Below are 55,877 nucleotides of genomic sequence, written 5' to 3'. Positions count from 1 at the left end.
TGTTACTTTTGTGCCTTTTAATTTTACTTTGTTTGTAGCAGCAAGCACCTTTTTGTCTTTATTAAACTTAAATTTTATGGTACCAAATTCTGGTGCAACATATAAATCTGATTCTAATAATGACAAATACGAAGTTTTAGAATTCTCAACCACCAAAGGAGTCATTAATCTTGGTTGCTTTTTAACTTTTGTCAAATTTTCGATAGAAAAAGGTCCTAATGGCGGATTTTCTCCATTCGGAGAATACAATTCATTAGAGCTATTCAAAATATATTCACAATAAAAAATTGCTTCGTTTCCTTCTTTAAATCCTTCTATTTCATACCTAAAACCAACACCATTATTAAAAACACGTACATATAATTTTGCTTTTACTTCTTCTAATAAAACATCTAAAACAAGTTCATTATACTCATTTTTAATTTCACTAAACTGCCCCCAAACAGGTTTCCAATTGGTATTATTAGCGTTTAAAGAACTATTTGTAATTTCTGCAAGTACATTTGGTAGTATAGAAATTTCAGAGTTTTTTACAAGTTCCTTGCCGTTTTTAAAAAGCGCATAAGTTACCTTACCTTCTGTATTTTTTATGATTACAGATGTATTACCATCAGAAGATTCTACTGAAAAATCAGTATTACTTTTGCTACATCCAATTATGGTAACAAAAAGAACAAGAAAAGATATACTAAATTTGATTTTTAATGTCATATGTACAAATAGATTTAATTTTTTCAGTTTATTATTTTTTCAATCTGTTTCCAACCTTCCATACCTTCATTTGTTTGAACAACTCCTTCAGTACTTCTTCCTTCTAAAATAATTTTCTTTAAAGCTGCTTTTAATTCTGCTGCTTTTTTAGGATTACTGGCAATTAAATTTTTAGTTTCTGAAACATCTTCTTTAATATTAAACAATTGCATTGCAGGTAAATCTAATTTTTTCTTTTTTATCTCTTGAGGTTTAGGATAACTCCAACCAGCAGAACCTTGCGTTAGACACAATTTCCAATCTCCTTGTTTTATTGCAAATGAACCATCTATTGAGTGATAAATTATATATTCTCTTATTTCTTTTGTTTTTTTATTCGTCAGTAATGGCAACATACTGTAACTATCTTCACCTTCTGTATCTTTAATTTTATAACCCGAAATATCTGCACAAGTTGCAAAAAAATCTGTTGTACCAATTGTGATATCTGTACTTATATTTTTTAAAGCATGGTTTGGCCACTCTACAATAAAAGGTACATGATGCCCTCCTTCATAAATATCTGCTTTCATTCCTCTAAAGACATAACTTGGGTCGTGATTAAATTTTTCTAATTCTTTAAAATTTGCTTTCGGAGAACAGCCATTATCACTAGTAAAAACCAACAATGTATTTTCTGAAATCCCTAAATCTTTTAATTTTTTTCTAACTTGACCAACTACATCATCTACTTGCATCACAAAATCTCCATACTTATTTGTTTTACTTTTTCCTAAAAATTCATCCGAAGGTAAAATAGGTGTATGTGGTGCTGGTAAAGGAAGATATAAAAAGAAAGGATCGTTTCTATTTGCTTTGTCACCTATATAATTAAGAGCTCTATCTGTTAAATCTTGTAATACTGTTTGATGTACAAAATCATCTGAAGTTGGTCCTTTTCTCCACACTCCCTTAGAATCTTTATTTACTGTCATTTTTGTAGGTACCATTGTTGGCATGTCATTTTCTACATATACATAAGGCGGCATATCTAGCGAACCACAGAAACCAAATGAATAATCGAAACCATGTGTAGATGGGCCATTTTGAATAGGTTTTGTATAATCTACATCTTGTATTGTATGTAAGTTATTGATGGTTTCTTTTGGCTCGCCATTAAAAGCCCAATCCCACCCCATGTGCCATTTACCAATATAGGCAGTTGTATAGCCTTGGTTTTTTAGCACATCTGCAACTGTTGTTCTGTCTGGTGTAATTAATGATTTTGAATACCCTCCTAAAACTCCACTTTTTAAGCTACTTCTCCAATTATAACGACCTGTTAAAATACCATATCTTGTTGGTGTACAAACAGCAGAAGAGGTATGTGCATCTGTAAACATTACTCCATTAGACGCCATTTTGTCTAAATTTACAGTTGGTATTTTACTCTCTGGATTAAAACTACTCACATCTCCATACCCTAAATCGTCAGCAAGAATGTAAATGATATTTGGTTTTTTAGAAACTACTTTTTCGTCTTTTGTTTTTACTTTAGAACTACTGCAAGCAGAAAAAAATAGTAAGGAAATTACTAGTAAATGACAACTATACTTATTCATTTTATATTTAATTTTAAAAAATTATTTTCTTTTTTTTAATGCTAATACTCTTGTTTCTAAAGGGAATTCTGCATTTTCTGTTCTTACATTTTTCAAAATCGAAAGCATTTCTTTTAGTTTCTCTGGATTTTGTTTTGCAAGATTATTTTGTTCGCCAAGGTCTAATGATAAATTGTATAATTCTGGTTCTTTTTCTAGCAACCAAACTAATTTCCAATCTCCTTGTCTTATGGCCTGTATTGGTCCTTGACGCTCGTTAAACTCCCAATATAAATATTCGTGTTCTTTTTGATTTTTTGTTTTCCCCATTAATTCCGGAGCAAAAGAAATTCCGTTGATATCTTTATTTTCTGGAGTAACACCTGCTAAGTCACAAACTGTTGGTAAAAAATCCCAAAAAGCAGAAATATGTTCGCTTTTAGTGGAAGGAGCAATTTTTCCTGGATATCTCGCAATTAAAGGCACTCTAATTCCTCCTTCATACAAATCGCGTTTACCTCCTCTTAAATCTCCGTTGCTATTAAAAAACTTGTCTCTTTTTTCAAATTCCGGACCATTATCACTAGAAAAGAAAACGATGGTATTATCATCGATACCAAGTTCTTTTAATTTGTCTAACAACCTACCAATATCCCTATCCATACGAGAAACCATACCCGCATACGTAGTATTTCCTTCCGGGTCATTTTTATAATGCCCTTTTGTATTCATTTTACGTTTTGGCCATCCTAAATTTAAATATTGTTCTTTTGATTCTTCCGGAACTGTTATCTCTAAATGAGGAATTGTTAATGCTATGTATAGAAAAAACGGATTATCTTTTTCTCTTTCCACATAACTAAGCGCTTCATTTACAAATACATCATGTGTATATTTTCCTTGTTTTAACAAAGGCTTATTTCCTTTTAAAACATAAGGTTCATTGTTACGATATAAGGTATCTGCATAATAATGATGTGCTTGTCCGTGTTTTTTGTATCCTAAGAAATAATCGAATCCATGCTCTGACGGAAAATTCCCATTGGTATTTCCTTCGGATAAACCCCATTTACCAATAACCGCTGTTTTATAACCTACTTTTTTAAGTTCATTGCCAACCGTTTTTTCGTATCTTTTTAAGTTGACAGGTTTTCCACTATTGGTCCAAACTGGGTTTCCTCTAACCGATGCATGTCCTTGATCATAACCTGTTAGTAAACTTGCACGAGATGGCATACACACTGTAGAACCTGAATAATGATTGGTAAAAATTATTCCCTCAGCAGCCATTCTATCTAAATTTGGAGTTTTAATTTTAGTTTGACCATAAGGACCAATATCTGCATATCCTAAATCGTCTGCCAGAATATAAATAATATTTGGTTTTTTAGCGACTTCCTTAACTTCTGTTTTATCAGCTGCTTTATTTTCTTTTATTGTTTTACAACTTGTAAAAGACACTGAAGCAATTAACGTTATTAATAGAAGCTTTAACTTGGTTTTCATTCGATTATTATTTATATAATATTCATTTTAAGTATTTAAAAAATTACCAACTAGGAAATATTAATACTTGTTCTGGCACAGGTTTTACATTGGCAGTAGAATTTGCATCTCCATACCAATACATTCCTAATGTGTATTGCATATCGCAATCTGCCCAACTCCAAACTTCCATATCTAGTTGTAAAGAACTACTAAAAGGCATTCCGTCTAATGCTCTTGTTCTGGTTTCTGTGCTATAACCTAAAGTATTTCGCTCAGTAGTAGTTTTTCTGTTTAACTTATTGTAGACATTGCTACGAGGTTGCGCATGAAATGGATGTTCATAGAAATCGGTACTAATTCCTCCCCAAGAATATGCATAATAATCTTCGGTGCCTGTACCAAATATAGATGGAAATTTTTCTCCATCAACATAAATTTTTTCATCGCCTTCTCCCCACCATTTTTCTTCAGGATTCATAACGGTAAGAGCATCTCCAACATACACACCTCTTCCTTTTATGGTGATATAATTCCAATCTGAAAAAGGTCGTGTTGCTACAGGATATTGCTGACGATAACCTGCATGAAAGTACATAGAGTTCTCACTCCATTTCCAAGATGCAACTTTGGTTTTTAATTTAAAATCGACAGCCGTTTCGCCTAAATTAACAATGGTAATTTTTGCTTCTTTTTGATATGGCATTACCCATCTGCTAGACAAAGTACCATCTTCTGCTACAGTTCTGTACCAACCTTTAAAAGGATGTAAACCTACTCCTGTTCCAAAGAAATCGCCTATTGGAGACCAAACTGTTTCTTTTCCATCAAAATTTATTTTGATGATTACCGAACGTGTAACACTAGAATCTTGATAACTTTTTAACTTTAATGCCAAGTTTTTTAAAGCTGCTTCTCCTTTTTCTAACTCAAAAACCTTTTCTTCATTTGGGTTTAATTGATAAAAATCGGTACCTTTATCAAACTCCTTTTTATCTTCAGATTGCAAAAGTGTTGCAGCAACCTCATCAATAGTCGGTTTTGCTAGTTTATAATCTTCTAATGTAAATGTTTTTACAGCTGTTTCAGCAAGATATTCTCTGTACGTAAACTGATAAAAAAAAGGACGTTCTGTAACGGTAATTTTACAACTTTTTGCATACGGAATTGGGAAAAATGAAACTGCCGAACGTAAAGATTTATGCGCTAACGGAAAAGGTATTAACCCATCTCCATTTAATAAATCTAACATATTTCCTTCTAAAGCTGGCGTGTCTGAACCGTCTAAATAAAATTTAATAATGCTGTTTGTTTTAGAATTCTTAGGATTTCTAAAAGGCATCCAAGTACGTACAATCGCTCCAGGTCCTTTATGATCCATCATCACCCATTCTTTTTGCCCGTTTTTTTCTTCGATTCGAATAAAATTATAATCTTTATTATTGTTATTATGGTCTTTATTATTAAACCATCCTAAGGTATCTTTTGGATTTACGGAAGCTCTATTGTAACTACTTTCTTGTTTTAGTCGAAAATTATCATCTGGAAACTGCGCTATTTTTTCTCTATTCACCATTTCATTTAACAGAGATTCTATGGTAATTTTTTGGTCGACTTTTTCACATGAGAATAAAATCAAGAACATAAAAAAAGATAGTATTTTACTAATAAATTGTTTGTTCATGTTTTAATACTTAAGGTAATTTTTTAAGATAAAATTTTTAGTTTCGTTTTTTAAAAAGTTAACTCAAATATAAAAATATTAGTTGTTATTAGCGGAAACTATTGTTGCAGCAAGTCATTACAAATGTTGCATATTGATAAATTGCAGGTATAGTAGGCTTTTAAAAAACACTACTTGTTGCAAAAGGAGCAATTACTATTGTAAATCTAATAAAAACATTGAATAGAATTCCCCCTTTAATTATCCTTTTATTTGGACTAATTTTTAGAGTTCAATAAAATATTTGAGGTGTCATTTTTTTAATATTTTTACGACTCTAAACAATAACAATTTACTCTACCTATAAATACAAAGCATAAAAAAAGAACATCTTTAAGATGCTCTTTTGTGAATTTAAAACATAATTTTAATTACTCTTTAACTATTTTATAAGTTTTAGAAAAATTAACTCCGTTTAACTTTATCATATAAATACCTTTTGAAAACTTACTTGTATTAATATTGATATCACTTAAATCAGCTTCAACTTTAGTACTTAAAATTTTCTGTCCGTTAATATTATATATCGAGATTGAGTTAAAATCAGCATTCGGAGACGTTATTTTTAAATTGTCTAAAAATGGATTTGGAGACAGATTTACTTTGATATCTTCATAATTTTCTATGGATAATTGTGTAGACTCATACACTTCTACCTCTGCTAAATTCAATGCTGTACCATCTGTAGCATCTGATTCAACTCTAACAATTTGGCCTGATTTATTTACCTCCATAGTAACAGATGGATCTGGATAACTCGTATAAGTTTTAGAAAATGTAATTACTCTATTATTATCCATAACATAGACCGTAAAATTCTCTAGCCTATTTTTACAACAATTATCTGTTCTGTTATATATTCTAATATACCCAATTTCTTTATTTGCACCTAAATCTACTTCCCAATACGGAGGAGTATCATCACCTCTAATAATTGATAATGAATTATCTGCAAGAAGACCGTCTGTAATTCCATCAATCGCTTTATCTGAAGTAGCTCCTGCATATCCAACAGAAGATTGTGTTGCTGTTCCATTAGGAGCAACATTAACTCCTAAATCCTCAATAGTTTCATCTTTTAAATATTTAGACATGTATAGTTCGTTGAGTGCCGTTAATTCACCGCTACCTTTAAAGATATTATTACCAGAATTGTATATAACTAATCCATCTACTTTATTAGCTATAGCAGCATCTATACGTGTTGTTGTACCTCCATCTCTACCAACGCTGTTATTTACTTCAGAATCCCAAACGGGTAAAGGATTAGAAACTCCATTTGTTGTATTGTTATTAGCAGCTGCAATAAACGTAGACCATGAAGAATCATTAGATCCTAAATTGTGACTTGATGCGACTGTAATATATTCTCCTATATTAGAATTATTTAACATATCTATGGATGCAGGAATTCCCCAAGAACAAGGACCTATTAATTCAGGCACATTTGGAATTTGTCCGGCAGTAAAATACGATTCCAAATTTGCTTTAACACCACTATATATTGCATTTATTTGAGCCGCTGTCCACGCACCTCCAGGTCGCCCATCTTCATTAAATGGATTGATCCACTTTAAACCAGGATAATCTAAAGCAAACTGAGAAACAGTACTAATTACTGTAGCAGTTGCTGCAGCATTATTGTTAGTTGCAATAAGATCTGCACTAAGAAGTGTACCACTAGCTATTCTACGTGCACCAGAATCCTGTGCTGGATTTGCATAAATAAGAAAACCTTGTGATTTAGCTTGTGTAAAAAAGTATTGCATTATATCTTTATTATAATCCCAACCTGCAGGAAAAATAGGGAGACGGATACCATTTACTTTCATGGTCGTAAAACCTTTTAGTAAATTATCAGCTTCTTCTTGAGTAGAAATATCCTTCGTAATAAAACGTTGCTTAACATCTCCCAAAACATAATCCATGTCGTTGGTATAAATAGTTTGACTAAACGCAACACTATTCACTCCAATAAACAATAAGATGAAAAATCTTTTAACAATTCTAATATTTAGATACATACTTTCTATTTTAGTTTATTAATTCTTTATCACCTTATATGATTTAGAAAAAGTGTCGCTATTTAATTTTACAAAATAAATACCTTTAGATAATTTACTTGTATTAATATTTATTTCACTTGAATTAGCTTCAACTTTATTACTTAAAACTTTCTGTCCGTTAATATTATATATTGTATAATTATTAAAACTTGAATTTGGAGAAGTTACTTTTAAATTACCTTTAAAAGGGTTTGGAGACAGATTTACTTTAATATCGTTATAACTTTTGGTTGATAATACTTCATCAGAACCAAAAACTTGTACTTCTGCAAGCGTTAATGAACCAGTAGCATTTAACTGAACTTTAACTATTTGCCCTACAATTCCTCCTGCATTAACAATAACTGAAGGGTCAGGAAATGTTGTGAATGTTTGTGTAAAAACTTCTAGACCACTATTATTAATTACAGATACTGTAAAATTAGACATATTTGCCTTACAACAACCATCAGTTCTATTAAACACTTTTATCTCATTTATTGTTTTATTAGACCCTAAATCTACTTGCCACCAAGGGTTTTCTTCATTATTTGTAACTGTAACAGATCCACCTCCATAATTACCATTAATATCATTATCAATGGCTAGTTCCGGTCCTTTGTTATAAGATGGGTTTGTTGATGATTGTGTTGCTGTACCATTTAGTGCTAAATTAACTTTAGGTATTAAATACAATGCCATTGCTTTTTCTCCTGTAGCATTTATAGCACCTGTAGTTAAACTTACAGTATTCCATGAATTGTATAAAACCAAACCATCTACCTTATTTTCAATAGCTCTCTCTAAACGTGTTCCGCCTTTAACGTCATCATCTGGAAACTTATCATTATGATTTACTTCAGAATCCCAAACAGGTAAATTCTCTTTATCTGCTTCAGCAATAAAATCAACCCAAAGATTATGATTAAACCCTAAGTTATGTGTTGAAGCAACGGTAACATATTCTGCAATATCCGTTTTATTAAACATATCTATACCTGCAACAAGTCCCCAAGTACAAGGACCTATTAATTCTGCTCCGTTTAAACCATGCTCATAAAGTCTCTTGTAAATTTCATTGATTTGATTGATACTCCAAGTACTATTGGTTGCTCTTCCGTCTTCATTAAATGGGTTAATCCACTTACAGTCTGGATATTCATTTGAAAATTCGATAACTCTATTCACTAATTCATCTGTTGCAGCTTGAATATTCTTAACAGCAACGTCTTCTCCTTCATTAGCACCATTACCATTAAGCATATTATTTGCGACTCTTTTACCACCACCACCTTGCGCTGGATTTGCAAAAATAACAAAGCCTTGAGCCAAAGCTTGTTCATAAAAATAATCCATCATTGGTTTATTTGGATTTAAATCTACCCCATCAACACCTCTCCCAAAAAGAGGGATACGAATACCGTTGGCTCCCATATTTTTAAACCCTAATAAAAGATTATCTGCTTGCGCTTCTGTTGTAATTGCATTTGTAATAAAAGCTTGTTTAGTATCACCAAGTACGTAATCCATGTCATTCACATACTTTTGACTAAAAGCGCTAAAATTAAAGCAACAGATAATTAATAAAAAAAATATTTTTGTTTTCATTATTTTGTAGTTTTTTGTTATCATTATTTTAAATTCTATGTAAGCTTATCACTTTTAATTACAAAGTATACATCATTTTTTAAGTGTCATAAAAAATAATCTATCCTCTAAAATACAAAATAAACACTTTCTTTCCTTCTAAAATTCTCATTTATGGAGTTCTTTTGTTGCTAAGATAAATGTATAGTTCTGAATTTAAACCAATAGCAAAATACACAAGAAACAAAAAGCAGTATCTAACATACATATATTAGATTTATTTTTTTTAAAGTTTCTTACGTAATATTGAAAATTGAGCAACAATCAATTTCAACATATAGGTATATTATGGCAATTTATCAGGTCAGTATCAACTATTTTAACACTTAAGATTTCTTGGCTTTTAATATTGATTAAACTCAGTAGTAAGTATTATTCTTATAATAAAACTATTCAATAATAATTTTTTTAGTAGCACTCCCTAAATCAGAATTAATTTTAACAAAATATAAACCTCCAGAAAGTTTACTCACATTTATTTCTAAATTTGGCTTTTCTATCTCTTTAACCAATTGTCCGGATGTATTATAGATTGATAATCTTATATTGTTAATTTCTTCTGAAACTGACCAATTAAAAACACCATTTGTTATGACTGTTGGGTACACTGAAAATTTAGGAGCAATAACATTCTTATCCAAAGAAAGTGCTACTCCTTGTTCATAAGTTTCTTGTATATACGCCACTGGTGATTCATGATTTTTATAAAATTCCCCAACTGTATTTAGTACTATCGGATTTCTAACAGACATCACGGTTTGCGCTGAAGTTTCTGATGGCTGCCAAGTAAAAATACAATAACGCTCTATAAAATCAGCATCATCCATCATTTCACAGTACGCCTTAATATTTGTTAATACCTGCGCCTCTGTTTTAGTTTTTTCGTTTGCTGCCCAAATATCTCCATAGTTAAATTCTGTAACCCAAATAGGAACTTGGTATTCATCATAAAAATCTTTTAACCATGCTTTAAAATTAGAAGCTGTCATTATTTTATAATAATGCACCGGTATAAAATCTATACGATAACCTGCCGCTTTTGCTTTCGTCATAAACTCATCAAGCCAAGCTCTTCCTTTTGTACCATCTGTTACAGCAGGAGCTCCCAAACGCAAACCAGATGCTTGTAACGTTGCATATCTTGCAACCGCAACATCTACAGACATATTAGCTTGTTTTTCGCCATCAGGTTCATTAAAAGCTAAATGATGTGTAGTATTCATTTGTTTACCTAGCTTTTCCATTGTAGCAAGACTAGGTGTCCCCCCCCAATTCATTACAACATATTCATTTCCTTCAATATCAGTATCTCCATTACCCCAATCATAAAACCAAGAGGTGTTTAATGCTAACGTTACATCATTAGTACTGCTTTTACCACTTGAACCTTTTTTAAGAGTATCTCGCCAAGGACCTACACGAATAAATGATATTTTCTTGTACAAATCTTCTGTTAAGTTTATTCGTAAATCTTCTTCTGAAGCCACATAGACCTTACTAAATCCTGTACCATTAATATTTTCTGCAAAAGTTACCATATAACCTTTATCTAAAGTAAACGAGGCTATCCAGTCATCATATAGTCCTAAATCTCCATTATAATAACCAACATAAATTTCATGTTCTTCTCCTCCAAAATTATAAGAATTATAAACTTTTAGAACAGGATCATTCACCTGTGATGCAGAAAAAACATCTTGTGCTTCCTTAAGTTCTGCTAATGCATTATCAATTATACTAGCAGCAGAATCACAATCAGAAAGTATAGTATTTCCATTATCAACCACCAATTGAAAAGCATCAATAGCAGCTTGTGGATATTGACTATATTTTTCTCCTACAGATGCTGAACTCAGTAAGTTTTGAGAAGATTGAACAGCATTTGATAATGCTATCCTACTCTCATTAGCTTCGATAACTGTCAAATTATCAAGAAAAACAGTTCCTGAATTACTATACATATAAAGTAGTTTTGTATCCACTTTAGTAAAATCTGTCGTCGTTTCTAAAAATGGAATATTCTCTAATGTTAACTCGCCATCATTATAAAAATCTACTGTTTGGTTATCAAAATCAACATACATTGACAGTGAATAATTCTTATTCTTAGCAAACTTAGCTGTTCCAATAACACCTGCAATATAAGTTCCTGGTATTACGTCTACCATTTCAGTTGCATATTTTATATCTGAAGTTGCCTTACCTAAAGCGATACTCGCAATATATTTTCCATCAGAAGATACTAAGTCCATTTGAAAATTCATAGTATTACGACTTCCTTGAACATCAAAAGATAAAGAACAATTATTAGAAACGGATGCAAAAGTTCGATATGCTGAAGGGGTATTTTGAGCAAGATTAAACTTCAAGTAATCATTTACAACGGTTACACTCCCCGAAGTGCTATATTCTGTCCAACCTTCAGATAAGACTCCTGCTGTGTCAAATGTATCTTCAACTATAGTTTCACAAGAAGTTGTTTGCGCAAAATTATTAATCGCAAAAAGAGAAGCAATTATATATAAGAGTTTTAGTTTCATTTCTTTGTATTATAAGTTTAGTGTTATTTTTTTAACAGAAAAAGAACAATTATTGAATGATAATCTTTTTAGTAAAGTTTCCTAAGTGAGATTCTATTTTAACAATATATAATCCACTAGAGAGTGTTCTTACATCAATTTCTGATTTTAAGCCAACGATTTTTTTTACTAACTGTCCAACAGTAGAATAAATATGTATGGTACTATCTTTAATTTCTTCTGAATATCTTAGGTTAAAAACACCTTCTGTTATTACAGTTGGAAACATTAAAACTTTAGATTTGATCAATGCATCATTTACAGATAATTGTGCTCCTTGTTCATATTCTTCTTGAATGTATGAAGGATTTTGCGAGTCAAGATCTCGATAAAATTGTCCAGTAATATTTAATTCGCCATCAGTAATACCACCAATACCAGAATCTGCTCCAAAGAAATAATACCAATTGTAACGCTCTATAAAGTCTGCGTTTTCAAGTACTTCTGTTAAACCTTTAATATTATTATACCCTTGTTCTACAGTAAGAGGTGCAGAACCCATATTTGGGTTTCCGTAATTATATTCTGTAACCCAAACAGGAAGATCGTATCGGTCATGAAGTGCCTTAAAACGCTCTAAAAAGGTAGACTTAGAACGACGAACATAATCATGTGCTGGTATAAAATCTACTCGATATCCACGTTCTACACAACCGTCCATAAATTCTTTAATCCAAGAACTTTCATTAAAAGAATCACTTGTTGCACTATATTGTACATTCTCTACACCAGGAGCTCCCAATCTAAGCCCAGAAGCTAATAATTTAGGGTAAGCATCTAAAGCCTGTTCTACTGTTAAATTTGATTGATCTTTATTATCTGGTTCATTAAAAGCTAATAAATGATTGAACGACATATTCTGTCCAACTTTTTCCATATTTTCAATTGATGTCCAGTTATCACCCTTACTCCACGACATTGGAACAAATTGAACTCCTTCTGATTTCTGATCAGTTAAACCCCAACTATAATGCCAAGTCGTATTATAATTATCTGCACTACTCCACTTTATATCTCCTCCTAAACTTCCTTTTTTACCTACTGGATACCAAGGACTCACACGTATAAATGAAATAGAACTCTGTAAATCTACAGGCAAATTAATCTCTAAATCATCATCTTGAGCAATATATATTTTACTAAAACCTAAGCCATTAACATCTTGTGCAAAAGTTGCCATATATCCTTTTTCTAAAGTAAAAGAAACACCCCAATCTTCGTATGCACCTAAGCCACCATTATAATAACCACAATAAACTTCGTTTACATCACCTGTAAAATCATAACCACTATACATTTTAAGTACAGGATCATTTACGCTAGTAGTTGCAAAAATATTTTGTGCTGTTTGAAGATCTGAAATAGCAGCATCCATAACACTAGAAGTTGCATCGCAATTAGCAAGTACTACATTTGCATTATCAATAGCTAACTGAAAATTGTCTACAGCAGATTGTGGATATTGGCTGTATTTATCACCTACAATAGCAGCGTTAATTGTATTTTGAGAAGAATCAATTGCATTAGACAACGCTATTCTACTTTCATTAGCTTCAACAATAGTCAAATTATCTAAAAAAGCAGTTCCTGAGTTACTATACATATAAAGTAGTTTTGCATCTACTTTAGCAAAATTTGTAGTTGCTTCCAAAAATGGAATATTCTCTAATGTTAGCACGCCATCGTTATAAAAATCTACTGTCTGATTATCAAAATCAACATACAATGACAGAGAATAATTCTTATTCTTAGCAAACTTAGCTGTTCCTATAACACCTGCAATATAAGTTCCGGGTATTGTATTTACCATTTCAGTTGCATATTTTATATCTGTAGTCGCCTTACCTAAAGCAATACTAGCAATATACTTTCCATCAGAAGATACTAGATCCATCTGAAAATTCATAGTAGTACGACTACCTTGAACATCAAAAGAACAAGAACTGTTATTAGAAACAGGCGTAAAAGTTCTATATGCTGAAGGAGTATTTTGAGCAAGATTAAACTTCAGATAATCATTCACAACGGTTACACTCCCCGAAGTACTATATTCTGTCCAACCTTCTGGTAAGGCTCCTGCTACATCAAAAGTATCATTAACTACATTGCCACAAGAAGTTGTTTGTGCAAAATTGTTAATAGCAAAAAGAAATGCTAGTACATAAAAAAATTTAAGTCTCATTGATTTTAGTTTTAGTTCTATTAGTGATGTATTTTTCTATACTTATAATTATTCAATCAAAAATTTTAAAGTTTTTGATAATTGTTGATCAAACGTTTTTAAAATATAAACACCTTGTTCTAGATTTTTGGTATCAATTTTAATGACATTTGAATCTTTATTTGGGTAAAGTGTTTTCTTTACTACTATTTGACCTAAATAATTTATTATTTGAGTTTCAAGTTTTTCAGAACTAAATTTTGATTTTAATTGTAACGTAAGTGTATCTCCTTTTTTTACAGGATTAGGATACACTGTTATTTGATCATCAATACTAATATCTGTAAGACTTAAACTTTGTTCATTAAGCACTCTGTTTATAAAACCTACCATTTCAATTAAAACATCTTCATATGCAGATTTTCCTTGATTAAAAAAGGCATGTACTTCTCCAGGATATATTACAGCTTCTGCTTGTCCTCCATTTGCATTTATTGCATCCGCAAATAAGGTGCTTTGTGTGTATGAAATCGTGGTATCTGCATCACCATGCATCATTATAGTTGCTGGTGGAGGAGTTCTTAGGTTAAAAATTGGAGAATTTGCAGTTTCACTTGGCACGTTTTGCTTGTACCAATTTCCAACACCAAAATCTCCTGCATCATTTACAAAATCATAAATTCCGTTAAAACCTATAAACCCAATAACATTTGGAAGTTGTTGAGAAGCTAATGCCGCTAAAGGAGTACCAGCAGAACCGCCACTAAAAAATACTTTTGTCATATCAAAATTGTAAGTATCTGCGTTGTCTAAAGCCCATTGATAGGCTGCAGCAATATCTTCCATTGCTAAAGAAAATGTTCCGCTAGAACCAGAACACCTATAGCCAATACCTAAAGTTGCAATACCTAAATTTTCTGCCAAATACTCTCCATGAGGCGAATAAGAACCTGCAGAAGCCTCTGGAGTTCCGCCAGACCAACCACCACCATGTACCCAAAAATGTACAGGTGTTTTTTGAGTTCTATTTGTCGGTAAATTCATTTTTAACCCTAAAGTATGCCCTGCTTGAGGAAAATCTACAGTAGCTATTGATGTTAATTCTATGTTTTCTGAAACACCAAAATCTTTATCCGTTTCAACCAAAAAATTATATTTAGTTCCTTTAGATAAATTAACAGATACATCATCTGTAGATTTAAGACCTTCATTTATTTCTAAGGTTACTAGTCCGTTATAAGGCCAGTTTGTATTAGGAGTAAATTTAAGTGTATTAGACTTTGTTAAAACCCAATTACCAGCAGCTTCAGTTTCACTTTTATTAATATATATTTTTGGAAAAACGGAAGTAGGATCAATTGGTTGATCACAAACAACAGTAATATCTGAATCTACAGACAAATTTGTTCGTTCTGCCGGTAATACTTCTGTTACTGAAAATTTAGCAGTTACAAGTTCTGCGTATTCTGTAGCTAATCTATTATACTCATTTTGAAACGCTGCAGTATCAAGTGATCCATCGTACATTGTTACTTCTACAACTTCTGTATGATTATATGTTTGTGCTCCTGCAACTTCTTCAAAAATATTAAATTTAAGGTCTACATCAGAATTAATATGCATTGTATTTGTAATAGTACCTGTGGTTATAATAGGAGAAGTACTGTCAAAATATTGATAATTTCCAGATGAATCCATTGAAAATCCAAAGAAGAAGTAATCTTCTGCAGGTATTTCATTAGATCCTATATTTACACGTGTGTAATTTGGTCTTCCATAATCAAAACCTATTTTACCATCTTGTAATCTTACAAATCTAATTCCCTTACAGTTAGAAAAACCTCCACTCATATCGTAGTTACCTAACAATGATGCTGGTTTACCTGTTACCTCGTTTTCAGCTTTTCCTACATAAAAAACACTGTAACTATTATCAGAAATATAAGTACTAGAACCTTCTAGTTCAAGAAAAGATCCATCTTTATTAAAAAGAACAGTGGTTTTTCCAGGATACGTTTCTTGCGATTCTTCCGCCCCAAGATTTGTATCACTTTGTGAAGCATCACCATAACCATCTATTTGATTTTCCCAAAGGGTAACAGAACCTAGATTGTCTGCAATGATGCCTTTTGCATTTTCTAGTGAAACTGTTTTTGTTTGACTGAAGCTACTGAAAAAGTAAAAAAGGAAGATAACGATTACTGAAGTTTTCATAATAAATTCTATAATAAGGTTAGATAACTTAATCTTGTTCTTACAAACTTACTTGTTCTTATAGAATTTATTTTCTAAAATTAAGGGTAAAAATGTTACAATCAAGTACTTTTTAACTACAAATTACTTCACACTGATACTAAAACGTAATGAAAGCTAAAAATAGACTCTATAAAAGAATTATTTTTTCATAAAAAAAGACCAATATAAATATTGGTCTTTTTTACTATTTTTAAATACTAAAAACTAAATATCGTACTGGTTTACACCATCTACTATTCTATTTCTAAACTCTAAAACATCAGATACCTTATAATCTACACCGTTATAGCTAAAAGAATAGTTAAGTTTAATTTCTCTAGTATCAGGGTTATATGAAGATCCTCCATCATCTACAACGTTAACTCCACCTGGAGCAGTTTCAATAGTTATAGAATTATCGTCTGCAACCACTAAATTTAATTTTCGATCATCTCCCAAATTTAACAAACCTTTATATTCCAAAGTGTTAGGAGAAACCATTGTTAATTCTATAGCTTCTGAAATATTAGAATTATCTTTTGGATACTCTACCGTTTCAACGGTAGTTCCATCATCTTTTGTATATGCTCCTTTCTGTACATAATTACCATACAATTGATTGATATATGTAAATGTAATTTTAGTTGATTTGTAATCTACTAAAATAGAATCTGCTTTTACAACATTGTCTAAAGTAAAGCCTAATGCATAATTGTTTCCTAAAGAAACAGGATCATTTAAAAAATTAATAGAATCTGCTTTTACATATACAAACCCCTGTGTTTTACCAGCAGGAATTATTATTTTGTTATTAGCAGGGTTTCCATCAGCATCTACAAGGCTATAATAACTAGCTGGTAAGGCAGAACCTGGGTCTAAAAGAGACTCATCTAAAGAAAAACTTACCTCTACATCTTCTCTGTTATCTAATCTACCACCTAATACAACACCAACACCAATTTGCATACCTTCTCCCATAATAAAAGTACGGTCAATTGTTTCTTTTGGTAAGTATACAGAGGTAAATTCAAACTCATTCTCTACAAAATCATCATAACATGATGTCATACTTAATGCAAGTACGGCTAATACCAATATTTTGGTAAAAGATCTTAATTTATTATTTTTCATATTCTTTATGTTTAATTTTATTCCCAACCTTGGTTTTGTTTCAAATTGCTATTTAATATCAACTCTGCATAAGGTAAAGGTAAATAATAATTTTTATTTTGGTATCCTCTTTGTTCTACTGTAATCTCTTGGTAAGAAAAAGAATCGTCGGTATTCTTGATAATTTTAACACCTTTTAAATCTTCTATCTTATCAATTTCCTTCCATCTTCTTAAATCATGAAATCTTTCTCCTGTAAAAGATAACTCTAAACGTCTTTCTGATTTTAACAAATCTTTAAAAACATTTACATCAGTAGCAGCAGTATTTAAATAAGGGTCATTAGACAAACCTGCTCTTTTTCTTATTTGAGCTAAAACTTCTTTTGCTGAATAATTTAATCCTGCAGGGGCAGTTTCTACTTCTCCGTAACCTTCAATTACAGCTTCAACATAATTTAAATACACCTCGGTAAGACCTAATTGCACATACACTTTAGGTAAAGTTGTTAAAGGATTATTATTTGCAGATGGATCAAAATTTAAATTACTTAAGTATTTTTTTAAATAATACCCAGTTCTTGTTCCTTCATTTGCAATAAATCCTCCAAAATTATCTAAACCACCTTGGTAGGTTTCTAAAGGGCTAAAATCTGTACAGTTTTCACTAGTAAAACATTGATCTCCGTTGTAAAAGATAAATTTATAGAACCTACTATCTCTAGAAGCATAAGGTGCTGTAGCATCATACGTACTTGAGGCGTCTGTAATAGGAAATCCATTAGCGTCTGGAAATGCATCTACTAAATTTTGAGATGGATTTACTTCTCCTTGACCATATAGAGTAGGAGGATATAAACGGTTTTCTAATGAATTATTATTTCTAGAATTACGCAATCTCCAGATGTGATCTGGGTTGTCTTCTCTACTATTATTTATAGATTGTAATGATTTTAAACCACCATTAAGTTGAATTACTTCTTGTGCATATTCTGCTGCTAATTGCCATTTAGTAACATCGTTAGTTGGATTAAAAGCAGGACTCGCTGCAAATAATGCAACTTTAGCTTTTAAGGCGTAAGCAGCCAAACCACTTGCTCTACCTGTTTCTAAATCACTAGTTCCTGGGTTGTCTTTATCCGCACCAGAATAAATTAAAGGTAAATGATCTATAGCAACCGCTAAATCTGCCATAATTTGGTCTACACATTCATCATACGTATTTCTACTTAACAGTGCATATTCTTCATTTTCTAAAACCTCATTTACAATAGGAAAACCAAGCATCGTTCCGTCTGCTGCTGGCCCACCATACGTTTTTAACAATTCCCATTCTGCCCAAGCTTTTAAGAAATGTGCTTCTCCATAATACCTACTTACTATAATATCACTTAATGAAGCACTTGCTTCTGAAGGCAAATAGGGAAGTCCTGTATTGTGAACTTCTTCTATATACTGATAAATTTGTCTGATATTATTATATGACTGTTGCCAAATATAGTTATTAGGATGGCTTTCTGCGGGTCCCCAATTATTATTTGCAAAATTAGTAGCAGAAGAATTTAAAACACCATTGTCTGTTAAATATTCTACAGAAAAATCTGTAAAATATCTAAAAGAATAGTCTGTATAAATATCATCAATAAGTCCTCTAGAACGTTGTCCTGAAGTTAAAACTTCTTCTTCAGACGTATATTGAATTGTATCTTCTAAAAAACTTTCGCATCCAGTAATGCTAAGCATTAAGACACTAATTATTAATATGTTTTTAGTTAATTTCATCTTTTTATTTTTTACGTATTAAAAATTAATAGAAGCTCCTAAAGTAAAAGTTCTCATCATTGGATATTGAGAAAAACCTGCATTAATATTTTCTGGATCTAAATCTTTCATTTTACTAAATACAGCTAAATTACTTCCTCTTAAAAAGAGTTTTACATCTGCAAATGAGCTATCAGAAATTATACTTTCTGGTAATGAGTAACCTAGTTCTACATTCGCTATTTTAAAATAACCACCGTTCAATAACCAATAATCAGAATTCTTATTATTATTAATACTTGTTAACGTACTTAATCTAGGATTTGCATTTCCATTAGGTAAATCGCTATTTACACTTCCATAATAATTACCTAATCCACCATGTTGATAATATGCATATGAATTAAGGTTAATATCATAACCTGTAACTCCCATACCTACAACATCTAGGTTTATCCCTTTATATTCAAAACCAAAGTTAATACCATAATTAACTCTTGGGTTACTGTTTCCAATAGTTTTTGTATCTCTAGAATCAATTACATTATCACCATTTAAATCCACATACTTTACATCTCCAACTTGTAAATCTCCAAATTGTGGCAATGCGCTACCAATGTTTTCTGCTGTATAAAGACCATCACTTACATAACCAACTATGTTATCTTGTGCTTGTCCTTGCTGTAATCTATATTCATCTGGATATTGTACTTCAGCTATTTTTTCTCCAATTACCTTATTATAACCTGCATTTGCACTAATGTGGTATTTAAAAGAATCTTTACTATCGCTAAAAGTAATATTTGTATTAAAACCTTTATTTCTACTCTCTTTAAAATTTAATTGAGGTAAGTACACATCATTCCCTAAAGCACTTGCATATAATTGACTTGCTCTAATTACTTGATTGTTAATTAAAATATTAAAGTAATTAAAATCTAGTTTTAGTTTTTTAAACATTTGTAATTCTACACCTGCAAATAATTGATTATACTCTACCCAATCGATTTCATCGTTACCAGTTGTATTTAAGCGATATCCTAATTCATCTTGAGATAAATTACCATTAGTACCCAAATAGGTAGTACCATTATTTCTACCACCACTCCAAGTATCTAGGTATAAAAGGGTAGTAAAACCATATTCTGTACCTACAATTCCATAAGAAGTTCTAAACTTTAAATAATCGATTACTTTACTATCTTTTAAAAAGTTTTCATTTGATGCTACCCACGCAGCTCCAACAGTTGGATACATTTTAGTTTTATGATTATCTAAAAAACGAGAACTACTGCTAGAGTTTGCATTGGCAAATAAAATATATTTATTTTCTAATGCGTAAGAACCGTTTAGATTAACTGTAAAATTACGTTGATCTGTTTGACTTGCTGTAATATTTGGTTGATAAAATAACAGATGACTTAAATTTAAATTTAAGATTCCTTTAGCTGTTTCTTTAACATAACTAAGGTTTCCTCCGTAGGCAAAATTTCTTTGAATAGCTCCACCTGTTCTTCCTATGCTAAGGTCTAAGACTTCATTTTTATAAACCTTTAACGCTAATGAATCTAAACCATTGGTGTCTTCTAAATTTTCTAACGTATATAATGCAGGTTGATTATTTGTAAGCAATGAATGTGCATTATACGTTTTCATCATAATGTAAGTATCATAAGCAAGACCTGGCACAAATTGATCTAAATCAAAATCAAACCCGATATCAAAAATCATATTTGATGTATAGTCTGTTCTTGTTCCTCCATTTTCTAATTCTGATAATAAGTTTGTCTGAAATTGGTTATTCACCACATACGCAGAATCTCCAACCATAAGAGGAAACGCATTTGCAGGCGTATTGGTAATCCATCTAAATGTATCATCTGGACCAATAACTGGTCTTTCATTTTCTCCAAATCTACCATAAACACTAGCATGTGCTTTTACTAAATCATTAATCTTAGTATCAATTTTAGTTCTAAAAGTAATGTTTCTACCATCTATTTTCGAACCCACTTTTTCTAGTCCTTCCCAATCTGAATACCCTAAAAAAGCACTATAAGATACCTTTTCTGATGCTCCATATAAATTAAGAGACATATAGTTAGAAGCAGCTAAATTTGACAAATAAGTTTCTTGAGTATCTACATTCGGAAAATTAATTGGATCTGATCCATTCTTATAAGCTTCAATTGCCTCTGGGCTGTATACATTTCCTAAACCATCATTATTGGATGCTTCGTTTATTATCGTTGCATACTCTGATGCAGACAATAATTTTGGCAAATGAGTAGGTGTACTATATCCTACTTGGTAATTAACTTCTATTGCTGGCTTACTTAGTTTATTTCCCTTGGTTACTACGTAAATAAGACCATTATCTCCTAAGTTTCCTAGTAAAGCATTAAAGGTCGCATCACTAAGTACAATTACTTCATCTACATCTCTTAAATCTACTTGTAAACCCCTTGGTTGCCCATCAATTAATACATTCGGGGTTCCACCATTTAATGTATAAGAATACCCTCCATTTCCTGGGGTATTACTTGTTCTCACGATTCTTAAACCAGGCACTCTACCTCTTAAAGAATTGATCAAATTATCTCCACCTGATTTTCTTAACTCATCACCAGAAATTCTAAATACAGCACCCGTTGTTTGGCCAATATTAAAAACCCCAAATGGTGTTTTTAAGAGTTCATTATTGCCTTTTGTTTTAAGCGAATCTTGTACGGCTAAATTATTTAACGGTGTATTTTGAGCTACACCTATATTAATAGCAAGAACATTCAGTACGCAGAAAACAAAACCTTTTAGTTCTTTTATGGTTATTTTCATTTGTTTTATTTTATATTTTTAATTTACTAATATTTAACACATTAACTTTAAACATATGTATATTACCAACCTTCTGTTTGTTTAAAACTAGGTACAGCTTCAATTTCTGAACTAGGAATTGGCCACCAATAGTTTCTATCAGTAAATGTTTTTTTCAAATCTGATTGTTCTACATTTTCAAAACTAAAACCTGTAGGATAAGTAGATGAAGTACCTCCTTGCCAACGCATTTCTAAAAACTCTACTTTTAAGTTTTCTTCTAAATGAGCTGTTTTCCATCTTCTAATATCGTCATATCTAAACCCTTCAAAACAAAGTTCTATAGCTCTCTCATTTCTAATACGATCTCTTAAACCATCTTTAGAACCTGAATAAGCACCATTTACATTTGGCATTCCTACTCTGTTTCTAATTTTATTTACAGCATCAAGAGCACTTAAAGTAGCTCCTGGAGCAGTACCACCTGGCCCATATGCTTCATTAGCCGCTTCTGCATAGTTTAAATATATTTCAGCCATTCTAAAAACACTATTATTAGTATAGAAATCTAAAGATCCTTTCCATCCTTGTGTTAAGAAATATCCATTAGGCAACCACTTTCTTATTTTTAAACCCGTTTTATTTTTAACTTGCCATTCTCTATTAGTTGGTGTATTAGGGTCACGAAAATCGAAGCCTAAATTACCATCTTCATTGATGATTGCTAAATCTGTAAAACCTGTTTTGTTTGTAGGATTAGATGTTGTTACTGTCCATGGCACTCCATCAAACAAAATGTTATTGTAAAACCTTGGATCTCTATTAATAAATGGTTCTTGAGGGTTATAAGAAGGATCATCTTCAATTGCCAACCCATTTTTTGTTTCGAATTTTTCTACAAAATTGGCCAATGCTCCAATACCCATTGGGTTATTATTACCTTTAACAATATCAAAACCAACTGTTAAGTAAGTTCTAGGTAACGGAACTAAAGTACCACCACCACCAGCTGTAAACTCATTTACTTCCATAAAAATTACCTCTGGAGGCAATATTTTAGATTTTCCAGGACCTACAAATATGCTTCTGTAAGGTTCTAATTCTTCTGGTTCTGGGTTAAAAAGATCTGCACCATTGTGGCTCACATCTATATTATTGGCATTAGGAGCACTCGCAAGTGTATATAAGCCATTATTATTAGCAAAATTAATTAAATCAGATGCTGCTGTAGCTGCATCTATCCATGCTTGATTATCATTTGTGGTGTTAATTAATGGACTTGCAGCAAATAACGTTATTCTAGATTTTAAAGCCATAGCTGCACCTCTTGTAGGTCTTCCGTAATCTTCTGAAGCTCTATTTACAGGCAATAAAGTAATAGCTGTTTCTAAGTCTTCTAACATATTTGCTAGATTACTTGCATACGTTTCTCTTTCTTGATTAAATGGGTTATTAACATTTAAGTTTTCTTTTAAATAAATAAGCCCACCGTGACGCTTAGTCATTAAATGATAAAAATAGGCTCTTAAAAAATAAGCTTCACCTTTTAAAGCGTTTACAGTTGCTTCATCAGAATTTGCTATTTTATCACTATTAGCTAAAAAGGTATTTACAGTATTAACTCCTTTCCAAGACTCGTAATATCTAGAAACAAAATTAGGTGTTTGTCCTTGCCCTACAGCACCATTAAGATTCATTAAAGTTAAGTAATCTGAAGTTGCATAAGAATTATATCGCTGTGGTACATTATTATTATGTCTTGCAGGATACCCTTCTCCCGACATAGACATTCCTGGAAGAATATCTGGGTTATTAGATTTAGCAGTTACTTCTGTTATTAAGTTTGTGTATGCTCCGTTTAAAAAATTTCTAGCTAAACGAACATCTTCAAAAACATCATTTTGATCTAAACCTTCAAAATCTTGTTCTTTTTCTAAATAATCTTCACAACTAAAGAAAAGTGCCGCTAAGATTAAAATAAATGTATATTTTATTGTTTTCATAGTTTTAAATTTTAAAAGCTCATATTTAGACCTAGGTTAATTCTTTGTAACATTGGGTAAGATCCTGGATTGTTCCCTTCTGGATCTGCATATTTCATATCAGAGAAGGTAAAGAGGTTAGTACCACTAATATATAATTTAAAAGTCTTTATACTTTCATTATTATCCATATTAAAATTATAACCAATGTTCATACTTCTTAATTTAATATAGTCTAGACTAATAATTCTAGCAGTAGTTCCAGCTACTAAATTTGGATCTACAGAATCTCCGTGTAATGCAGGATAACTAGCATTTGTATTAGTAGGAGTCCAATAATCTAATTGCTCATAACGACCTACAGCATCACCACTAGGTAGTGCATACGCTAAACTACTATTTTCAAGCCCTTTATGCCCAGTAATTCCGTTAATTAAGGCACTAACAGACCAGTTTTTATAAGATCCTTTTAAATTTAAACTAAAACTATGTTGAGGAGATTTAGGTAAATCAAATCTAATTTGATCTTCTAAATTTGTACCCACTACGGTACCATTTGCATTGTAATCGATATATCTGTAATCTCCTAAACCAGGTTCTCCGGCATAAATAGGGTAATTTACCAATTCATCTATATTCTGAAAATACCCATCTGTTTGTAGCAATGAAGATGCTCCTGCAGGTTTACCAGCCACTTTCGTATACTCTGGTGTTCCTGGTCCATCCGCAGCACTTATTAAAACACGGTTTTCATAAAAACCATAGATAGCGGTTGCTGAATATTTAAAACCTCCTTTTGTTTTGTTTTTATAAGTTAAAGATGCCTCTAAACCATGGCTTTCTGAAGCTCCAATATTTGCAAAAGGCAACGCAACAGAAGAACCAAAATATGCAGGTACTGTTGCAGATGGTCTACTTATTTGATCTTCTCTTTTATCCTTAAAGACTTCTACTTCACCTGTAATTTTATTTTTAAATAACCCAAACTCAACACCTAAGTTTTGTTTTGTAACTGTAGACCAAGTTAAATCTTCATTACCAAGTTGAGTTTGTCTAATAACTGATAAACGCCCTGTATCTCCTTCTCCAAAACGATACCTCCAAGTTTCTCTTGGGTTTGCAGAATCATAATAACTTAAATACTGCCAACGATTAGATCCTAAACCACTCTTATTACCTGTTTTACCATTAGAATATCTAATTTTAAAATTATTAAGAGCAGGTATTGCTTCTTTTACCCATTTTTCTTTAGCTAGATTAATACCTAAAGAGTAAGAAGGGAAAAACATAAATTTATTACCTGTATAAAAAGTTTCATCACCATTATAAGAACCATTAAATTCTACAAAATAATGAGCATCGTAATTATAAGTAGCTCTACCTACCCAAGCTTCTTCAAAATATGGAAATGTAGTATTAGAAATTCTTTTGTTACGCGTAAATAGCGCTAAACCAGATACATTATGTTTCCCAAAAGAACGATTATAATTAAGATTTGCTCTTATATTTGTTATATCTTGAGTATTATTAATACCTTCATTACCTAGATTAAAATCAAAAGGGCGCTCATAGTCAGCTCCTTCAAAAGAATCCCAAGTACCGTCTCGTAATAAATCGTATCTATCTAATCTTGATTCTAAACTACTATCAAAAGAGATACTACTTGATGTTTGGTAATTACTTATATAGTTGTATTTTCCTGTAAATTTTAACCCCTTAGTAATTATATCTAAATCTTGTTCTAATTGAAAATCAATAGAAAAAATAGTTTTTAAGGTGTTTGTAGACCCTGCAAGGTTATTACCTACAGTTACACTTATAGGAAATCTGATTTCTGCTAACCCAGGATATAATGGGTCTGGATATTGCTCCATAACTTCAGCTGGATAATAAGGAACCCCAGCACTTGGCGAAACAGTATACAGTCCTAAAAAGCTACCTGATCCTCCAGCACTATTTTGATCTTCTATACGGCTACTAACACTTGTTTTTAATTTTGTAGTTTTAGATAAAGTAAAATCTAAATTCCCTCTAAAAGAATATCTTTCAAATTTATACTCAGGATCAAAGTTAAAAAATTGCTCAGAATTGGTAATATCTCCTTCTTGTAAATACCCCGCAGAAGCATAGTATTTTACAGACTCAGTACCACCTCTTACAGAAATTGATTGATTAAAACTTGTTGCAAAATCTTTAGTTGTGTAACCAACCCAATCTGTATTAGGATAAATATATGGTAAATCCCCTTCTTTCCAATGATTTAAATCTGTTGTAGAAGCAAAACCACTATCAAATGCAGCATCATTATAAAGACCAACATTACGAGCGCTTTCTGCAGTATAAGCATCTAAAGAATCGTATCTATCTGGGTATAATTTTATAGACACTTCACTAGTTACACTAACCACAGGCTTTCCTATTTTACCCCTTTTAGTAGTAATAATAATAACACCATTAGCACCTCTAATACCATAAACAGCGGTTGCAGCACCATCTTTTAGCGTACTAATACTTTCTACATCTCTAGGGTCTATATTAGAAAACCCACCAACCACTTCTACTCCATCTACTAATATTAGCGGATTTGAATTACCACGAATATAGATTTCACCAGCATCACTTCCTGGTTGACCAGAACTTTGTACAACATTAAGACCTGCTGAAAGACCACTTAAAGCATTAGTAATATTTGCAGCACCAGATTGTACAATGGCTTCTGCTTTTACCTGACTAATTGCCCCTAAAACACTTTCTTTTTTTTGTGCTCCATAACCAACAATTACAATTTCTGCAAGACTTTCTGTATCTTCTTTCATTATAACGTTAAGAGTAGACTTCCCTGTGACTTTTATTTCTTGACCTTTAAAACCTAGGTAAGAAAAAACTAGTGTAGCATTTGAAGAAACCTTTATTTGATATACTCCATCAAAATCTGTACTAGTTCCGTTTTGTGTTCCTTTTTCCATCACACTAACTCCTGGTAAAGGAATTCCTCCAGAATCCTTTACTATACCTTTAATTACATCTTGAGAAAAAGCCCCCCAAGAAATGGATATTAATAATAATAATAAGTTGAGTTTTTTCATAAATTTAAATTTTCTGGATTAATAGAATATTGAAATTTCACAATCATAATATTTAATGAGTTAATTAATTGTTTTTTGATTATTTTTTTGATTGACAATTCTCCTATTTTTTTTATTGTAATGAGTTATGTTAACAATCAATTATGTAATCACACACAAAATTAACATATTATTAAGAGTAAAATTTCTCATATAGGGATTCAAAATGTTGCTTTTTAATGATATTTTATAGATAAACAGGGGTTTTAAAGAGTTTTGGAGTTTTTTGTTGCAGAATTTTAGGTTGCAATATAAATAACTTTTGAGTTAATTTAACATATAATAAAAGTTAAGAATTTAAAAGATTCCCCAAGCTTTATTTCTTCTTTCATTACCATTTTTTTTTAAAAAAAATTAATTCTTTTAGATGTATTTCAATTGATTTTAAACATGACATGTTAATAATAAATTTGCTAGGTTAGTTGCTTTTTTTTGAACATTGCAATTACTTCTTCTTTATGTTATATGTTTACCGTCTTAAGAACTTAAATATCCAACCTGCAACGTTTCTTTAAACGGCAACAATGGTTCAAAAATTTTGTTTTCTATCCCCATTAGATACCAAAACATAATCATAAAGCACTATGGAATAATAAGGTTTAACAAGTCATTGAAAATAATAGTAGACTGTTGTACTCACTTATTATAAACGGCATTAAAAACTTGAATTATAGCACCAAAAAAGTTTTATATAACTAAATACAAGCACATTAATTAATGTGCCTTTTGTAAATACAACACACAGCTATTAAAGGTAACAAATGTTGCATTCGTAAAATGTATATATTTTTAATTAAAAAGAAACAAAACACCTCTAAAAACCATCTGAAATAAAAAATCATCTAAAACAAACTTGTTTTAGATGATTTTACATTTATTTTTTTAATAGCAATGACTATTAAACAAGAAATTTAAGATTCTTAAAAAACACCTTCGTTTTATTTAATCATAATCTCATCAATTAAAACTTTTTTATTTTCTAAAGATTCTATCAAAATAGTATTAGCGCCACGACCTATTCTAATTGGAATTTTAACTGTTTTCCATTTATTACCAGAATGTTGTGTATTAGATAGTAACACTTTTTCACGAACCACTTTACCACTTATGCTTACTTTTATATGAGCTCCAGATTCATTCTTAGTATTCGTGCTGTAACGTATCGTTAGTTCTACTTTACCAGCACTACCATCATTTTCTTGATACCAAGAAATAGAAGCTCCTTTTTTAGCAAGACTAACAAAACCTTTCCCATTAAAGTTTTTCCCTTTCGATGAAATTGTTGCATTCACTAACGTAGCTTCTTCAGCCTGCTCACCAATTTGCCCTTTGTTTTCCATCGTTTCATTCCAAGTGAAACCTTCACTTTTTCCAAAATTTTCTTCTAAAAATTGTGTTTCTTTTCCATCAACAACAATTAAAGCTTTTACGGTTGTTTCTAAATTAATTTCAAAACTACCTTTGTAAACTTTAGAATTGGTTGTTGGTGTATCTCCATTTGTAGTATAATACACTTCAATTTTAGGCTTAATTTTATCCCCTCTTAAATTGATAATTTTAGTATCTATACTTACTTTATTAGAAGTAATTAATTTTTTCTCTCCTAAAATACAACTTGCTAATAGATTAATAGCTCCCGTTGCATCTGTAGATGAAATATATGCACGAGTTAATCCATAAAAAGCAATTCTGTTATCTCGACCAACATGTTGCTCCACATCAACCGGACTTCCATTATCTAAAGCTTTTATTTTACCAGCACCAAATACATTAAAATAGGTTCTATTTTCTCCGTAAGGATAAAATTCTCCTTTATCATCTGTAGTAGTTACACGTACTTGAACAATATCATCTTCTCTTTTCTGCAACACTTCTCCGTCTACTGATAATTTAATTTTAGAAGGTTGATTGGCAGTTCTAATAATTTTCTCTGAAACTACTTTACCATTGTTATAACCAACTGCTTTTAAAGTTCCTGGTTGCCATTTTACCATCCATTGACACTGCATTTCTTCCCAAGCTATACCTGGTTTTTGTTTCCCTAAAGAAACATCATTAAAAAACAATTCTACTTCTTCTGTATTCGAATAAACCCAAACCGGAATTTCTGTCTCTAACGCTACTTTTGGATGTGTCCAATGTGGTAAAATATGTACCATTGGTTTAGTTGTCCATTGACTTTGATATAAGTAATACAAATCTTTCTCAAAATTTGCTAAATCAATTGCTCCACCCATAAAGGCTTTAAAAGGCCAACCTCCGTGTACATAACCTGCTTCTCCAATATAATCGTAACCAGTCCATCTAAAAGAACCTGCATACGCTGGTACATCTCGTAATTGAGCAATACTTAATCTAGATGAAACACGCACCGTTGCATTATCATAACTAGAATTAAATATTTGTTTTCTATTTTTTCTACCAGATTCGTCAATCCAGTCATTCGTAAACACTTCTTTTTCTGTTAAATCAGGAATTTCGTAGGTTTGATTTCTATTAGGAAAACCATCTCTATACCAAGTTTTTGTTCTGTAATACCCTCTAACTTGCCAAGTATGTGTGTTTTCTGTACCTATAAAAACTCTATCTTTCGGATTTTTTGCTAGGTTTTCCATAAACCCTTTCTTTTCACTACCACCGTTTATTCCTAAAACATTCATGTGATCTGAACCAGAATGACCCGAAGTTACCGGTCTTGTAGGATCTAAAAGATTACAAGTTGCTACCAAATCTTTAGCAACAGGACCACCAGTTTCATTACCTACACTATAAATTACAATTGATGGATGATTTCTATCACGCTTAATCCAATCTGTCAAATCTTGTTTCCACCATTTATCAAAATGATGAGCGCCATAATCATTTTTGGCTTTCTTTTTCCAACCATCAAAAATTTCATCCATCACCATCATTCCAACCTCATCACAAATGTCATAAAACTCTGGTGTTTGTGGATTGTGAGATGTTCTAATAGCATTTACCCCCATGTTTTTTAATTGCTGAACTCTAAACTTCAAAATTTTATATGGAACTGCTGCCCCTAAAGCTCCAGCATCTTGATGATTACAAACTCCTTGTAGTTTTACGTTTTTACCGTTAATCCACATTCCAGATTCTGCAATCCATTCAATATCACGAACACCAAATTTGGTTCCTACAATATCAACTACTTTTCTACCAATAAGTATTTCTGTTTTTAAAGTATATAAATAAGGATCTTCTACAGACCATAAATTTGGGTTTTTAATCTCTAATTCTGTCTTAGCAAGTGCTTCTTTTTCTATTTTAATTTTATCCTTCGTAGAAGCAACTACAACCCCATTTTTATCAACAATAGAAGTAATTAATTTTACTTTTTCACAATCTTCTTTGGTGAATAATTCTGTTTCTACAAAAACCTTATTACCTTCTGTTTTAAGAAAAATTCCGTCTCTTTTTACATGAGTGTTGTTTTTAACATCAATCCAAGTATGTGCATAAATCCCACTACCTGTATACCAACGCGCAGAAGGTTGCTTGTCATTATCTACACGCACTGCAAACGTAATTGTTTCTGATGTTTTAGCTATTTCACTAACATCATAGGCAAAAGAAACCCAACCATAAGGTCTTGTACCTAATTTTTGTCCGTTTGCCCAAACCGTACTATTCATAAAAACACCATCGAAAGCTATTTCTACGTGTTTCCCTTTCCAATCTTTTGGTACTGTAATGGTTTTTCTATACCAACCAAAACCTGCTGGTAAATAGCCTGCACCAGCTCCCATAGGGTTGTTTTCATTATACTCACCTTCTATACTCCAATCGTGTGGTAAATTCAAAGTTCGCCAAGAAGCATCGTTAAAAGAGACTTTTTCTGCCCCTGTAACATCTTCTTGAATAAATTTCCAACGAGCATCAAAACTAATTCTAATTCGTTTTATATTTTCTTTAGGATTCTTATCACGTGAAAACCCAGAAAAAATAAAACTAAAAACAAAAAGGAATATTATTTTTTTTATATGCATATCTTTTAAATTTAAAAAGTTGTTAAGCTTATTTATATTGCTAAAATAGCGCTTACCTAATTACTAAGTAAGCGCTATTTTTTAAGTTACTACCATTATTTTATAGCTTCTATTGTGTAGCTATAACTTAAATTACCAGCATTAATTTGATATTCTTTATGAGGCATTCTACCCCAACTATTATCGCCACCAATTCCCATTTGTCCGTAATCGATATTAATATTTACTAAATCTCTTTGTTTAATATCTGTAGTATGACGTTGTGTTTTATCATCTCCAGCATCAAAATCTTCATTATATTGATGATGTGCACTAAACGAAATTAAATCTGTAGCCGTTACTTTTATTCCTGTTCCAGATTCATTAGTAAATGTTACCCAACGTGTATCTGTTTTGTATCCATTCTCTTGCGGACGAATATAAGCAAAATATAAATCTTTTACTGAAGCATTATATACCCCAACTAAAGCCGCAGACTTACGATCTTTATAATTTTCAAAAGGACCTCTACCAAACCACTCAACATTATTAAACTCATTTTTAACAACAAAGTTATTTCCAAATCTTGGTAAAACTGGTGTTTTAGCTTTAAGTCCAGATATATTTGTATTTACTAAAACCTTTCCTTTTGCATCAATTGTATAATCAATTACCAAAGTACCGTCTACACCTTTTAAATGATAAGTTGCCGTAACTAAAACTGCACCAGTATCCGTTTTTTTACTTTCTATAGATTTTAATTCTTGATTATTAGAAGCCTCCTTCCAAACACCTAATTTTTTAGCCATTTTAAAACCATAATCGTTATCTGTAGTTGGTCTCCAGAAATTAGCTTTAATTCCTTTTAACAATACATTACCGTTTCCATAATCTAAAGTTGTTAACTCTCCATTTTCTTTACTAAAAGCCAAGTTGAATCCATTACCTGTAACTTTAATAGAAGTTGCATCTACAGCTGCTTTTAAAGAACCATCATTTTTAGCTAATACGTTTTTAGTTTTAGGACTTGTAACCGCAAATTGCTCAAATGCCGCAACATGACCTACAGGAACTAAATCTGTAGCTGTTTTAGTTTTAGCATACACATTTAAATGGTATTCTGCAGTTGCATCATCTAATTTAGGGATGCTAATTTTCACTTTTTTAGTAGTGTAAGGAGCAACATCTAATGTTGGTAAAGCACCGTTTGCTACTTCTTTTCCGTTTTTAAGTAACCTCCAAGAGAAATCTAATTCATTTAAGTTTGTAAAATCATAAATATTTTTGATTTCAATTTCTCCTTTTTTAATATTTGTTGCTTTAAACTTGATGTATTGATATACTTTTTTAACTTCATATAATGCAGGATGTGCTGTTCTATCTGGATTTACAATTCCGTTTAAACAGAAGTTTTTATCATTATGTAAATGACCAGCTCCTAAATCTCCACCATACGCCCAAAACTCTTCTCCCTCTTCATTCTTAGTTAAAATTCCTTGGTCTACCCAATCCCAGATAAAACCACCTTGCATCATGTCATATTTTTCAATAACATCCCAGTAATCTTGTAAATTACCAACACTATTACCCATTGCATGTGCATATTCACACTGAATTAAAGGTCTATTAGGATTGTTTTCTGCATATTTTATCATTTTTTCAATTGGCCAATACATTGGCGCCTGAATGTCTGTATTAGAATACTTAGTTGCACCTTCGTATTGCGTTGGTCTTGTAGAATCGTTTGCTTTTAACCAATCATAAGTAGCAAAAAAGTTTTCACCATTTCCCGCTTCATTTCCTAAAGACCAAGTTATAATTGAAGGGTAATTTTTATCTCTTTCAAACATTCTTATCGTTCTGTCTAAATGCATTCCTTTCCATTGAGGTAAATAAGCAGGATGTACTGCTTGATCTTTTTTGTTATTATTTAACCCTTGGTTCGTAGTTCCCATTCCGTGAGTTTCTATGTTTGTTTCATCAACTACATAAAAACCGTATTTGTCTGCCAATCTATAAAAGTGTGGATTTTTTGGGTAATGACTACAACGAATTGCATTTAAGTTGTTTTCTTTCATCACCTTCATATCTAACAACGTTAATTCTTCCGAAATAACATGTCCTTCCGTATCACTATGGTCATGCAGGTTTGCTCCTTTAATTAAAACAGGCATACCATTTACTAAAAACTGATTGTTTTTAATAGCAATATTTCTAAATCCTACTTTTATAGCAGTAGCTTCTCCATTTACACTTAGTAAAAGTGTATATAAATTAGGATGTTCTGCATTCCATGTTTTTACATTCGGAATCTTTTTGGCAAAATCAATAACGTTTCTTCCTTTAACTAATTGTACATTTTTAGTAGCTGTATACACTTCTTTATCACCATCTAACAATTGTACTTTTACTTCTTGTTGGGTTGATTCTGCCGTATTATTATCAATTTTTAAATCTACTTTAAAAATACCATCTTTAAAATTATTTTCTAAGTCGGATGTTACTCTAAAATCTCTTAAAGTAACTTTATTGGCCGCATATACATACACATCGCGCTCAATACCACTTAATCTCCAGAAATCTTGATCTTCCATATAACTTGCGTCAGACCAACGTAAAACTTGTACAGCTAAGTCGTTTTTCCCTTTTTTTACGAGGTCTGTAATTTTAAATTCTGCAGCAGTTTTACTACCTTCATTATAACCAACTTTTTGTCCGTTTAACCAAATATACATTGCTCCACTTACACCTTCAAAATGTAAATAAATATCTTTACCATCCCAATCCTCAGAAATTTCAAATTCTTTTTTATAACTTCCGTTATTATTTAGGTTGTGAGGAATATAAGGTGGATTTGGAGGAAACATATACGTTCTATTTGTATAAATAGGAATTCCGTGTCCTTTTAATTCCCAGTTAGATGGAACAGTAATATCATCCCAATTAGAAATATCAAAATCTGCTTTATAAAAATCTGTTGGCCTTGCTTGTACGCTATCTGCGTAATAAAATTTCCATGTTCCGTTTAAAGATTGGTATAAAGGTGAATTTTTCCAACTTGCATTTTCTAATGCAGATTTATCATCTACATACTTATAAAAAGAAGCTGTTGGTTCTTCTCTATTTATTTGAAAAATTTCTGGGTTTTCCCATTCTGGATTTTCCCATTTTTCAGCAACATAAATAGGTCTGGTATCTGTTTTATCACAAGAAGCAAAAGAAGCTAATGAGATAATAATGATTAATAAAGATTTTTTCATTTTGATAAATAGTTAGATATTTGGTTTTAATTTTTACTGATATACTGGTTTACAATAGCACTTTCAATTTGCTTACCTTTTTTTATTACAAAGGCTTTTATAGCATATTTTGAGTCTATTTTTACTTTTGAATTTGGAATAAAAACTTTAAAAGATTTCTTTTTATCAGAATCTATTGTTCCTAAAATTTTAATATGTTCTACATTCAAATAAGAAACATTATTAATGATTACTCCAAAATTATCTTCTGGTTTTAATTTCATTTGATTTAATTCAACTTTTACCAAATAACCCTCTTTTTGATTTTCAACAGATTGAATTATAATCTTATTATTTTTTTCTATAGAAAAAGCAGTAGCAATATTTGGATGAAAATTACTTTCACCAACCTCTGTTTCTGCTTTAACTGTATAGTAATATTGTGTGTTTTCTTTAATAGAATTATCTAGATACATAGTGTCTTTTACACCACTCGCAATTTTTGTGAACTCGTGTAATTTTACACCTCTATACACATTATAAGAAGTATTTGTAAGCACTTTATCTTGTGGTTTCCAATTTACATTTATAGAATTTGAAGTTATTTTAGTTGCCGATACATTTCTTGGACTAAATGGCACTCTAGAAGAAACCAACACATTCTTTTTATCCGAAGAAAGACTTTTACCTAAACCATTATATGCAGTTACCGTAAATTGATATTTGGTATTATCCTTAAGTTCTTCAATTCTATAACCAAAAACATTGGCTGTATTTATTTCAATATTTTTATTATTTTCATCAACGTAGTTAATTAAATAACTAGTTGCATCGGGTACACTTTGCCAAAATAAAGTAACCGTATTATCTCTTCTTGCAACTTTAAAAATGGTTGGTTTATTTGGTAAATTATACGTTACAGAAACGTTCTTAGATACCTCACTAATTTTCTCATCGTTTAAAGCTTCAACTGTAAAAAAGTATTTTTTCTTCGGATGTAATCCTTTTACCAAAAAAGTATTCGTTGCAGCGACGTTAATGGTTTTGCTTAAACTAGAAGCATCTGTTCCGTAATGAATTTTATAGGATTTTGCTTTTGAGATTGCACCCCATTTTAATAAAACTCCTTCTTTTTCAACGGTAGTTCTATAAATTGTTGGTTGCTCTAATTTGTAAGAATCCGTTTTCCATTTTAATACCGATATGCTAAATGGTTTTACAGATAATATTCCGTTTTTAATTTGAGTTTCTTTAATTTCTGTATCTCTAGTTTTTAATGAATCCGCAGAAATATAAGTTACTAACATATTGTCTTTAAATGCCTTGTTATCAATATTAATTTGATATTGATTAGCAATCTTACTTCTATTACTTACTACTAAATAATTGTAACCATTGCTTCCTTTATACCCTTGAGCAAACATTCCGTTTACTTTTGAGTTCTTTAAGCCATCAACTTTTACATTATCAGAAATATCTACGGTATATAAATATTCAGAATTATTAACAGCTTCGTTATAAATTTTATAGGCTTTACCTTCTAAATCTCTACGGACTCCTGTTAGAACTGTATCCGTTTCAATCTTTAAATTATTTTTAAAAGCATTTTCTACAACCCTACCATTTCCTTTACCTGGGTAATATTTATTACTTATTTCATGCGCACCTACATATTGTGTGTTTGTGTGTGCTAATTGTCGCATTACATATTCTATGTTATAAATACTTGAATAGATTCCGTTTAAAGGACTATTCCAAACACCAAATTCTGTAATTACCATTGGTACATCTTGCCAAGTATACGCTTCAATTTCTGACATTGCATCACTAGAAGTTGCTTCTAATAATTTTGTATTTGCTCGTTTATACGCTTGTTCTACGGTTTCTTTTTTTCCTGTATGTGGAGCGTAAGAATGTTTAGAAAACACATTCCAATACGCACCGTTTTCTTTTTGATATTTATTAATTTCTTTCATAAAAGTCCAAACGCCATCCCAAGTATAATTAAGGGTTAATTGAGCATCAGGAAAAATTTGTTGAATTGCCTCTGCATAAGGTTGCATTTTGGCTGCATAATCATAACCATCATTCCACCAGAATCTGTTTCTATTTGGAACATAAAAATAAGGCTCGTTACAAAACTGCCAAACAGCTACTTCTATATTATTGTTTTTACAGAAACGTGCCAATTCTAAAATCATTTCTGGCGATTCTGTAAATGCATTTACTGTAATTATCAACTTAGCATTAACTTCACTTAAAAGATTATATAAATCGATTATTCTATGTGGCCCTTTAACTTTTACATATCTATATCCTTTTAAGTATCCTTTAGTATGATCTAACATTGATATGTAATCTAAATCGTATTCTCCTGTTGCACTGCTAAAAGCATCTCCCATTGTGCCAGAAAAATAACGCAACCAACCAGGTTTTAATTCTTTTACAGATTTTACAAAATCTGGATGTGTATAACTCCAAATTTTATCTGCTATACGAACATTAAAACCACTAGCTCCTTTATTTATAGCATGCCCTTTATGTGTATTAATATTTATGTTTCTTAAGTTTTGACACAAAACAGCATTTGCCATAAAAAGGCTAAATATTACTACCAAATATGTATTCTTTAAAATCATATACAGAAAGAATAATTGATTTAGATCTATTTAAAGATTTACTTGTAAAGACAAAATAATATTTGTGCTTTACAAGTAAACCATATATTGTATTTAATTAAAATGAAACTTGATCAAATGTAAATACGTCTGAAGGAGTTCTTGCTCCTTTAAATAACTCCTTCATTTCTGCAACAATTTCTGGGTGTTTATCAGCAATATTATTTTTTTCACCTATATCAGTAGAAAGATCAAATAATTGCATTGGTGCATTAGGTTTCTTTAAAACATTGTACTTAACTGCCTTCCAGTTTCCTTTCCTTATAGCTTGTCTTCCACCTCTTTCATGAAACTCCCAATATAAATAATCATGTTGTTTTTGTTCTTCTGGTTTATCTAATAATGTTGGTAAAAAAGATATTCCGTCTAAATTATCTGGCACATCTACACCAGCAACTTCAGAAAACGTAGGGAAAACATCCCAAAAAGCAGAAATTAAATCTGTTGTAGTACCTGGCTTAATTTTACCTGGCCATCTAATAGTCATTGGTACTCTTACACCTCCTTCATATAAATCTCTTTTAACTCCTCTTAATTTTCCGTTACTATTAAAGTACTTAGGATCTGCTCCTCCTTCTGTATGAGGTCCATTATCAGAAGTAAAAACTACAATAGTATTATCTTCTAAACCTAATTCTTTTACTTTGGATAAAATTTCACCAACTTGAGTATCCATTACTTCAATCATTGCCACAAATGCAGCATGAGCATCTTTTTGAGATTCATATTTACCTAATCTATATTCTGGACCATCATCTGTTCCTTTAAATTCTTTTTCTGGTAAATATTTTCCTCTATACTTTTCTATTAAATTTTCTGGTGCTGCTAATTCTGCATGAGGAATTATAGTAGGTACATATAAAAAGAAGGTAGTGTCTTTATTTTTCTCTAAAAACTTAATAGCTTCTGCCTGAATTAACTCTGGTGCATATTGCCCTTTTTGATGATTATCATTACCTGTTAAAGCAATAGAATCTCTGTTAGACCATAAATGATTTGGATAATAATTATGACCTAAACGCTGACAGTTATATCCGTAAAAAGTATCAAAACCTTGATAAACAGGATCTCCTTCTGATCCTGGATATCCTAATCCCCATTTACCAAAAGCACCTGTTACATAACCACCTTTTTTTAATGATTCTGCTAACGTATAAGTAGCATCTGGAATTGGATATTGACCTTCTGGCTGAACTTCTTTATTTCCCCTTACAGGCGTATGACCTGTATGCATACCAGTTAACAAAGCAGAACGCGATGGAGCACAAACAGTATTACCTGCATAATGCTGTGTAAACATTAAACCTTGTGTTACCAATTTATCAATATTTGGCGTTTTAAATTTTTCTTGCCCGTAACTACTTAAATCTCCATACCCTAAATCATCTGCCAGGATATAGATAATATTTGGCTTTTTATTGGTTTTTTTAGTAAGCTGAGAAGAACTTTCTTTTACTGTGTTTTTATGATTACATGAAAACAAAGTGAAAATTAAAACAGCTAAAGAGAACATTTTTAAACTTTTTTTCATTTCTTTTATTTTTAATAATATACTGATTAACAAAGCGAAATTAACTCGCAAGTTCAAATGTATTATTAAAATAAAACATAAAAATACAAAATACACCCTATGAATGTTGCACTTTTAATGAAATAAGCCTAAAAATCACAAAAAGCAACATTAAAAGCCTATTTTTTATGTATAATAATCCCATAATCACTCTCAAATCTCTTTTTTTAGTAAATTACTTACTTCTACGAATTAGTATTTTTTTGACATAAAATAAATATTAATTACACTTATTTTAAGTACATAAAATAAACTACACCACTAACAAACCCTTTAAAAAATAGACTTTACGTAACTTATGATTTTTATTAAAATTCTAAACAAATTTAACAAGACCAAGAAAAAACACAACCCTGCAACATTAAAACTCTTAGAATGCAACATAATTATACCAATAAAATTGCATACTTTTGAGATAAAATAGATACTATTATAGGATTATTAAAAGACCTATTTACACTTGACATTATGAACAATAACTTAATAAATACAGCATCATTGATTTATAAAGATAAAATTCAAATATTAAAAAAAATAACACTTTTTGTACTTATATTTTTTTCTAGTTCTAGTTTCTCTCAAAAGAATGAAACTTTTTTTAATGATTTAATTATACAAGGAGATCCTTTTAATAAAAAAGTAAATGTTTTATTTGAAGACAGTATAGGATACTTATGGATCGGAAGTAATACTGGCCTATATAGATATGATGGATATAATTTAGTTTCCTATCAGCAAGACGTTTTTGATCCACACTCTATACCAAATAACAGTATTAATTCCATTATTGAAGATAAAAATAAAAATTTATGGATTGGTAGCGAAAGCTTTTTAATACACTTTAACAGAAAGGAAAATAAATTTAAAGGTTTTAATAAAAACACAACAACAGAGGTACTATACTCAGACTCTAAAGGAAATATATTCATTGATTTAAAAGGTAGTGGTTTTGCAAAAATTGACACAACAAAAAATTTTAATAAAATAAGTGATAAGAAAAAGATTACTATTAATCTTAAAAAACCCATACTTAAGGGGCAAATTAACTCTTTTACTGAAGATGATTTTGGAAGAAATTGGATAGGAACATCAAAAGGATTATACATTTTAAATAATGATAATTCTTTTATTAAATCCAATTTTAATAATGATATTATTAATTTTAAAAATTTTGGAAATAATAGATTTATTGCCATAAGTAGCAACAGCCTATTTATTCTAAATTATAATAAAGCTAATGCTAACTTAGAAATTCTAGAATCTTATCCAAACATTACAAACACACTTGATACACAAGCAACACTTACATCATTAGCAAAAAATCTAAACAATGAGGATTTATGGATAGGTACAACAAACGGTTTATTTAAAGCTATTAGAAAAAACAATTGCTACACGTTTGTAAAATTTTCTAAAGAACCAGAAAACGGAAACTTAAAAAGCAACTATGTAAGCTCTATTGTTTTTGATACATATGGCAATCTTTGGATTGGTACCTTAAAAGGAATAAATAAATACCGTATTAGAACATCTATTTTTGAGTATAATGAAATTATAGCGCCTAATAAAATAGAAAATGACATAGCAAACAGTATGGTTTTTTTCTCGCCGAGCAATATTTTAATAGGTATGAATAGTGGTCTTTACACCCACAATCCTAAAACTAATATATCAACCAAAATACACGCAAATATCCGTAATATTAAACATGTTTCATTAAATTATGAAAAGGATAAACTCTTATTAGCATCTGGAAATAAGCTCTATGAATCTGAACTTTTCGATTTTAAAAAGAATAGTTTTAAGTTATCTAAAATAAAAACTTTTAACTATGAAATTACTGATATTACTGTTATAAATAAAAATGAAATTTGGGTTGGCCTCTGGAATGGTGGCGTTGACATTATTAATACAAAAAATGAAATATCAAAATTTAAAAAAGATATAATTCAAAAACTCTCTAAAAGTCATACTTCGGTTTTTCTTTTAACCGAAGATCAAAAATTATGGATAGGAACAAGAGGTGAAGGCTTATTTAAGGTAGATCTTAACAATGAAACTATAGAGGATTTTATTCCATCAAAAGAAAACGGATTAACATCAAATGCTATTTTAAGCTTACATGAAGATAACAACAAAAATGTATGGATTGGAACACGAAGTGGAGGACTTAACAAATACATTAAAGAAACAAATAGTTTTAAAAGCTTTAGAAAATTAAATGGACCTTCTTCTAACACAGTGTCATCTATAAAAAGTGATCATAAAGGCAATATTTGGCTTAGCACACAAGATGGATTGGCTCGTTTTGATATAGAAGACGAAAAAATTATTCCTTTTAAAGAAGAAGATGGCATAAAAGAGAGTCAATTTCTTTTTAACTCAAGTACATCAAACAAAAGTAAAAACACTCTTTATTTTGGTTGTTCCGATGGTTTTTATACAGTTCACTGCGATAATTTTTCTCAAAAAAGTATATTGCCATCAACCGTAATTACAAGTTTTGCTACACTTGGAGCTACAGAAAATGATGAAACTGATTCAGAATTAAATGCAACGAATCTTATAAATGTAAATTCAGAAAAACCTATTGTTTTACCTTATAATCAAAACAATATTGTAGTAAATTTCTCTTCATTAGACCTTACTACCCCAAATAAAAATGAATTTGCATACATGTTAGAGGGTTTAAATAATTATTGGATTTACACCAATGCTTCTAACAGAAATGCAAATTATAATGATCTTTCCTCTGGTAAATATACTTTTAAAGTAAAAAGCTCTAATAGTGATGGAGTTTGGAACGAAATACCAACAGAATTATCCTTTAAAATAATGCCATCTATTTGGAAATCTAATTTGGCAATTTTGGCTTATATAATTATTGCCTTAATACTACTTTTTATAAGTACAATTTTAATTAGAAGATGGTATCGCTTAAAACAAAACCTTGTTAAAGAAACTATTAGCAGAGAAAAAGACAATGAACTTAATCAAATGAAAATGACCTTTTTTACAGACATTTCTCATGAATTAAGAACACCTTTATCATTAATATTAGGAACAATAGAAAAAGTAGTAAAAGAAAAGAAATTTACGTTAAGTCCACTTACTTCTCAACGTATTTACAATAATACTTTAAGAATGCACAGGCTTATAAATCAAATTATGGATATCAGAAAATTTGATCAAGGTAAGTTTAAATTAAATATTTCTAAAAATGATATTATAAAAGATATTAGCATCATAAAAAATGCTTTTAACGATTTTGCTAGAATTTACGGTATAACCTACGAACTAACATCTAACGAAGAAGTTATTAAAGCATGGTATGATGTAGATATTCTTGAGAAAATTTTATTTAACTTACTATCAAATGCATTTAAATACACACAAGAAGGAGGAGAAATAAACATCATAACAAATTTAGTTAAAGAAGATGCTCAAGAACTTACAGATTTAAATCTTCCTAAAAGCAAATATATTAAATGTATTGTAAAGGATAACGGAGTTGGTATTCCGCCAAAAGATTTAGAACATATTTTTGACAGATATTATCAAGCAACAAAACCTTATAGTAATCAAATTCCGGGTACAGGAATTGGTATGGAATTGGTTCAAAAACTATTGGAAAGACACCATGGACTTATACTTGCCGAAAGTGAAGAAAATAAATTTACAGAATTTACTTTTTACTTACCAATAAGTAAAAAAATGTATAACAAAAATGAAATTCTAAAAACAAGTACACCGCTTTTAAAAAACTTTATTAAAAATTCAGAATTTCAAATTATTGAAGAAGTTTCAACAGAATTTGATGAAAAAGTTAGCTCAACAGAGAACACAAAACCCAAAGTATTAATTGTTGATGATAATTCTGAATTAAGATTAATGATAAAAGAAGAGTTAATAGATCTGTTTAATATTTTAGAGGCATCAGACGGAAAAGAAGGCTACGATATTATGGTTCGCGAGAAACCTAAACTTGTTATAAGCGATATAATGATGCCTATAGAAGATGGTATTTCTATGCTAAAACGAATGAAAAGAAATTCTAAGATTAAAAACATTCCTATTTTTATGTTAACAGCTAAAAACTCTCAAGAAACAAGAATTGAATGCCTTGCTTTAGGTGCAGATGATTATATTGAGAAACCATTTAGTATGGAATTTGTAAAATGGAAAGTAAAAAACACTTTAGTTTCAAGAAAACAACTTAGAAATGAATATAGTAAAGTAATTACGGCTGCACCTTCTGAAATTGAAATAGAATCTAATGATGAAAAATTTATTAAAAAGTTAGTAAGTATTGTAGAAAGCTCAATGAGCGATCATCTTTTTAGTGTTGAATATTTAGCATCGGAAGTAGGAATGAGTAGAGCAAATCTATATAGAAAACTAAAAGTAATTGTAAATGAAACACCCGTTAATTTTATAAAAAAAATACGCCTAAAACGTGCAGAGCAACTTCTTAAAAAAAATAGTATGTACATCTCTGAAGTTGCATATTTAACAGGTTTTAATAATCAAAAATATTTTAGTAAGTGCTTTAATAAAGAATACGGTATAAGTCCTACAGAATATACAAAACAACATAAAGATTCTATTGAGAATAGCAACAATTCGTACATGGATGATAAGTAAAAAATAAACCGCTATAAACTAAAAGTTCATAGATTTTAACAGCAAACTAAAAATTTGCTTCATAAAAAAAAAGTAATCATTAAAGTGGGAAAATACAGATTTATGAAAATTCGTGTAATTTGTGTCAAATAAAAAATTAGACACTAAAACGAGATGCACTAAATATATAGTTGTAACAATTTCTAAAATAAACTATATTCAAATTTATAAAAAACTATTATAGATGCTGATATAGTAACATTTTTTAATGTGGTACTTTAATAGTGAACTAATTATCTAAAGAAATATTTAAAACATTCCATAACGCAGTAAAAGATTTTTTATACTTTTCTACAAATACTGTTTCTTCTGTAGAAATCTAAAATATATTAGAAGCTAAAATTCTTTCTTAAAAGGTAATAAATGCTGTTGATATGAGTACTTTAAAATCTAGCGTCTAGTTATTAAAAGGTAAAGACGCAAATGACTTAGTTATTAACACATTAAAAATAGTTAAAGAATATCTAAATTATTATTTTAAATTTAATTAGGGGTAAGAAAATTATATTTTCTTACCCCTAATTTTACATAAGATTTAGAAGATTGTATAAAACTAGTCCTTTCAGTAATAAATATAAAAAAGATAATTATAAACTACAATAATTATAAAAAATGCTTTTATTTCCTTAAAAAAATTGACAAGTGACAATACCAAAAAAAACATCAAAATCTCATTATTTACATTAAAACACCCATATATAGCTCATAATGAAACATTATTACCCCGTTTATGATAAATAAAATTTTAACATTTCTTTTACTTTTGAACAAACTAAAATTAATTAAAATTTAAAAAAATGAAAAAACGAATACTATTATTAATTGTGATGTTGCTAACAATAGCAATAACTAACGCTCAACAAGCTTCTGGCACCCAATTTACTGTTGGAGATATGATTTATGAAGTAAATGCTGATAATACAACAGTATCTGTCCATGATGCAGTTACTCCAGGTACATTAACTGGTGCGATTGTAGTACCAACTCATATTAGTGATGGTTCATATAGTTATACCATTACTGTAATAAAAAGTGCTGCTTATAATGACGAAGCTGGCATTACTTCTCTAGTAGTTCAAGGAGATACTGAAATTCAGTTACAGGCTTTTAGGAATACTGGTCTTACAACTGTAGATGTTTCCGCTATTGTTACAAAAAAAATAGGTAATAGTGCTTTTTTAAACTGTACAGCATTAACTTCTGCTAATTTTGACGGTGTTACATCAATTGGAAATCAAATTTTTAGCGGTTGTACTAATTTAACTACTTTTTCTGCAAATACTTTGGTATCATCAGGAGGTGGTACTAGCATGTTTCTTAACTGTACGTCGTTAACAACTGTAAATTTACCTGTTGCATTAGCGGTTGGTAACAAAATGTTTAGAAATTGTACATCTTTAACAACTATAGATATGCCTAAAGCTATAACTGGACTACAATATGGTTTTCAAAATTGTAATGCTTTAACAACCATAAACTTACCTCTTTTAGAAACTACAGGAACTCAAATGTTCGTAGATTGTTCTTCATTAGTTTCTCTAGATTTACCTGCTTTAACACAAACTGGTAACCTTAGTTTTTATAAATGTTCTTCTCTTAAATATCTAAACTTACCCTCATTAATAACTGCAAATACAGGTTCTTTTAATAGTACTGGATTAGAATCTATAATATTTCCCGCATCATTTACTACTTTTGGGTCTGGGCCTTCTAATCATTTTGCTAATGCAGCATCTTTAAAGCATATTGCTTTTACATCTGCAACACCAGTAGGTATTTCTGGAAGATCTGATATGTTTAATGGAACAGCTTTAAGCACTATAATAGTACCTGAAGGAGCTGCTTCTGCTTATGACGCGGCTGATGTATGGACAGATTTCTCTATTGTTGAAGGAACGTTATCTAAAACAGCTACAGACATTACATACAGTAGAAACTTAAGTGTTGATGATGACTGGTTTTTAGTATCTTCTCCTGTAAATAATGAAATGTTTAATGATGCTTATGTATCAGCTAATAGTATTGATGCTGCAGGTACAATTACAACAAATAATGCAATAGCAACGTATACTACAAACGGAAATACTTGGGATTATATGCAAGACGGTGAAGATTTACAATTTACACCAGGTGTAGGATATTCTGTAAAAAGAGCAAATGCAACTGGCGCAGGAAGTATTTCTTTTACTGGAAGCGCATTAAATTCTGGTGATGTTAATAATATACCTGTTTCTCTTGATGATGATGGATATAATTTATTAGGAAACCCTTATTTAACAAATATAAATAGTGGTGACTTTTTAACTGCTAACACAAATCTTTCTGGTGAAATATGGTTATATAACCAAGCTACAGGTAATTATGAAACTCATGTTACGGGAGATGATAAAATACTTGCTCCTGCACAAGGATTTTTTGTAAAAGCAACCAGTGGAACAGATGTAGATTTTACAGAAGCTATCCAAAATACTTCTACAGGTACTTTTCAAAAAGCTAAAACTTTATCAGAAATAAAACTACTTATAAATAGTGAAGATACTCAAAGATTTGCTAAAATATACTTTACAGAAGCTGCTACAACAGGATTTGATAAAGGTTGGGACGGAGAAAGATTTAATGGAATTTCAAATAAAATGGATGTTTTTACACAATTATTAGATAATAATACTGGTAAAAATTATCAAACACAGTCTTTACCAAGTGCAAGTATAGAGAGTGTTGTAGTTCCTGTTGGTTTAATTTCAGAAGCAGGTAAACAAATTACTTTTTCTACTGAAAATATAAACTTACCAGAAAATCTTAACATTTTTATCGAAGATAGAGCAAAAAACATCTTTACAAACTTAAATGAAAGTAATTATAAAATAACTTTATCAGAAGCTTTAAATGGTGTTGGAAGATTCTATATACACACCTCTGCAAAATCAAGTTTAAGTGTTGATACTACTTCAACTTTAGAAAGTGTAAGTATTTATAAGATGAACAATGCTACATTAAGAATTGCAGGTTTATCGCAAGGAAAAGCAAGTGTTAAATTATTTAATGTTCTAGGAAAACAAATGATAAACACATCTTTTGAATCTAACGGAGTAAAAGATATTTCTTTATCAAAATTAGCTACAGGGCTTTACATTGTTCAGTTAGAAACTGAAACAGGTAAATTAAATAAGAAAATAATTTTAGAATAATTAACAATAACTTATAAAGACAAGATATTATGAAAAAACATATAGAAAACACACAAGGCACAACTCAAGATATTACTCGTAAAGATGCTTTAAAGAAAATAGGAAATTACGGTAAATATGCTGCTTTAACAGCTTTAGGAACTTATTTAATTCTTAGCCCTCATAAAGCGCAAGCCTCTTCTCCTATAGAATCTCCAGGAACTGGATTCTAAAAAATAAAACTATAAACTCCCCCCTTAACTTTATTAAGTTATTAAGAATCAACATCGTTTTTAGTATTCCATTTTGAAAATTCAAAATGGAATACTTTTTTCAAAAAATCTCTCTAAAAATTATTATATTTTTTAAACTTTACGTTACTTTATCATTTATTAAATCAATTAAAAAAAACAAAAACAACAATTATGAAAGCAGGATTTGAAATGTGGGACTATGTCGTCTTCGTTGGATATGCCATTTTAATTTTAGGTGTAGGACTATGGGTTTCTCGTGATAAAAAGGGACATCAAAAAAATGCAGAAGATTACTTTTTAGCAAGTAAATCTTTGCCTTGGTGGGCTATTGGTACATCACTAATTGCAGCTAATATTTCTGCAGAACAATTTATTGGAATGTCTGGTTCTGGTTTTGCTCTTGGTATTGCAATTGCTTCTTATGAATGGATGGCTGCTTTAACTTTAATTATTGTTGGTAAATATTTCTTACCTATTTTTATTGAAAAAGGATTATACACAATTCCTGAATTTGTTGAAAAACGTTTTTCTACAAACCTTAAAACCATTTTAGCTGTTTTCTGGTTATCTCTTTATGTTTTTGTAAACCTTACTTCTGTACTGTTTTTAGGCGGATTAGCGATAGAAACTATTATGGGGGTAGATATGTTATATGCAATTATTGGCCTTGCTCTTTTTGCTGCTGCCTACTCTCTATATGGAGGTTTATCTGCAGTTGCTTGGACAGATGTTATACAAGTAGTATTCTTAGTTTTAGGTGGCTTAATAACCACTTATTTAGCTTTAAATACAGTTTCTGGCGGAGAAGGAATGTTAGCTGGGTTTTCTAAAATTTGGGAAGCTGCTCCAGAAAAATTCCATATGATTCTTGAAAAATCTAATGACAATTATATAAACTTACCTGGAATCTGGGTTTTAGTTGGTGGTTTATGGGTGGCCAACTTATATTATTGGGGTTTCAACCAATATATTATACAAAGAACTTTAGCGGCTAAATCTTTAAAAGAATCTCAAAAAGGTATTTTATTAGCGGCTTTTTTAAAGTTAATTATTCCTTTAATTGTAGTTGTGCCAGGTATTGCGGCATATGTAATGGTAAATGACCCATCAATTATGGCTAATTTAGGAGAAGCGGGAATGTTAAATGTTCCTTCTACAGAGCAAGCTGATAAAGCCTATCCTTGGTTATTACAGTTTTTACCTACTGGTCTTAAAGGTGTTGCTTTTGCTGCTTTAGCAGCTGCAATTGTTTCTTCTTTAGCTTCGATGTTAAACTCTACTTCTACTATTTTTACGATGGATATTTACAAGCAATACATCAACAAAAATGCTACTGATAAAACAACTGTAAATGTGGGTAGAATTTCTGGTGCAATTGCTTTGATAATTGCAGTTATTATCGCGCCAATGTTAAATGGATTGGATCAAGTTTTTCAATACATACAAGAGTTTACAGGAATGTTAAGTCCGGGTATTTTAGCTATATTTTTACTAGGTTTATTCTGGAAAAAAACTACAAATAACGCTGCAATTTGGGGGGCTATTTTATCTTTCCCTATTGCATTGGCTTTAAAATTTATTCCGATTGCTGGTTTAGAACCTTGGATGCATCAAATGGGAATAACAACTCTTTTAACAATGCTTATAATCATGGTATTAAGTCATTTACAAAATAATGGTAAAGACGATCCGAAGGGAATTGAAATTACAAAAGATTTGTTTAAAACAACGCCTTTATTTAATATTGGTTCTATTGTAATTTGTATTTTACTTATTGTACTTTATTGCTTATTCTGGTAAAAATAAAGCGTAATTAATAATAAAAATCGTCTAGAAATTAATTTCTAGACGATTTTTATTTATAGAATATATTTAATTTTTAAAAAATAATTTTAGAATATTTTTCTTAGACAATCTATTAATTATTTTAGTTTTAGAATAAAATATAAAGTTTCATCTCACACACTAATCTATATCTTCAGAATAAAGAATTTTAGGAAATTTATGAATGATGAACCCTTCTTTTTCCTGTCATTTCATCAACAGTTACTCTAAAAATAATTGGCGGATGATTTGTATATTTTTTGCTAGAAAAATCACCTACAGAACGCAAACATCTATCTTCTTTTCTTAAGATTATGTCTTTAATTCCTGATGTAAATTCATGTAAATATTTTTTTGCTTCAGAGCCTGTAACCTCTTCATAAACTCCATGAGCTAGAACAGAAATCCAATTATCACAATCTATTATGTTTGAAACTTGTAGAGAAATTTTATTATTTTTTCTCATAGCCATCGTTTTATGCCCTTCATCAGAATAACCAATAATAATATTATTTTTATTAAAAAAATAAGTAATTGGCACTACAAAAGGTCGATCTTTATAAATATAGGCCAGTTGACCAATATAATTATTTGCTAATAGGTGACTGCACTCTTCTTCTTTTAAATTAGTAATCATAACGCAAGTTTTAGGTAATGGAAAAGCTAAGGTATTTGAAATTTTAAAGAAAAAAGCTGATATACATCAGTTTACAAAAATTTATTTCTTCTTTAACTCAAGTAATGTAATTTCTGGTCTCATACCCAATCTACCAGGAAAGCCAACCCAACCTAAACCACGATTAACATATAAATATTTTTCGTTTTCATTATACAAACCAGCCCAATGTTTGTATTGATATTTACTTGGGCTCCATTGCCTTTTTTTGTATTGAAAACCCAATTGCATTCCATGCGTATGACCAGAAAGCGTTAAAGCAATATCTGTTTTTTTAAGTACTTCTTTGCTCCAATGTGTTGGATCGTGTGTTAACAATATTTTAAACGGAATTTCAGTAACATTTTTTACTGCTTTTTGTAGATTTCCATATTGTTTAAAACGAGGTTTTCCCCAATTTTCGACGCCAATAATTGCAATTTTTTCATTGTTCTTTTCAATTATTTCTGATTGATTTAACAAGAGTTTAAAATCAATTCTTTTAAAAAAAGTTTTTATTTTATCAAAATTCTCTTTTTTTTCTTCCTTTGAATTCCATTCGCTATAATCTCCATAATCATGATTTCCTAAAATGGCATATTTGCCTTTTTTAGCAACTAATTTGTCTAAAACCTTTTCCCAACCAATTAATTCCCAAGCATAATTATTAACTAAATCTCCAGTAAAAAAAATAAAATCTGGTTCAGCATCATTTATTACTTTTATTGCTCTGTCTAAAATGTGATATTTATAATTAAAACTTCCTAAATGAATATCAGAAATTTGAACAATTTTTAAACCATTAAAAGATGCAGGTAATTTTTGATGTTTAACAGTAACATGATGCACTTTAAATTTATATACAGCTTTAAAAAAACCATACATTATTACAAAAAATGGCAAAAATCCAGAAAGCAAACCAAATAACGGAACAACAATTAATGATTCCGTTTCAGAAAAAAACTGATTAGAAAAATACATTAGAGAGAAAATAACAACAAAAATAATTTTAGGAATAAAAGAAGAAATTGTTAATCCTGATAAAGCTGAAACTAGCTTGTGTTTTCTTTTAGGTTCAATATCTTCTAAAGTAATTTTCAGCGTTATAATTGAAGCAATTAATCCTATTGTAAAACCCCAAAAAACAATATTTATTGCAGTTTTTAAACCATCCGAAGCAATGATTTGTGTTATAGATTGCAACCAATAAAAAGCTAAAATATCTACGATTAAAATTGCTAAACATAAAAGCAAAATGGTAAATAGAGAGTAGCTTTTCATTAGAAAATATTTAGTTTTCTGGTACTTTATACGTTATCGTAAAAACGAAGTTTATTTTGTAAATCAGTTACTTCTTTTTTTAAAGTATCAACTTGATTTAATAAATTGTAAATTACATCAACACCTTCTAAATTTATGTTTAAATCATAATGCAAACGAATCATTTTTTCAACTTCTGTAATTTGAGTAATTTTAATGTAATCATCATTTTCTGCAACAATAATTTCTATTAATTCGTACTCTTTTAAATCATTCATAAAAGTTTTTGGAATGCTATAATGCTCACAAAATTGCTGTATAGATATTAAATTTTCAGTTTCCATATTTAGCGTTGTTTTTGTAATTCTTTAATTAATTCTTTCTCTTTTTCGTTTAATTTTGTAGGTATTTTAAGTTGATACGTAATATATAAATCACCAAACTGACCTTCTTTTTTGTATTTAGGAAATCCTTTTCCTTTTAGTTTAACTTTGGTACCATTTTCGGTTTCTGGTTTAATGGTCAATTTTACTTTTCCATCAAAAGTATCAACCATAATTTGCCCACCTAATAAAGCCGTATATAAATCTAAATCAACATCTATATAAAGATTGTCTTTATCACGTTTAAATTTGGTGTTATTTATAATAGAAAACTGAATGTATAAATCGCCATTTGGGCCTCCATTTACACCTTTTCCTCCATGACCTTTTATTTTGATGGTTTGGCCGTTTTCTACACCTGCAGGAATTGTAATTCTGATATTTTTTCCATTAACGGTAATTACCTGTTTTTGAGTCTTATAAACATCTTTTAAATGTAATTGAATTTCAGAATTGTAATCTTGTCCTCTAAATTTTGAACTCGTTCGTCTACCAGAAGCTCCACCACCAAACATATCTCCAAAAATATCAGAAAAATCTTCTTGAGAATAACTTCCTTGACTACTTTGAGATCTTCTTTGATAATCTTGTTGACGTTGTTTTTCTTGTTGTTCGTAAGCTTCTCCATTTTCCCAATGTTCTCCATATTTATCGTATTTCTTACGATTTTCTGGATTACTTAAAACTTCATTAGCTTCATTAATTTCTTTAAACTTTTTTTCGGCTGCTTTATCATTCGGATTTAAATCTGGATGATATTTTCTAGCCAATTTTCTGTAAGCTTTTTTAATATCTGCTTCAGAAGCACTTTTGGAAATGCCTAATATTTTATAATAATCTACGAATGCCATTTTCCTTATTTTTTATGATTAAAGAACAATACTAAAAGTAGTATAATTAGATTGTATATAAAATGAGAATTATCAGTTTGCTATTATTTTAGGTAATTATTTTCCCATCTTCCATTGTAATAATTCTGTCTGTTTTTTTTGCAAAATCTTCATCATGAGTAACTATTAAAAGAGATAGTTTTTCTTCTAAACTTAATTTTTTAAAAATATTAAAAACATTTTCTGAGTTATGACTATCTAAATTTCCTGTTGGTTCATCTCCCATAATTATAGAAGGGTTGTTTATTAAAGCTCTTGCAATTGCCACTCTTTGTTTTTCTCCACCAGAAATTTGTGATGCTTTTTTTTTAGCTAAATGCTCTATATTTAATATTTTTAATTTCTGAATTGCATCATTTTCTATTTCTTTAACAGATTTTTCTCCTAATTTTTTAGCAGGAAGCATTACATTTTCTAACACAGAAAATTCTGACAACAAATAATGAAATTGAAAAACAAAACCTATATTTTTATTTCTGATATATGATAATTTGTCTTTACTATCGCCCGTAATTAATTGATTATCTAAATACAATTCGCCTTCATAATCTGTATCCATAGTAGATAAAATGTACAATAAAGTAGATTTTCCGCAACCAGATTTCCCCATAATTGAAGTAAATTCTCCTTTATCAATTTTAAAATTAATATCTTTTAATACATGAAAAGATACAGGCTTTTTAAAATACTTATTAATATATTTTGCTTCTAATACTGTACTCATTTTATTGGCCTCTTATAATTTTAACTGGATCTATTTTTTTAGCTTTTTGAGAAGGTAAAAAACCTGCAAAACAAGTAGAAATGATTGCAAAAGTTAAACCTATTACATAATACCACAGGTTAAAATCTATTGGATATGTTTTTATTCTAGGTAATCCTTCTGTTTCATACGGAATCGTATTAATAATATTCGTAAAAAGCAATCCAAAAAGCAAACCCAAAACACCACCAACAATTCCGATAATTAATGCCTCACTCATAAAGATTATCTGTACATCTTTACCAGAAAAACCGATTGCTTTTAAAATAGCAATGTCATTCATTTTTTCATAAATTAACATGTTTAGAATGTTATAAATTCCAAAACCAGCTACAACTAATAAAGTAATAGAAACCACATACGTTATAAGGTTTCTAATAGAACTACCTGTTTCAAATTGTGCATTTGCAGTATTAATATCTATTGCATTTAAATTAAATTGTTGTTCAATTTTTTTTGCCAATGGTAAGGCTTTATCAATGTCATATAATTTTATATTTATATCTGTAATATAGTTTTTAGCTTCTCCTAAAATAGTTTGAACTGTTTTAATATTAGTAAAGCTTTGAATAGCATCAATATCAGAAACTCCACTTTGATAAATACCAACAATTTTAAGCGGAAAAACAGTTCCATTTACAGTACTTATTTGAACTCTTTCTCCTATTGATAAAGACATTTTTTTTGCAACTCCAGAGCCAATTATGATACTATTTTCTGTGTTTTTTAAATCTTTTGGAGAACCTTCTATTACATAATCTTTAAAATTAAAAAGCCGTGCTTCTTCTATCGGATTTATTCCTGTTAAATTCCCAACAAGTTCTATTGAACCAGAAATGTAAAAAATATTTGTTTTTATTTGCGAAATTGCTCCTTTAACATCTTTATTGTCATTTAAATACTTAATAATGGGCAATGCGTTATGTATTTTTTTCTGATTTAATTTTGGCTTAATAGAATGTACAACATTAAAGCTATTTTTAAAATCATCATACAAAGAAATGGGTTGTTGCTTAGAGGGTTCAATTTCATTATAAACATGAATATGTGGTGTTTGGTTTAGAATTAAATCATCTAATACATTGTTTAAACCCGTCATAAAACTAGCCAAAGTAATATAAGATGTAATACCAAAAGTAACGCCTAAAGCTGCAACAGCAGTTTGCTTAAACTTTGTTAGCAAATGCTTTTTTGCAATGTTTAAAAGAACTTTCCAATTAACCATTATTCTGGTTTATAAATTATTGTGTTTTTAGAAATTCCAGAAATTACCTCTACAAATTCCATGTTTTGTAAACCTGTTGTAATTTTTACAATGCCATTATCTGTTTTTACTTTATCAGCATCAATTAGATAGTCTTTAGGAATTGTAAGTACAGCATCTTTTTTAGAAATGATAATATTTGCTTCGCCAGAAAGCCCTGGATACAATGTTTTCGGAACTTTGTCAAACAAAGCTTCAACCTTAAAAGTTTGATTTCTTGTGTCTTTTATAGGATAAATTTTAGATACTTTTCCTGTAAAAATTTGACCACTATAAGCGTCTAAATTTATAATTACTTCTTGATTTTCTGATATTTTTACAATATCAACTTCATCAACCAACAATTCTATCACAAAATTAGTTGCGCTACCAATTTTGGCTAGAGGTTCTGTTGTAGAAACAATTTCTCCTGGTTCTTTAAATAGCGCATAAACTTTACCATTTATAATACTTTTTACAGTAAAATCTTTGGTGTTTATTAATGAAGATTCATAATTGTTTTGAGCTTGTTTTAAGGCTGTTTTTAATTCGTTTTTTGTTCTGTTATATTTACTTTCTAAAAGTTGTAAACTATTTTTAGATAACTCAAAATTTAACTTTTTTGTTTCAAATGCTACTTTAGAACCAATTTTCTGATTCCAAAGATTTTTTTGTCGATAAAAATTAATTGAATCGTTTTTATAGGTAAGATTTGCAGCAATAATTTCTTCTTCAATTCCATCTAAAATAGCAGCACTTCCTGTATAGTTTTCTTTTGCTAAACCTACCATAAGTTTGGCGTTTTCGGTATTTAATTTAGGCATATTATTTACCACCTTAATTAACGGTGTTTCTTTAAAAACCAAATCGCCTTCTTCTACTAAGTTTTTTTCTAAAATCCCAGCCACAGAAGCGTAAACTTGGTATAAACTGTCTGGCTGAATCGTTACAGAAGAATACACAGATTCGGTCATATTTCTACTTTCTGGAACCGTTTTTTCTTCTTTTTCAGCACAAGAAATACAAAAAAAAAGGAAACAAATTACGCTTATTCTTTTCATAAAAATTAATTAGTTTATAATTTTTTAAGCTCCCATTTATTATCTTTTCCTAAAACTGCAATTAAATTTTTAGTTAGAAACTTACTATTTATTTTTGGTGGATTTTTAATATATTCTTTAGAAAGAATAATACCTTTTGGTTCCGTTAAAGAGAATTTAACTTCACCAGATTTATTAATTAAAATCTCTGTAATTTCATAACTTACTACTTGTTTGTTTAACACATCTTTGCCTAATAAATTTTTATAAACATGAATTACAATTGCAAATTCTTCATTAAAATTTGCAGCATTTAAATACAAAGGTTCAACTACTGTTTTTCCTGATGTATCTATAAATCCGAAGTAAGAAATCCCGTCTTTTTTTTCTGAAATTAAACATCTTTCATTTACAAATATTGGATACTTTTCTTTGTTAGTTTCTGTTAAAACTAAATCGTCTCTAAAATCGATAACAATGTTTCCTTTTTGATTGATAAATGCCCATTGATTTCCTTTTTTTACTGCAGAATAGCCTTCATTAAAAGGAGAAACATAATCTAACTTATCTGTGATTTGAGAAAATCCTAAAAACGGAATTAAGAAAAATAATATGATTGCTTTTTTCATGATCAAAAAATTTAAAATTCAGTAAATAAAGGTATTACAGTTTTAAAAAAAGTAAAATGACCTTCATCAGTTAGCATAAAAAACACTGTTTTTTAGCAAATTATTTTTAAAATTTCAAGTCTGAATCAACAACCTCGACCCAAGGGTACGATGTGTGCTTACGAAACTAATATTTTGTATTTCAAAGCAAGCCTTGAGGAATTAAATCCTTGGCTATAGCCCTGCGATAAACTTATCAATCCGTTTTCTTAAATTCGATACTAAGTTTTGCAACCAACATTAATTCCGATTTATTTAAATCTGCAACTGATGCTGCAATTTTAGTTGCTGTTTGTATAATAAGACTTTTAGTTTCTTCTGTAAATAAAGAAGGATGCTCTCTTTTAAAGTCAATAAACTCGTTATAACAAGTTTTAGAATCAGAAAAACCTTCGTTATTTAACCAATCGAAAACGGTTTCAATTTGATATGCTGCATCAGAATGAAAATCATCATCAATATGATCAATTTTAGTCCATTTATTTTTTACAGTTTCTTTTAAAACATTAAACTCAACATCCTCTACAACATTATCTGCTGCTGCAATTGCATAAAATAATTTACCAAGGTTTTCGTAAAAAGAAATAATTGTGTTTTGTGATGGTTTCATAATCAAG

At 30.1% G+C, this 55,877-nt stretch carries 31 protein-coding genes; 4 read left to right on the top strand and 27 right to left on the bottom strand.

Annotated features, from left to right (window positions below; translation table 11 throughout):
- The 18 genes from BLT70_RS17290 to BLT70_RS17000 all read right to left on the bottom strand — a co-directional run.
- Window positions 1-711: glycoside hydrolase family 97 N-terminal domain-containing protein (locus BLT70_RS17290; protein ID WP_172824441.1), on the bottom strand; the 711-nt coding region annotated here is incomplete at its 3' end.
- A 23-nt stretch (window positions 712-734) separates the two neighbouring features.
- Window positions 735-2,312, bottom strand: a complete 1,578-nt coding sequence (locus BLT70_RS17080; protein WP_091897253.1) for an arylsulfatase — start codon at window positions 2,310-2,312, stop codon at window positions 735-737.
- A gap of 21 nt (window positions 2,313-2,333) precedes the next feature.
- A complete protein-coding gene (locus tag BLT70_RS17075; RefSeq protein ID WP_091897250.1) occupies window positions 2,334-3,797 on the bottom strand; it encodes an arylsulfatase in 1,464 nt (487 codons plus the stop codon).
- Window positions 3,798-3,840: 43 nt separating this feature from the next.
- Window positions 3,841-5,460 (bottom strand): glycoside hydrolase family 172 protein, encoded by a 1,620-nt coding sequence (locus BLT70_RS17070; RefSeq protein WP_197678371.1) that lies wholly within the window; start codon window positions 5,458-5,460, stop codon window positions 3,841-3,843.
- Window positions 5,461-5,870: 410 nt separating this feature from the next.
- Window positions 5,871-7,523, bottom strand: coding sequence for a T9SS type A sorting domain-containing protein (locus BLT70_RS17065; RefSeq protein ID WP_091897247.1), 1,653 nt, complete (start codon window positions 7,521-7,523; stop codon window positions 5,871-5,873).
- 18 nt (window positions 7,524-7,541) lie between these two features.
- Complete coding sequence (locus BLT70_RS17060) at window positions 7,542-9,074, bottom strand: T9SS type A sorting domain-containing protein (protein ID WP_172824440.1); 1,533 nt, start codon at window positions 9,072-9,074, stop codon at window positions 7,542-7,544.
- A 506-nt stretch (window positions 9,075-9,580) separates the two neighbouring features.
- Window positions 9,581-11,731, bottom strand: coding sequence for a glycosyl hydrolase (locus BLT70_RS17055; RefSeq protein WP_091897242.1), 2,151 nt, complete (start codon window positions 11,729-11,731; stop codon window positions 9,581-9,583).
- Window positions 11,732-11,780: 49 nt separating this feature from the next.
- On the bottom strand, window positions 11,781-13,952 hold the full coding sequence (locus tag BLT70_RS17050) for a glycosyl hydrolase (protein ID WP_091897239.1): 2,172 nt from the start codon (window positions 13,950-13,952) through the stop codon (window positions 11,781-11,783).
- A gap of 48 nt (window positions 13,953-14,000) precedes the next feature.
- On the bottom strand, window positions 14,001-16,145 hold the full coding sequence (locus BLT70_RS17045) for an alpha/beta hydrolase fold domain-containing protein (protein ID WP_091897236.1): 2,145 nt from the start codon (window positions 16,143-16,145) through the stop codon (window positions 14,001-14,003).
- Between the two features lie 246 nt (window positions 16,146-16,391).
- Complete coding sequence (locus BLT70_RS17040; protein WP_157691935.1) at window positions 16,392-17,297, bottom strand: DUF1735 domain-containing protein; 906 nt, start codon at window positions 17,295-17,297, stop codon at window positions 16,392-16,394.
- Window positions 17,298-17,314: 17 nt separating this feature from the next.
- Window positions 17,315-19,057 carry a RagB/SusD family nutrient uptake outer membrane protein gene (locus BLT70_RS17035; RefSeq protein ID WP_091897230.1) on the bottom strand — a complete coding sequence of 581 codons (1,743 nt, stop codon included), beginning with the start codon at window positions 19,055-19,057 and terminating at the stop codon, window positions 17,315-17,317.
- Between the two features lie 18 nt (window positions 19,058-19,075).
- Window positions 19,076-21,871 (bottom strand): SusC/RagA family TonB-linked outer membrane protein, encoded by a 2,796-nt coding sequence (locus BLT70_RS17030; RefSeq protein ID WP_091897227.1) that lies wholly within the window; start codon window positions 21,869-21,871, stop codon window positions 19,076-19,078.
- Between the two features lie 62 nt (window positions 21,872-21,933).
- A complete protein-coding gene (locus BLT70_RS17025; RefSeq protein ID WP_091897224.1) occupies window positions 21,934-23,853 on the bottom strand; it encodes a RagB/SusD family nutrient uptake outer membrane protein in 1,920 nt (639 codons plus the stop codon).
- Between the two features lie 11 nt (window positions 23,854-23,864).
- Window positions 23,865-26,918 carry a TonB-dependent receptor gene (locus BLT70_RS17020; RefSeq protein ID WP_091897221.1) on the bottom strand — a complete coding sequence of 1,018 codons (3,054 nt, stop codon included), beginning with the start codon at window positions 26,916-26,918 and terminating at the stop codon, window positions 23,865-23,867.
- Window positions 26,919-27,895: 977 nt separating this feature from the next.
- Complete coding sequence (locus BLT70_RS17015; protein ID WP_091897218.1) at window positions 27,896-30,964, bottom strand: glycoside hydrolase family 2 TIM barrel-domain containing protein; 3,069 nt, start codon at window positions 30,962-30,964, stop codon at window positions 27,896-27,898.
- Between the two features lie 95 nt (window positions 30,965-31,059).
- Window positions 31,060-34,203: a glycoside hydrolase family 2 TIM barrel-domain containing protein gene (locus BLT70_RS17010; RefSeq protein ID WP_091897215.1), complete on the bottom strand. Its 3,144-nt coding sequence runs from the start codon at window positions 34,201-34,203 to the stop codon at window positions 31,060-31,062.
- A 26-nt stretch (window positions 34,204-34,229) separates the two neighbouring features.
- Window positions 34,230-36,800, bottom strand: a complete 2,571-nt coding sequence (locus BLT70_RS17005) for a fibronectin type III domain-containing protein (protein WP_172824439.1) — start codon at window positions 36,798-36,800, stop codon at window positions 34,230-34,232.
- 118 nt (window positions 36,801-36,918) lie between these two features.
- Window positions 36,919-38,391, bottom strand: a complete 1,473-nt coding sequence (locus BLT70_RS17000) for an arylsulfatase (protein ID WP_091897209.1) — start codon at window positions 38,389-38,391, stop codon at window positions 36,919-36,921.
- A 507-nt stretch (window positions 38,392-38,898) separates the two neighbouring features.
- On the opposite strand from BLT70_RS17000, the gene BLT70_RS16995 reads away from it, so the two are divergent.
- The 4 genes from BLT70_RS16995 (at window position 38,899) to BLT70_RS16980 (ending at window position 48,334) form a co-directional block, all read left to right on the top strand.
- Window positions 38,899-43,074, top strand: coding sequence for a hybrid sensor histidine kinase/response regulator transcription factor (locus BLT70_RS16995; RefSeq protein ID WP_091897206.1), 4,176 nt, complete (start codon window positions 38,899-38,901; stop codon window positions 43,072-43,074).
- A gap of 836 nt (window positions 43,075-43,910) precedes the next feature.
- Window positions 43,911-46,301 (top strand): leucine-rich repeat protein, encoded by a 2,391-nt coding sequence (locus BLT70_RS16990; RefSeq protein ID WP_091897203.1) that lies wholly within the window; start codon window positions 43,911-43,913, stop codon window positions 46,299-46,301.
- Between the two features lie 29 nt (window positions 46,302-46,330).
- Window positions 46,331-46,513, top strand: coding sequence for a hypothetical protein (locus BLT70_RS16985; protein ID WP_091897201.1), 183 nt, complete (start codon window positions 46,331-46,333; stop codon window positions 46,511-46,513).
- Window positions 46,514-46,705: 192 nt separating this feature from the next.
- The gene (locus BLT70_RS16980) at window positions 46,706-48,334 is read left to right on the top strand and encodes a sodium/sugar symporter (RefSeq protein ID WP_091891092.1); all 1,629 of its coding nucleotides are present in this window, start codon (window positions 46,706-46,708) and stop codon (window positions 48,332-48,334) included.
- A 202-nt stretch (window positions 48,335-48,536) separates the two neighbouring features.
- Here the strand turns inward: BLT70_RS16980 and BLT70_RS16975 are convergent, their stop codons facing one another.
- The 9 genes from BLT70_RS16975 to BLT70_RS16935 all read right to left on the bottom strand — a co-directional run bounded on the left by BLT70_RS16975 (window position 48,537) and on the right by BLT70_RS16935 (window position 55,870).
- On the bottom strand, window positions 48,537-48,995 hold the full coding sequence (locus BLT70_RS16975; RefSeq protein WP_091897199.1) for a pyridoxamine 5'-phosphate oxidase family protein: 459 nt from the start codon (window positions 48,993-48,995) through the stop codon (window positions 48,537-48,539).
- Between the two features lie 81 nt (window positions 48,996-49,076).
- The gene (locus tag BLT70_RS16970; RefSeq protein ID WP_091897197.1) at window positions 49,077-50,294 is read right to left on the bottom strand and encodes a metallophosphoesterase; all 1,218 of its coding nucleotides are present in this window, start codon (window positions 50,292-50,294) and stop codon (window positions 49,077-49,079) included.
- A 26-nt stretch (window positions 50,295-50,320) separates the two neighbouring features.
- Window positions 50,321-50,617, bottom strand: a complete 297-nt coding sequence (locus tag BLT70_RS16965) for a chaperone modulator CbpM (RefSeq protein WP_091897195.1) — start codon at window positions 50,615-50,617, stop codon at window positions 50,321-50,323.
- A 2-nt stretch (window positions 50,618-50,619) separates the two neighbouring features.
- A complete protein-coding gene (locus BLT70_RS16960) occupies window positions 50,620-51,507 on the bottom strand; it encodes a DnaJ C-terminal domain-containing protein (protein ID WP_091897193.1) in 888 nt (295 codons plus the stop codon).
- An 88-nt stretch (window positions 51,508-51,595) separates the two neighbouring features.
- Window positions 51,596-52,270: an ABC transporter ATP-binding protein gene (locus tag BLT70_RS16955; RefSeq protein ID WP_091897191.1), complete on the bottom strand. Its 675-nt coding sequence runs from the start codon at window positions 52,268-52,270 to the stop codon at window positions 51,596-51,598.
- 1 nt (window position 52,271) lies between these two features.
- Window positions 52,272-53,534: an FtsX-like permease family protein gene (locus BLT70_RS16950; RefSeq protein WP_091897189.1), complete on the bottom strand. Its 1,263-nt coding sequence runs from the start codon at window positions 53,532-53,534 to the stop codon at window positions 52,272-52,274.
- Entirely contained in the window at window positions 53,534-54,613 is a 1,080-nt protein-coding gene (locus BLT70_RS16945) for an efflux RND transporter periplasmic adaptor subunit (RefSeq protein WP_091897187.1), read from the bottom strand. The genes BLT70_RS16950 and BLT70_RS16945 overlap by 1 nt, the downstream gene beginning before the upstream one ends.
- 14 nt (window positions 54,614-54,627) lie before the next feature.
- Window positions 54,628-55,221: a WG repeat-containing protein gene (locus tag BLT70_RS16940; RefSeq protein WP_091897186.1), complete on the bottom strand. Its 594-nt coding sequence runs from the start codon at window positions 55,219-55,221 to the stop codon at window positions 54,628-54,630.
- A gap of 235 nt (window positions 55,222-55,456) precedes the next feature.
- Complete coding sequence (locus tag BLT70_RS16935) at window positions 55,457-55,870, bottom strand: hypothetical protein (protein ID WP_091897184.1); 414 nt, start codon at window positions 55,868-55,870, stop codon at window positions 55,457-55,459.
- Between the last annotated feature and the right edge of the window lie 7 nt (window positions 55,871-55,877).

It is taken from the genome of Polaribacter sp. KT25b (assembly GCF_900105145.1).
Lineage (GTDB): Bacteria > Bacteroidota > Bacteroidia > Flavobacteriales > Flavobacteriaceae > Polaribacter.
Note: the sequence above shows the minus strand (reverse complement) of the source record. Positions and strands in the feature narration are given on the sequence as shown.

Excerpts from the sequence above, each read along its gene's own strand:
- BLT70_RS16965 (WP_091897195.1), bottom strand. The coding sequence starts at position 50,617 with ATGGAAACTGAAAATTTAATATCTATACAGCAATTTTGTGAGCATTAT.
- BLT70_RS16970 (WP_091897197.1), bottom strand. The coding sequence starts at position 50,294 with ATGAAAAGCTACTCTCTATTTACCATTTTGCTTTTATGTTTAGCAATT.
- BLT70_RS17080 (WP_091897253.1), bottom strand. The coding sequence starts at position 2,312 with ATGAATAAGTATAGTTGTCATTTACTAGTAATTTCCTTACTATTTTTT.
- BLT70_RS16995 (WP_091897206.1), top strand. The coding sequence starts at position 38,899 with ATGAACAATAACTTAATAAATACAGCATCATTGATTTATAAAGATAAA.
- BLT70_RS17020 (WP_091897221.1), bottom strand. The coding sequence starts at position 26,918 with ATGAAAAAACTCAACTTATTATTATTATTAATATCCATTTCTTGGGGG.
- BLT70_RS16945 (WP_091897187.1), bottom strand. The coding sequence starts at position 54,613 with ATGAAAAGAATAAGCGTAATTTGTTTCCTTTTTTTTTGTATTTCTTGT.
- BLT70_RS17040 (WP_157691935.1), bottom strand. The coding sequence starts at position 17,297 with ATGAAAAATAATAAATTAAGATCTTTTACCAAAATATTGGTATTAGCC.
- BLT70_RS17070 (WP_197678371.1), bottom strand. The coding sequence starts at position 5,460 with ATGAACAAACAATTTATTAGTAAAATACTATCTTTTTTTATGTTCTTG.
- BLT70_RS16985 (WP_091897201.1), top strand. The coding sequence starts at position 46,331 with ATGAAAAAACATATAGAAAACACACAAGGCACAACTCAAGATATTACT.
- BLT70_RS17000 (WP_091897209.1), bottom strand. The coding sequence starts at position 38,391 with ATGAAAAAAAGTTTAAAAATGTTCTCTTTAGCTGTTTTAATTTTCACT.
- BLT70_RS16955 (WP_091897191.1), bottom strand. The coding sequence starts at position 52,270 with ATGAGTACAGTATTAGAAGCAAAATATATTAATAAGTATTTTAAAAAG.
- BLT70_RS17035 (WP_091897230.1), bottom strand. The coding sequence starts at position 19,057 with ATGAAATTAACTAAAAACATATTAATAATTAGTGTCTTAATGCTTAGC.
- BLT70_RS16980 (WP_091891092.1), top strand. The coding sequence starts at position 46,706 with ATGAAAGCAGGATTTGAAATGTGGGACTATGTCGTCTTCGTTGGATAT.
- BLT70_RS16960 (WP_091897193.1), bottom strand. The coding sequence starts at position 51,507 with ATGGCATTCGTAGATTATTATAAAATATTAGGCATTTCCAAAAGTGCT.
- BLT70_RS17050 (WP_091897239.1), bottom strand. The coding sequence starts at position 13,952 with ATGAGACTTAAATTTTTTTATGTACTAGCATTTCTTTTTGCTATTAAC.
- BLT70_RS16990 (WP_091897203.1), top strand. The coding sequence starts at position 43,911 with ATGAAAAAACGAATACTATTATTAATTGTGATGTTGCTAACAATAGCA.
- BLT70_RS17060 (WP_172824440.1), bottom strand. The coding sequence starts at position 9,074 with ATGGATTACGTACTTGGTGATACTAAACAAGCTTTTATTACAAATGCA.
- BLT70_RS17075 (WP_091897250.1), bottom strand. The coding sequence starts at position 3,797 with ATGAAAACCAAGTTAAAGCTTCTATTAATAACGTTAATTGCTTCAGTG.
- BLT70_RS17025 (WP_091897224.1), bottom strand. The coding sequence starts at position 23,853 with ATGAAAACAATAAAATATACATTTATTTTAATCTTAGCGGCACTTTTC.
- BLT70_RS16935 (WP_091897184.1), bottom strand. The coding sequence starts at position 55,870 with ATGAAACCATCACAAAACACAATTATTTCTTTTTACGAAAACCTTGGT.
- BLT70_RS17015 (WP_091897218.1), bottom strand. The coding sequence starts at position 30,964 with ATGCATATAAAAAAAATAATATTCCTTTTTGTTTTTAGTTTTATTTTT.
- BLT70_RS16975 (WP_091897199.1), bottom strand. The coding sequence starts at position 48,995 with ATGATTACTAATTTAAAAGAAGAAGAGTGCAGTCACCTATTAGCAAAT.
- BLT70_RS17045 (WP_091897236.1), bottom strand. The coding sequence starts at position 16,145 with ATGAAAACTTCAGTAATCGTTATCTTCCTTTTTTACTTTTTCAGTAGC.
- BLT70_RS16950 (WP_091897189.1), bottom strand. The coding sequence starts at position 53,534 with ATGGTTAATTGGAAAGTTCTTTTAAACATTGCAAAAAAGCATTTGCTA.
- BLT70_RS17010 (WP_091897215.1), bottom strand. The coding sequence starts at position 34,203 with ATGAAAAAATCTTTATTAATCATTATTATCTCATTAGCTTCTTTTGCT.
- BLT70_RS16940 (WP_091897186.1), bottom strand. The coding sequence starts at position 55,221 with ATGAAAAAAGCAATCATATTATTTTTCTTAATTCCGTTTTTAGGATTT.
- BLT70_RS17065 (WP_091897247.1), bottom strand. The coding sequence starts at position 7,523 with ATGTATCTAAATATTAGAATTGTTAAAAGATTTTTCATCTTATTGTTT.
- BLT70_RS17030 (WP_091897227.1), bottom strand. The coding sequence starts at position 21,871 with ATGAAAATAACCATAAAAGAACTAAAAGGTTTTGTTTTCTGCGTACTG.
- BLT70_RS17055 (WP_091897242.1), bottom strand. The coding sequence starts at position 11,731 with ATGAAACTAAAACTCTTATATATAATTGCTTCTCTTTTTGCGATTAAT.